This window comes from Streptomyces spinoverrucosus, from assembly GCF_006539505.1.
Taxonomy (GTDB): Bacteria; Actinomycetota; Actinomycetes; order Streptomycetales; family Streptomycetaceae; genus Streptomyces; species Streptomyces spinoverrucosus.
In genome coordinates, this window is sequence record NZ_BJND01000003.1 from 167,443 (window position 1) to 214,860 (window position 47,418).

Consider the following 47,418-nt stretch of genomic DNA (forward strand, 5'->3'; position numbering starts at 1 on the left):
CCGCCAGTCCCGCCAGATCCGCGCGTCCCGGGGAAAATGGAGGGGATTGTCGAGCACTCGTCGGCTGTCCCGGTAGCCCAGTACCAGCCAGGCGGGGATGTCGCCCTCCAGCAGCACCGGAGCCACGGAGCCGTGCTCCTTGCGCAGCCGCTCGTAGATGCCGCGCGGGTCGGTCGCCGCCTCCGGCCCGTACAGCCGGGTGAGCTCGGTGTCATGGCCGAAGGGGCAACCGCGGGGCGTATCGGAATCGTTTGAGGGCTGGGCGTTCATCGGGACTCCAGTACGACGGCAGAGCGTTCCTTCAAGTGACGTATCAGAGCGACGAGCACGTCACGGCTGGAGGTCCGGTCGCGGGCGTCGCAGGCCACGACCGGGATGTGCGGGGAGATGTCGAGGGCGTCCCGGATCTCCTCGACCGGATAGTCCTTGGAGTCGGGGAAGACGTTGAGCGCGACGACGAAGGGGACGTTCTGCCGCTCCATCTCCTCGATCGCGCGGAAGCTGGAGGCCAGGCGGCGGGTGTCCACCAGTACGACCGCGCCGAGCGCGCCCTTGAACAGGCCGTTCCACAGGAACCAGAACCGCTCCTGCCCCGGGGTGCCGAACAGGTACAGCACCAGGCTGTCGTTGATGCTGATCTTGCCGAAGTCCAGGCTGACGGTGGTCTCCGTCTTGTCGGCGACGCCGATCAGGCGGTCGACATCGGCGCTGGCCTGGGTGAGGGTCTCCTCGGTGGTGAGCGGCTTGATGTCACTGACCGAGCGGACCATCGTGGTCTTCCCGGTGCCGAACCCGCCGGCGATCATCACCTTCACCGAGCGGGTCTCCCCGGCCGCCGCACTGCCGGGTTGGTCAAAGCCTTTCAAGTCCACTGAGTACCTCCTCAAGGAGCGCGAGGTCGGGCCCGCGACCGGCGTCGTGCGCCGGGATGGGGTCACGGGCTTCGACGCGGCCTGCTTCGAGCAGGTCCGCAAGCAGCACCGCGAGAATGTTGAAGGGCAGGTGGAGATGGGCGCCGAGTTCGGCCACCGACAGCGGTTCGCGGCAGCGCCGGATGATCTCCGCGTGCTCGTGCTGCATGCCCGGGGCGGGGGCGGCTCGGGAGACGATGAGGGTCGCCACGTCGAGGCTCGACGCCGAACCGCCCGGTCCGCTGCGCCCTTTGGTGAGGACGTAGTAGCGCTCGAGACCGGACGGGTCCGTCGGCCGGCGGGGAACACTCATCCAGAGTGCTCCTCCAGGCGCGGAGTGGTGCCCAGCAGTTCGCCCATCCTGCGGGCCAGGTCCCTCATCTGATGGCCCAGCAGGCCCTGGTCGAGGCCCTCGCGCGCCAGGACACCGAGGTACGTCTCCACGCCCGCGCGGACCACGAAGAGGTGACCGCCGTCGACCTCGATCATGGCCAGCCGCAGGTGTCCCGCGTAAGTGGGGAACTGCTCGGCGACCGGCTGGGCCAGCGCCTGCAGTCCGGCCACCACGGCGGCGAAACGGTCCACGTCGTCGGGGTCTTCGGCGCCGTAGGAGGTGATGGCCTTGCCGTCACTGGAGGCCACGAGGGCGAAACGGATCTCCTGGATGCTCTCCACCAGATCGCGCAGCGCCCAGCTCACGTCGGTTCCCTGTTGCGTCATGTGGACTAGTCGCTCTCTTCAGTGCGGTGCTCTGCGGACTCGCGTACGGCGCTCGACTCGCGGTCGGCCGGCCCGGATCCCTCGCTGCGCTCCCGTCCGGCGGTGGCGAACGCGGCCAGTCCGGTGAAGGACGTGTCCGGCGGTACGGCGGAGACGGCCGCCTCCTCGGTCCGCGCGGCACGGGCGGCCGGGGCGGGCTCGCCCGATTCGCTGCGCCTGCTGCGGCGCCGGGGCAGTCCACCTGGCGTGGTGTCCTGCGCCTCGGCGGGGTCGGGGGCGGGCTCGGCGGTCGCCGTTCGCGGTGCGGTGGCGGGGGCCTCCGATACGGTCGGGGCGGTGGCCGACGCGGACGCGGTGGCCGGGGTGGCCGCGGGCAGCGGACTGAAGTACTTGTGCGGTACCACGACGACCACCGAGGTGCCGAGCCAGGGCGAGTCCGCGAAGGTGACGCGGATGCCGTAGCGGCGGGCGAGGATGCCGACGACGCGCAGGCCGATGTTGGCGTCCTCCGACACACCGCCCAGACCGGGGCCGGCGGCGGTGCCGGCGAGGGCGTGCTCGGCCTCGCGCTTCTTCTCCTCGCTCAGGCCCTTGCCGGAGTCCTGGATCTCGATGCCGACGCCGTTGGGAACCTCCTTGCCGGAGACGAGCACCGGTTCGGTGGGCGGCGAGTAGCGGGTGGCGTTGTCCAGCAGGTGCGCGAAGATCAGCGTGAGGTGGTCCACCAGGCCGCCGTCGACGCCCAGTTCGGGCAGGTGGCGGAGCTCGACGCGGTGGAACTCCTTGATCCGGCCGATGCCGCCGCGCACCACGCTGAGCAGCCGCTGCGGCTCCTGCCACTGCCGTCCCGGGCGGTCCGAGCCGCCGAGCACACCGATGCTGGCGGCGAGACAGTCGGCGGGGCCGATCGCCTGGTCGAGCTCCATCAGGCCGCGCGCGACGGACGGGAGCCGGCCGTGCTCGCCCTGCATCTCGTGCAGCCGGCCGCGCAGCTTGCTGGTGAGTACGTGGATCCGGTTGCCGATGCCGACGACCGCCTGCTCGGCGGAGGTGGAGCGGTTGAACTCCTCCTCGACGCCGATCAGCGCGGTGCGCAGGACCTTGCGAAGCTCGGCCTGGAGTTCGGGCGCGACCTTGGCGCACTGGTTGGTCGGGGGCAGCAGGTCGTCGATCGCGTCACCGGCGCGCAGCCGCTCAAGCGCTTCGGGCAGCTGCTCGTTCGCGAGCCGGGCGACCGCGGCCTGCTGGTGGTCGAGGCGTTCCTGCCAGGTGGCGGTCTGCTGGGCGAGCTGTGCCTCCAGGCGCTGGGCCTGCTCGGCGAGCTGTGCCTGGTAGTCGTCGGCCTGTTCGGCGAGGCGGGCCTCGTAGCCCTGGGCCTGCTCGGCCAGCCGGTCCTCGTAGGCCCGTGACTGGTCGGCGAGTTGGGCCTCGTGGGCGGCGCGTTCGGCGGCGTGCTTGCGCTCCAGGCCCGCCACGTGCTGCTGCCACTGCTGGGAGTGCTCGGCCTGCGAGGTGCGGAAGCTGCCCTCCGCACGGCGCAGTTGCGTCCGGGTGCGGATCAGCAGCCGTACGCACACCGAGGCGGCCGCCGTCGCCGCGATACCGGCGACGGCCGCGGTTATTCGCTCCGAGCTCATGAACGTGGCGGCAACCGTCCCGCCTCCTAAGGCCAGCGGCATCAGCCACCAGCTGTACCAGGCGACAGGGGCCCGCGCCGCCGGGGGCGGAGTGGCGAGTTCCATCTGCATCCTTCGAAGCAACACGATCGAACAGGGGGGGTGTACAGGGCGACCGCACTCATGAGTACGCACTGCTGGGTCGACCCGTCGCGAACGTGTCAACTCGCAGCGCCGGATGGGAGCTTATCGGGTTCCAACCCGAAAGGATCAACCTCAACGGCCGAGCGGACGTGAGGGTTCCGTCACTCTCCGCCAAGAACCCGTTAGTCGACAAGTCGGCAGGTCATCAGCGCGTGCTGTGGAACGTACGGCGGTACGCCTGCGGTGAGACGCCGATCGCGGCGTGCAGGTGCTGGCGCAGGGACGCGCCCGTGGCGAAGCCGACCTGGCCGGCGATGTGGTCGACGGGGAGGTCGCTGGACTCCAGGAGGTGCCGGGCGCGGGCGACGCGCTGCTGGATGAGCCAGCGGCCGGGGCTGACGCCCACCTCGTCGTGGAAGCGGCGGGCGAAGGTGCGCAGGCTCATCCGGGCGTGTGCGGCGAGGTCGGACAGGGTCAGTGGTTCGCCGAGGCGTTCCAGCGCCCAGGTGCGGGTTGCGGCGGTGCTCGCGGCGCCGGTCTCGGGCACGGGCTGCTCGATGTACTGGGCCTGGCCGCCGTCGCGGAACGGCGGGACGACGCAGCGCCGCGCGACGGTGTTGGCGAGCCGGCTGCCGTGGTCCTTGCGCACGAGGTGCAGGCAGACATCGACGCCGGAGGCGGCTCCGGCGGAGGTCAGGACGGGGTCGTCGTCGACGAAGAGGACGTCCGGGTCGAGGTCGATGTGCGGGAACATCCGCCGGAAGTGATCGGCGACCTGCCAGTGCGTGGTCGCCCTGCGGCCGTCCAGCAGTCCGGCGGCGGCCAGGACGAAGGCGCCGGTGCAGATGGAGACGATGCGGGTGCCGGGCCGGATCCGGGCGAGCGCGGCACGGACTTCGTCCGGGATGTCGGCGGAGACGGACGCCGGCGCGATGGGCGCGATCACCACCGTGTCGGCCGTCGCCAGGGCCTCGGGGCCGTGCTCGACGGTGACCGAGAAGTCGGCGTTGGTGCGCACCGGCCCGCCGTCGACGCTGCACGTCAGCACCTCGTACCGGCCGTCGGCCGCGCCGAAGATCCGGCTGGGGATGCCCAGTTCGAAGGGGTACACGCCGTCGAGGGCCAGCACCACGACTCGCTCCACACGCTGCATGGCACGATTCTATCAAAGGTTGGCAATCGTGCCATTTTCCGAGCGGGCGGGCGCGGGCAGGCTGGGTGACCATGAGCGATGTGAACACCATGCGAGTCATCAGCCAGGACGTCCTCGGCGGTCCCGAGGTGCTGAAAGAAGTAGAGGTGCCGCGGCCGACTCCGCGGCCGAACGAGGTGCTGGTCCGGGTGCGGGCCGCCGGCGTCAACCCCACCGACTGGAAGCACCGCGCCACCGGCGGCTTCCTCGGCGAGCCGCCCTTCACCCTCGGCTGGGACGTCTCCGGCGTCGTCGAGGAGACCGGCATCGGCGTCGCCCTCTTCCGGCCCGGCGACGAGGTCTTCGGCATGCTGCCCTACCCGTTCGGTCACGGCTCGCACGCCGAGTACGTCATCGCCCCGGCCCGCGCCCTCGCCCCCAAGCCCGCAGGGATCGACCACACGCAGGCGGGCGCACTGCCGCTGGTCTCGCTGACCGCGTGGCAGGCGCTGGTGGAGCGGGCGGACCTGCGACCGGGTCAGCGGGTGCTGATCCACGCGGCGGCCGGTGGCGTCGGACATGTGGCCGTGCAGATCGCCAAGGCCCGGGGCGCCTACGTGATCGGCACGGCGAGCGCGGGCAAGCACGACTTTCTGCGCGAGATCGGCGTGGACGAGCCGGTCGACTACCGGGCGACCGACTTCGCGGAGGCCGTGCACGACGTCGACGTGGTGCTCGACACCATCGGCGGCGACTACTCCGTCCGCTCGCTGCGCGTCCTTCGCCCGGGTGGAATCGTGGTGTCGATCCTGCCGATCGGGTCGGACGACTTCTACGCGGAGGCCGAGCGGCTCGGCGTACGGGCGATCCGGATGCTCGTCGACGCCGACCAGTACGGCATGAGGGCCATCGCCGGGCTGATCGAGGACGGCAGTCTGCGGGCGACGATCGCGGGGACCTTCCCGCTGGCCGAGGCCGCCAAGGCGCATGAGCTCGGCGACACCGGCCGGACCACGGGGAAGCTGGTGCTGCTGGCCGACTGAGGCCGGTCAGAAGGTGAGCACGGGCTTGATGGTCTTGCCCGCGCTCATGTCCCGCACCGCCTGGTCGATCTCCGTGAAGGGGTAGGTGCCGATCAGGCGGTGCAGTGGGAGCCGCCCGTCCTTCACGAGCCGGACCAGGGCGGGGATGACGGTCCGGGTCTCGCTGTCGCCGAGCGTCAGGCCGACGATCCGCTTCCCGGCGAGCAGCCCGTTGACGTCCAGGGAGACCTCGGTACCGAACGGCGGGGCGCCCACGACGACCAGCGTGCCGCGCGCGGCGAGCGCGTCGACGCCCTGCCGGAGCACGGCGACGCTGCCGGTCGTCTCCACGACACCGTCGGCGCCCTGACCGCCGGTGAGGTCGGCGATCGCGGCCCCGACGTCGGCCGTTCCGGCGTCGACGGTATGAGTGGCACCCAACTCCTTTGCCAGCGAAAGGCGTTCGCCCACCTTGTCTACGGCGATGACAGTGGTCGCGGGCGTCAAGGCGGCCGCCATCACCGCCGACAGGCCGACGGCTCCGGCGCCGAGGACGACGACGCTGCTGCCGGTGACCGGCCGCAGGACGTTCCAGACGGCACCGACCCCGGTCTGTACGCCGCAGCCGAGCGGGGCGATCGACGTGAGCGGCACATCCGGGTCGACCTTGACCAGGCTGCGCTCGTCCGCGAGGGCCCGCTCGGCGAACGAGGACTGGCCGAAGAAGTGCCCGCCGAGCGGTTCGCCGTCGCGGCTGATGGTGCTGGTGCCGTCCGCGCGTCGGCCCCCGATGAGGTTCATCGGCAGCCAGGTGGCGCAGTATGCGGGGTGCCCGGCGCGGCAGTTGCGGCAGTCGCCGCAGGAGGTGAAGGACAGCACGACGTGGTCCCCCGGCGCGACCGCAGTGACGGACGGGCCGACGGCCTCGACGACTCCGGCTCCCTCGTGGCCGAGCACCCCGGGCAGCGGGAAGGGCAGGGCGCCGCTCGCCACGCCGAGGTCGGTGTGGCACAGGCCGGTCGCGACCATGCGGACGAGGGCCTCGTGGGGGCCGGGTTCGTCGAGGACGACGTCGGAGAGGGTGAAGGGTGCCCCGCCGGATTCGACGACGGCGGCGCGGGTGGTGGTGGGCATCGTACGAACTCCTTGGCGGGCGCGCTCAGTCGAGCGAGACGACGACGGACTTGACCTTCGTGTAGGAGGCGAGCGCCTCGGGGCCGTACTCGCGGCCGAAGCCTGAGTCCTTGACGCCGCCGAACGGGACCGCGGGGTCGAGCATCGCCCAGTCGTTGATCCAGACGATGCCGGCCTGGAGGCGGTCGGCGACGCGGTGGGCGCGGGCGAGGCTGCCGGTCTGCACGCCCGAGGCCAGGCCGTACGGCGTGGAGTTGGCGAGGGCGACGGCCTCGTCCTCGGAGTCGAAGGGCTGGACGGTGAGGACCGGGCCGAAGATCTCCTCCTGGACGGCTCGGGAGTCGTTCGGCAGGTCGGCTATCACGGTGGGCTTGTAGTAGTAGCCGCCGTCGAGGTCGAGGCGCTCGCCGCCGCAGACGATACGGCCGCCCTCCTGGCGGGCCAGGTCGACGTACTCCTCGACCTTGCGCAGATGCCGCTCCCCCGCCATCGGTCCGACGACGGTCTCGGGTTTGCGCGGGTCGCCGACGGGCACGCCGGGGACCGCTTCGGCGAGGATGCCCAGCAGGGTGGCGTACACCTTGCGGGCGACCAGCAGCCGGGGTCCGGCCATGCAGAACTGGCCGGTGTTGAAGACGAACGCCTTGATGACCGCGCCGACCGCCTTCTCCAGGTCGGCGTCCTCGAAGACGAGGTGGGCGGCGTTGCCGCCGAGTTCCATGGTGACGGGCCGCAGCGCCTGCCCGGCGACGCCCGCGACATGGCGGCCGACCGTGGTGGAGCCGGTGAAGGCCACCTTGTCGACGCCGGGGTGGCGCAGCAGGGCCTCGCCGGTCACCGGGCCGGTGCCGGTGACGACGTTGACCACGCCGTCCGGGACGCCGGCCTCCTGCAGCAGCCGGGCCATGTACAGGGCGCTGAGCGGGGTCTCCTCGGCGGGTTTGTGGACGACCGTGTTCCCGGCGGCGAGCGCGGGGGCGAGCTTGGTACCGGCCAGGATCAGCGGGAAGTTGTACGGCGTGATGGCCGCGACCACGCCGAGGGGCTCGCGGCGGGTGTACGCCAGGGCGTTGAGCGGGGTGTCGCGGGTGGCGCCGTCGAGGGAGTGGGCCAGGGCGGCGTAGTGCTCGTAGTCGTTGGCGGCGTTCGTGATGTCGACGGCGCGGCACAGGGTGATCGGTTTGCCGACGTCGAGGCTCTCCAGCTCGGCGAGGTCTTCGGCGTTCTCGCGGATCAGCTCGGCGACGCGGTGCAGGACGCGGCCCCGTTCACGGCCGCTCAGCCCGGACCACTGGCCGGCGTCGAAGGTCTCGCGGGCGGCCCGCACGGCGGCGTCCACGTCGGCGGGGCCCGCCTCGGCGACGGTGGTGAGGACCGTGCCCCGGGACGGGTCGACCACCTCGCCGCGCGCTCCGTCGGCGGCGTCGTGCCACCGGCCCCCGATGAACAGCCGACCGGGTTCGATCTCGAAGGTGGTCATCGCCACTCCCAGCTTCATTGCCAAGATCAGGAAACCAACAGGATCTCCAGAGTTCAAAAAACAGGATTCCTGTTGGTCGGCAGTCTGAATTCAGACAGGTTTCCTGTCAATGCTCTAGGCTCGATCCATGGCCGGCACCCAGACAACCAAGGCACCCCCGTCCCTGCTCTACATGGTCAAGCAGGTGGAGCTCGTGGTCCGCTCACACCTGGACGACCTGGTCAGACCCTTCGGAATCACGGCGCTGCAGTACACCGCGCTCACCGTCCTGGAGCGGCACGACGGACTGTCGGCGGCGCAGCTGGCCCGGGACTCCTTCGTCACCGCCCAGTCGATCGCCGACCTGGTCCGCTCCCTGGAGGGCCGCGGCCTGGTGCGCCGGGAGCGCAACCCGCACAACCGCCGGGAGCTGCTGATCCTGCTCACCGGCGAGGCGCGCGAACTGCTCACGCGGCTCGCCGGGCCGGTGCGGGAGCTGGAGGAGCGGATGGTACGGGAGTTGACGGCACATCAGGCCGAGCAGTTCCGCCGGGCCCTCAGCAAGGCCTGGCAGGCCTTGTCGTAACACTTCGCTCACGCCGCGAAGAAACTCGGTCGCAATTCGAAGACATATGTCAACCGAACATGCTGAAATGCTTTCCAGCGAGGGTAACTTGCAGGGCGAGGCCCGCAGTTGTGGGTCACCGGCAGCGGACGGGAGGTGAGTCGACGTGGAACGGAACGCCGCGCCGCTCACCCGGCATCTGCGCGTCCACCGGGAACAGGGGCACACGGTGCTGGAGTTCCGCGGGGAGATCGACATCGCCGCGGCGGCGGAGATCCTCCCGCACCTGGACGACGTGACGGCGCTCCCCGGCGCCCGGATCGTGATCGACCTCAGCCCGGTCGAGTTCTTCGACTGCTCGGGGCTGCGGCTGCTGTACCGGGCGCGCAGCCGGGTGCTCGCCCACGACGGGCGGCTGCACCTGGTGTGCGCGCACCCCATGACCCTGCGCGTCCTGCGGGTCACCGGGCTGCACCGGCTGCTGCCGCCACAGCCCACGCTGGACGCGGCCCTGCGGTATCCCGAGACACCGACGGTCTGACCTTCTGTCGAGAAGGGCATGCAGGAGGGTAGGAAGGAGGACCGTCACCCATGACGACTTCCATCAAGCGCCTCCCCGGGCGCATGCCCGGCTGGGCGAAGGCGCTGAGCGCCGTCGTGCTGGTGCTCGTCGTGCTGTTCGCCGGGATCCGGCTGAGCGTACTGCCGGGCCTGAAGGACCTGTTCGGCACGGAGACCCACGACCGCTCGGGGCCGGCCCTGCTCAAGTCGATCCAGGACATCAGCCGTTACGACGCCGCCTCCGGCAACTTCCAGGTCGTCGTGGACCTGGAGAAGGACACCAAGTACCTGCCCGACGCCATCCGCGGCACCCGCACCCTGTACATCGGGGCGGGCACCGTCGACGCCTACGTCGACCTCGGCAAGGTCGGCGAGGACGACGTGACGGTCAACGAGGACCGTACGTCCGCCACGCTGCGGCTGCCGCACGCGGCACTCGGCCGGCCCGCACTCGACCCCGACCGCTCCTACGCCGTCTCCAAGCAGCGCGGTCTGCTCGACCGGCTCGGCGACCTCTTCTCCGACAACCCCAACGGCGAACAGGCCGTGCAGCAGCTCGCGGTACGCCACATCCGCGACGCGGCGAAGGAGAGCGAGCTCACCGCGCGCGCCGAGAGCAACACCACCGACATGCTCGAAGGACTGCTGGGCTCCCTCGGCTTCAAGGAGGTCGACGTCACCTACGGAACCTGATCATGTGCCGAGGACTCCGGGCAGGGCGAGGGCGCCGAGCAGGGTGGCGCCCACCAGCAGCCAGGCCACGTAGTCCCCGACGTGCCCGGACTGCAGGCGCCGCAGCGGCAGCGCCCAGTCCGGGGCGGCGAGCAGCCTCGGCCGGGTGACGGCCAGCGCGGCCAGCCCCACGGCCACCGCCGTCGAGACCAGGCCCAGCAGGATGCCGTACGGCGTCCAGTGCACCGGGACGACCGCGCCGCCGGAACCGGCCTCGTTCACGGCCCGCGCCACCGTCTCGCCGAAGCCGGGGGCCACCCCTGCCGCGAGCGCCCCGGCGAGCAGCAGCGCCGGGACGGCGGTCATGGTGTCGGGGACGAAGCCGAGCCGTCCCCGGGTCTCGGGCTCCTCGCCGGAGCCGGTCGTCTCGTACTCCCCCGCGTCCGGCGGCGGAGGCCCGAGGCCCAGGAACACCCGCGCGGCGACCCGTAGCACCGCGCCCGCCGTCATCGCCGAGGCGATGACGTACAGCACGGCGAGCGGGCCGCCCGCGGCCTCCTCGGCGACCGACTTGCCGAGCGCACCGGCGAACGGCGGCAGTCCGGCCAGGCCCAGGCCGCCGACGACGAACATCACGGCCACCGCGCGCTGTCTTCGGGCCCGCCCGTGCAGGACGTGTTCGTCGACGCTGCCGTAGCGGTCGAGCAGGATGCCCGTGCAGGCGAACAGCGCCGCCTTCACACCGGCGTGGCCGAGGATGTACAGCGCGATCCCGTCGTCGGCCTGCGGGGTCAGTACGCCGATGCCGATCAGGAACAGTCCGATGTGGGCGACGGTCGAATAGGCCAGGAGCCGCTTGATGTGCCGCTGGTACCAGCACATGACGGCACCGACGGCCGCGGTCAGCGCGCCCAGCACGACCAGCATCCGCTCCAGGTCCGCGGCCGGGACGCCGCCGGGCCCGGAGAAGACCGTGCCGTACACCCGCCAGGCGCCGTAGACGCCCAGCTCGACCATGACGCCGGACAGCAGCATGCACACCGGCGTCGGCGCGACGGCGTGGGCGTCCGGCAGCCAGAAGTGGAAGGGCACGGCCGCGGCCTTGACCAGCAGACCGGTGAGGACCAGCACGAAGCTCGCGAGGACCAGGGCGTCCGGCCCGCCGTGCGCGTCCAGTCCCCGGCCGATCAGCGACATCGTCAGCTCGCCGGTGCGCGCGTACAGCAGGGCGATGCCCATCAGCATGGCGTACGCGCCCAGCGAGTTGACCACGCCGAAGGTGAGCGCGCCCTGCACCGCCTTGGCCTCCTCGACGCGGTACCCGGTCAGGGCGTACGCCACGACGCTCATCAGCTCGAAGAACACGAACGCGTTGAACAGGTCGCCCGTGATCGCGAAGCCGCACATCCCGGCCTGGAACACCAGCATCAGCGCCGGATACGAGCCGGCATGCCGACGCGGCGGCTCCTCGAAGTAGCGCCAGGAGTACGTCAGCGCCGCCAGCGTCAGCAGCGAGGCGAGGGCGGCCATGCCGAGGCCGGGGCCGTCGCCGACCAGGACGATGCCGACGCTCCGGCCGTCCACGGGCGTCCAGCCGCCGACCCACTCGGTGCGCGGCGGCGAGGAGTTCAGCAGCAGGACGATCACCAACGCGGCGGTGCCCGCGGAGACGGCACAGCCGACCGTGTCGGCGGCGACCCGGGGCAGGGCGCGGCCCACGGCGACCAGCAGACCGGCGCCCAGCAGCGGGACGGCGACGAGGAGCGGCAGCAGGTGGTGCATCAGCCGCGCAGCTCGGAGAGTTCGTCGGGGTCGACCGTGCCGTGCCGCTTGGAGATCTGCACGACCAGCGCGAGCAGCAGGGCGGTGACGGTGGCACCGACCACGACGTCGGTGAGCGCGAGGGCCTGCACGACCGGGTCGACGACCGGACGGGAGCCCGGCTCGATATCGGAGTAGACGGGGGCGGTGGCGTCGTCGCGGTAGCCGACGGCGAGCAGCAGCACGTACGTGGCTGCCTGGCACACGGACAGACAGCCGACGGCGTGGATCAGGTTGCGGCTGGCGGCCAGTCCGTAGCAGCCGGCCAGGAAGACCCACGCGGCGACCAGATAGGGCAGCACGCTCATGCGCGGCTCTCCTCCTCGATCTCGACGGCCTGGTCCAGGAAGCGGGCGAGCAGGACGACGACCGCGCAGGCGACCTCCATGCCGATGGCCGCGTTCAGCAGGGGGACGGTGCCACCGGAGGACAGCGTGTTGAAGGTGCCGTACGGCAGCAGGGTGTTGGCGAGGAATGCGGTACCGGCGAGGACGCCGGCCAGGCCCAGGACGAGGTAGGCGCAGGCGGCGGCCGCGTCGCCGACCTCGTACAGGCCGACGGGGCGGATGCGTTCCAGGGCGCGGTAGTCGGCGCCCAGGTAGAGCAGGTGCAGGGCGGTCGCGGCGACCACGCCGCCCTGGAAGCCGCCGCCGGGGCTGAGCTGGCCGTGCGCGATGACGTAGAGGCCGGTGAGCAGGGCGACGGGAAGCACGATCAGGGCGTAGCGGCGCACCGGCGGCTCCACGTCGGCGGGTTCGGGCCGGGCGCGGTGTTCGTCGCGGGTCTGGCGCAGCAGGACCACACAGCCGAGGACGGCGGCGAACAGGATGGTCATCTCGCCGAGGGTGTCGAAGGCACGCTGGTCGAAGTTGACGGAGGCGACGGTGTTGGCGGTGTGTCGGTCGAGGGAGGCCCGCACGGCCCGGTCGCCGTACGGGTGCCAGGCGCCGCCGAAGTCGGGCAGCTCCAGGCAGGCGGCGACGAGCAGCGCGGCCAGTCCCGCGCTGCCCACGGCCACGAGCCACAGCCGGAAGCGCCGGTTCACCGCTCTCGCCCCTTCCGCTGCCCGCGCCGTCTGACCTTGCGGACGGTGAGCAGCAGCAACAGCGGGGTGACGGCGGAGCCGACGGCCAGTTGAGACAGGCCGACGTCGGGCGCCTGGAGGACGGTGAACAGCACGGCGAGCACGACCCCGAGGACGGACAGCACGAGCGCCTGGCGGACCGGGTCGCGGACCGCGACGGCGAGGGTCGCGGAACCGGCCACGAGCAGCAGCGCCACGACGACGACCGGGTCAGCCACCGCGCACCCCCCGGATGCCGCCGGTCAGCGCGCGGCCGGCGACCACGTTCCCGCCGACCAGCAGCGCCCCGGTCACCAGAAGCTTGACCGTCGCCCGGCCGGGTGCGGTCACCGCGCACAGCGCGAGGACGACGGCCGTGCCGAGGGCGGCCGCCGTCCAGGTCGGCCACCAGGCGCGCGGCGGGTGCCCGGTCAGCTCGTCGGAGAGCAGCCGGGCGAAGACGAGTGTGCCGACGGGGCCCAGCACGGCGAGGACCAGGGCCAGATCGACGTACGCCGGACGCTCGTAGGCCTGGGAGAGCAGGAGCAGGCCGGGGCAGGCGACGGCGGTGGCGAGGTTCTGCGCCACGACTCGGCGGCCGAGCGGGCCGGTGGTCACGCCCCACAGGGTGGCCGTCAGTCCGCCACCCAGCGTGACGGCCGCCGCGAGGAGCCAGCCGTTCACGGTCCGGTCACCGCCCGTCGCGCGGCCCGCGCCGCCAGTGCGGCCACGCCCGCGGCGCCCGCGCCGACGGCGAGTTCGAGGGTGTCGACCGCGTTGATGAAGGCCAGCCACAGGCCGCCCAGCGCCACCCACCAGGCCAGCACCTCGGCCACGGCGAGGCGCGTCGAACGCCGGGTCATGGCAGCACCTCCGCGGGTTCTTCAAGTGACTCTGCGTCATCAAAGCACCGGCCCATGAGGAGCACGGGGCGGCGCGCGGGTCCTGGCCGGAGTGCCCCGGCAGGACAGCGGGAAACCGGCGCCGCATCTCTGCCCGCTCCGGGGGTAACAGCCTTGTTGTCGAGGGAAGTTGAAGTCTGGAGGACCGAGTGGCCCGTACAGCCTTGCTGTCCCGCGTTCTGTCGCGCCCGCGACGCGCCAAGCGGCCCGCCAAGGGGTCCACGAAGCCTTCAGCCAAAGCAAAGCGTTCGGCCAAGCAGCAGTCGAAGAAGCGGCGCCCGCTGCTCCCCCTGATCGGCCGGGCGGTGGCGATCGCGTGTGCCTTCGCCTTCATGGTCGCGTTCGCCGTGGTGCTGGCCCGGCTGACCCTGCAGCCCTCCCCCGCATCCGAGGCGCTCACGCACAGCAACCTGCGTCCGGGCAGCTCCCTGCGGGCCTATCTGGACCAGCCGGAACTGCGTGACGCCGTGAAGCAGATCGGCGGCAATCTGCTGCTCGGGGTGCCTTTCGGGGTGCTCGTGCCGGTGCTCGCGCCCCGGGCGCGCGGGATCCTGCGGGTGCTGCTGCTCACCGCGGTCGTGATGCTGATGGTGGAGCTGGCGCAGGGGGCGATGGTGACGGGCCGCGCCTTCGACATCGACGACGTCATCCTCAACACGGCGGGTGCGCTGGCCGGGTATCTGCTGGTGGGGCGCAGGCTGGGGCGGGCGGTGCACGCGCGGCGCTGAGGCCCGACGTCCGGTCGCGACTCAGAGGCCCCAACTTCTGGTCCGTACCAAGGTATTGACGCGCCCTTACCTCATCTCTTAAATCAAGGGGAATCCTTCACCCCCCACCTCAGTCGGCGCGCCCGTGCCCGGGACGCCGTACGGAAGGGAAGGCCGTGGCTTCCCCACGACTGCTCCGCAGATGTCTGCTCGGCGCGCTGTCCGCCGTGCTGCTCGCCTCCGCCGCCGTCGCCGCGCCCGCCCAGGCGGAGCCGGCCGGCGTCCGGGCGGTGACGTTCTCCGACACCTTCGACGGTCCCGCCGGTGCGGCGGTCGACTCCTCGAAGTGGCAGATCGAGACCGGCGACAACGTCAACAACCACGAGCGGCAGTACTACACGTCCGGCACCAACAACGCGGCGCTCGACGGGCAGGGCCATCTGGTAATCACCGCCCGGAAGGAGAACCCGGGGAACTACCAGTGCTGGTACGGCCGTTGCGAGTACACCTCGGCCCGGCTGAACACCGCCGGGAAGTTCACCGCGCAGTACGGGCACATCGAGGCCCGGATGAAGATCCCGCGCGGGCAGGGCATGTGGCCGGCGTTCTGGATGCTCGGCCATGACCTGGGCGACGTCGGCTGGCCGGACTCGGGCGAGATCGACATCATGGAGAACGTCGGCTTCGAGCCGTCCACGGTGCACGGCACGATCCACGGCCCGGGCTACTTCGGCTCGGGCGGCATCGGCGCGGCCTACTCCCTGCCGAACGGGCAGGCCTTCGCGGACGGTTTCCACACCTTCGCCGTCGACTGGGCGCCCGACTCGATCACCTGGTCCGTGGACGGCACCGTCTACCAGCGCCGTACCCCCGCCGACCTGGGTGGGAGGCAGTGGGTGTTCAACAAGCCGTTCTTCCTGATCCTCAACCTCGCGGTCGGCGGCTACTGGCCGGGCGACCCGGACGGCTCCACCGTCTTCCCGCAGCAGCTGGTGGTGGACCACGTGTCCGTGACCACGAGCGACTCCACGACCGGCGTGGCGATCCGAGGCCTGGCGGGCAAGTGCGTGGACGTCGCCGGGGCGAGCTCCGCCAACGGCACCCCCGTACAGCTCTACGACTGCAACGGCACCGCCGCGCAGCAATGGACCGTCGGCTCGGACGGCACGATCCGGGCGCTCGGCAAGTGCCTGGACGTCACGAGCGGCGGCACGGCGGACGGCACGGCCGTCCAGCTGTGGGACTGCAACGGCAGCGCCGCCCAGAAGTGGGTCGTCACCGCGGCACGCGACATCGTCAACCCGCAGGCCGACAAGTGCCTGGACGTCACCGGCAACAACGCGGCCAACGGCACGCGGCTGCAGATCTGGACCTGCACGGGCGGCGCCAACCAGAAGTGGACGGTGGGCTGAGCGCAGGCCCTAGCGAGGTTTCCAGGTGAACTTGTCGCCGCCGACCCAGCGCACCACGTCCGGGTCGTCCAAATCGTGGACCGTGATGCCGAAGGCGGCGGCAGTCTCCAGAACGTCGGTGACGGCACGCGCCGCACCGACCACTACACCGTCGATCTCCATGATGCGGAACGGCGGACTGCCGGGCTGGACGCCGAGCACCATGATCCGCGGATGGGAGATGTAGGGGCTCGCGATTTCGGTCATGTCATAGAGCGTAGAGCGGATCCGGCCATTGTGGCCCGTGTGCGGTGGCCGGATAGCGACCCCCAGGGCCGGTGCGGGCTCAGGGGCGCCGCCAGTCGTCCGCGGTCAGGTGGGAGCCCGCCTGCGGGCCCATGCGGAGCATGCCGCCGTCGACGGTCCACGAGGCGCCGGTGACGTACGAGGCGTCGGGCCCGGCGAGGAAGGCGATCACGGCCGCGACCTCGCGCGCGTCGCCCGGCCGCCCCAGGGGCACACCGGGGCGCCGCTCGGTGCGGACGTCCGTGTCCTCCTGGCCGGTCATCGGCGTGGCGATCTCGCCGGGCGCGACGGCGTTGACGGTGATGCCGTGCTCGGCGAGTTCCAGGGCCATGACCTGGGTGAGCAGGCCGAGGCCGCCCTTGGCCGCGCAGTACGGCGCGGCGCCCACCCGGGGCTGGTGCTCGTGCACGGACGTCACGTTGACGATCCGGCCCCCGTCGCCCTGCCGGATCATGTGCCGCGCCGCCCGCTGCCCGCACAGGAAGGGGCCGACCAGGTCGACGTCGAGGACCTCGCGCACCTTGGCGAGGTCCAGGTCGAGAAAGGGCGTGGCCGTGCCCGTTCCGGCGTTGTTGACCAGCACGTCCAGTCGGCCGAGCCTCTCGCACAGCTCGTCGACGGTGTCCGCGGCCTCGGGCAGCCGCGTGAGATCCATGTGGGCGACGGCCGCCCGCACGCCCTTGGCCCGCACCTCCTCGGCGGTCTCCTCGGCGCCCTTCTCGTCGCTGTGCCAGGTGATGCCGACGTCCAGCCCCGCCTCGGCCAGCCGTACGGCGGTGGCGCGTCCGATGCCCGAGTCGGCGCCGGTGATCACGGCGACCTTGGGGTGCGGTGCGGTGGGGGCGGACATGAAGGCCTCCGGCTGGACGACGTACGGGACGAGGCATCGCAGTACCCCGACGCGTACTGGACAAACCGCCCGCCGCCGCCGTGCGGCCCCCGTGCGGCTGGGGAACCCTGGAGGGTGACCCGGAGGAGGTGGCGATGGATCCCGTCGAGGCACTGGGCCGGATCGCCTTCCTGCTGGAGCGGTCACTGGCGCCGACGTACCGCGTCCGCGCCTTCCGCACCGCCGCCCGCGTGGTGGCCGAGCTGCCCGAGGACGAGCTGCGGGCGCGGGCGGCCGCGGGGTCACTGGAGTCCCTCAAGGGCGTCGGCCCGAAGACGGCGCAGGTGGTGCGGGAGGCGCTGGCCGGGCAGGTGCCGGGCTATTTGGCGCAGCTGGAGGCCGAGGCCGGGCGGGAGCGGCCGGTGCGGGGCGGGGAGCGGTTGCTGGCGCTGCTGCGCGGGGACTGCCATGTGCACTCCGACTGGTCGGACGGCGGCAGCCCGATCGACGAGATGGGCCGGGCCGCGGCGGCGCTCGGCCACGAGTGGACGGCGCTCACCGACCACTCCCCCAGGCTGACGGTGGCGCGCGGACTGTCGGCCGAGCGGCTGCGCGAGCAACTGGACGTGGTGGCCGCCCTCAACGAGACCTGGGCGCCGTTCCGGCTGCTCACCGGCATCGAGTGCGACATCCTGGAGGACGGCTCGCTGGACCAGGAACCGGAGCTGCTCGCGCGGCTGGACGTCGTGGTGGTGTCCGTGCACTCCAAGCTGCGCATGGACGCCCGCTCCATGACCCGCCGCATGGTGCGGGCCGTCCGCGATCCGCACGCCGACATCCTCGGGCACTGCACCGGGCGGCTGGTGACCGGGCGGGGGCGGCCGGAGTCGGAGTTCGACGCGGACGAGGTGTTCGCCGCGTGCGCCGAGTCCGGCACGGCGGTGGAGATCAACAGCCGCCCCGAACGGCTCGACCCGCCCCGGCGGCTGCTGCGTCGGGCGCTGGCGGCGGGCGTGCTGTTCTCGGTCGACACCGACGCGCACGCGCCGGGACAGCTGGACTGGCAGATCAACGGCTGCGCCCGGGCGGAGGAGTGCGGGATACCCGCGGAGCGGATCGTGACCACCTGGTCGGCCGACGAGCTGCTGGCCTGGACGCGCGAGGGGCGGGTACCGGCCGGGGTATGAGAACGGCTGATGGGCTGATGCGGAAGGGAGCGTAAGGACCGCCATGGATCGCGCCGCCGTCTTCGACGTCGACGGAACCCTCGTCGACACCAACCATCTGCATGTCGCGACCTGGTGGGAGGCCTTCCGGCAGGCAGGCCATCACATCCCGATGCACGCCATCCACCGGGCGGTGGGCCTGGCGTCGTCGGACCTGATCGCGCATCTGCTCGGCGACGACCGGGACAGGGACCGGGACGACGAGCTGAGCTGCGCCCACAAAGTCCTCTACGGGCAGTACTTCGACCGCCTCCCCGCGCTCCCCGACGCCGGCCGGTTGCTGCGCAGGCTGCACCAGGACGGCTGGAACGTGGTGCTCGCGACCTCGGCGGGCGGCGCCTAGCTGACCGCGCTGCGCCGCGCGATCGACGCGGACGAGGCGATCACCGCGACTGCCGGCGCCGACGACGTGGAGAAGGGCAAGCCCGCGCCGGAGCCCGTCGAGCACGCCCACACACCGCACCCCGGCCCGGCTGGAAGAGGCCGGGCGGACGCCATCTACGACGATCCCGCTCATCTGCTGGCGTCCCTGCCGGAGCTGAGCGGGACGGCAGGGTGAGGTAGATCACGGCATTGCGGGGCGCGCGACGGAACACCCGAGGACAGTTGCCCGTTGAACAGACCGTGGGTGCGGATGGGACAGTGTCCCCGGGCCTCACCTTTTGCCCACAGGGACGATCGTTCGGCTGAAGCCCTGTGGAGCCTTTCGCCGAGAGGCGACCGCCATCCGCGCCCACCCCAGTACCGCCCCGACCGGAATCCCCCGTCCGGTCGGGGCTTTCTCGTACGCGCGCTCGCACGCGTATGGCCTGCCGCGACCGGGTACTCGGTGCCCTCCGCAGAAGGAGTACGCCCGAGAGGAGCCGAACGTGAGCAGCGAAGCCGGCAGCAGGATCGTGGTCACGGGCGCCACCGGCAACGTCGGCACCAGCGTGGTGCGCCTCCTGTCCGAGGATCCGCGGGTCGGGTCGGTACGGGGCCTGGCACGCCGACTCCCCGAGTGGTCGCCGCCGAAGACGGACTGGGCGGCGGTCGACGTGGCCTCCGAACAGGCCGATCTCGTCAAGGAGTTCCTCGGTGCCGACGCGGTGATCCATCTGGCCTGGGCGTTCCAGCCGACGCACGACCCGGCCACCACCTGGCGCACCAACGTGCTGGGCAGCATCCGGGTGTTCGACGCCGTCGCCTCCGCGGGCGTGCCCACCCTCGTCCACGCCTCCTCGGTGGGCGCGTACTCGCCGGGGCCCAAGGACCACACGGTGGACGAGTCCTGGCCGACGCACGGCTGGCCGGACGCCGCGTACTGCCGGGAGAAGGCCTATCTGGAACGCACCCTCGACACCTTCGAGCGCGATCACCCCGGGATCCGCGTGGTGCGGATGCGGCCCGCGTTCCTGTTCAAGCGGGAGTCGGCGAGCGAGCAGCGGCGGATCTTCGGCGGCAGGTTCCTGCCGGGGCCGCTGGCGCGTCCCGAGCTGCTGCCGTTCCTGCCGGACATCCCGGGACTGCGGGTGCAGGCGCTGCACACCGACGACGCGGCCCGGGCGTACCAGCTGGCGGTGGGCTCGGAGGTGCGGGGCGCCTTCAACCTCGCGGCCGAGCCGCCGGTCGACGCGGAGCTGCTCGGTGAGCTGCTCGGCAGCCGCCCGGTACGGCTGCCGAGGACCGCGGCCCGCTCGGCGATCGCCGCCGCGTGGGGGCTGCATCTGCTACCGGCCTCCCCGCACCTCTTCGACGCCGTGCTGCGGCTGCCGCTGATGGACTGCACGCGCGCGCAGACGGAACTGGGCTGGCGGGCGACGCGCACGGCGCCCGAGGTGATCGAGGAGTTCCTCCAGGGGCTCCAGCAGGGGGCGGGGGCGCGGACGGAGCCGTTGCAGGGTCGGAAGGTGGGCTGAGCGTCCTTGGGCGATGCGGCGATGCGTGTCAGTCCGGTGACTCGTCCGGTGCCGGGTGCTCGGGGTGGACGGTGGCTGACTGCGGGGCGCCCTGTCTGCCCGAGCCCGCCTCGTCCGTGTCGGGTACGTCGGCGGCGGTCCGGTCTTCCTCGGCGCCCTCGGCACCCTGGGCCCCCTTCGCCTCCTTGGACACCTCCCAGGGGTCCTCCTCGTCGGCCATGGCCTGCTGGTCGGGCAGGTCACGCGGTACGGGATCGGGACTGCGGCCCGGCTCCTCATCTCGGTGAGCGGTCACGACGTACTCCCTTCCTGGCGTCCGAGACCCACGCGAGTACCTCCGGGAACGGCGGCGAAACCGCACGTCGCGGCCATCACCCGCTCAGTGCGACGCCCGTTCCTTCAGTACGGCGCGCCAGGCCGGCGGCGGTCCCTCAGGCGCGGGCTCGGGTCGGCGGCCGCCGCGGGCGAAGAAGTCGGCCAGCGGCAGGATCGCCGCGCCGACGGTGACCGCGTCGGGCCCGAGCCGGCCCAGCTCAATGGTGACCTTCTCGGCCGGATACCGCAGCGCGTACGCCGCCGCGTGCCGGCGTACGGCGGGCAGGAACCCGGCGCCGAGCTGGAGGCCCGCCCAGCCGCCGATGAGGATCCGCTCCGGCTGGAAGAGGTTGATCAGGTCGGACAGGCCCGCGCCCAGGTACTCGGCGGTCTCCTCCAGGACGGCCAGCGCCGCCGGGTCGGCCGTTCCGCCTGCGGGCGGGTAGGCGGCGGCCAGCATCGCGGTGAGCGCGGTCTCCTCGTCGGTGTCCTCGGGCGGGTGTCCGCCCTCCTCGTGCCAGCGCTCCAGCAGCGACTCGGCGCCCGCGTAGGCCTCCAGGCAGCCGAGCGCACCGCACCGGCAGCGACGCCCCCTGACCCGTACCGTCAGATGGCCCCACTCGACGGCTCGCCCGTGCTCCACCTCGGGCGTGACGAGACTGGCGCCGACGCCGGAGCCGAACAGGACGACGACCGCGTTGCGGGCGCCGCGTCCGCCGCCGAACCACATCTCGGCCTGGCCGAGCGTCTTGGCGCCGTTGTCGATGAAGTACGCGGCCGCCTCGGGGAGTTGGGAGGTAGAACGGAGCAGCGCCTCCAGCGGGACCGCGTCCCAGCCGATCGTCTGGCCGTGCACGACGGCGCCCCGGTCGGGGGTGCGTTCGACGATGCCGGGGACGCCTATCCCCACGCCGAGCAGCTGCTCGCGGGCGACGTCCGCGGCGGCGAGCACCTCGGCGACACCGTCGCGGATATGGCCGACGATCACCTCGACGTCGTACCGCTGCTGCTCCAACGGCCGTTCGGCGCGGGCCAGTTCGGTGAGGGTGAGGTCGAACAGCTCGATGCGCACCCGTGTCTCGCCGACGTCGACGCCGATCATGTGGCCGCTGCCGGGCGCCACCCTCAGCAGCGTGCGCGGGCGGCCGCCGTCGGAGTCGACGCTGCCCGCCTCCTCCACCAGTCCGTCGGCGACCAGGTCGGCGACGACGTTGCTGACGGAGCCCGAGCTGAGGCCGGTCGCCGGGCCGAGCTCGAAGCGGCTGAGCGGGCCGTCGAAGTACAGCCGTTGCAGCACGGCCGTCCGGTTGGCCCGTCTGAGGTCGCGCACTGTGCGCCCGTTCCGCCCCGCCATGTGGCTCCTTCCGAACCCCTGCCCGACCGGCACACACCTGGCCGGGCCATCGAGGGCATATTACTCCAACCCTTAATTCAGGCCGTGAGCTAAGCGGGGCGGAACTCGGTGAGGGATGCGGGTGGTCAGCACGTGGCGTACACGTCCTCTACGCGGGGTGCGCGCTCCCGGTACAGGGTACGGAACACCTCCCGGCAAAATTCAGTGGCTGCACCGCACCTAAGCTTCCTAACCTAGGCTGAAACCTAGGGTCCCTAGGTTTTGCGAGGTCCTCGGCGGCCTCGCCCGGCGACGCCCCAGGAGGCTCCCCCATGAAACCGCTCACCGAGCAGGACATCCGCAGCTCCTTCATCAACTGCTCCAAGGGAGAGGCCAAGCGACTGGCCGTCCCGCGTGACCTCGCCGACCGCCCCTGGGACGACCTGGACTTCCTGGGCTGGCGAGACCCCGGGGCACCCGACCGCAGCTATCTCGTGGCCGAACGCGAGGGGCGGCTCATAGGAGTCACCCTGCGCTTCCCGCCCCCGCAGCGCGGCTATCTGCACCGCAGCCTGTGCTCGCTCTGCCTCACCGGCCATCCCCGCGGCGGCGTCTCCTTGATGACGGCCCGCAAGGCGGGCGCGGCGGGCCGCGAGGGCAATTCCGTCGGCGTCTACATGTGCGCCGACCTCGCCTGCTCCCTCTACGTCCGCGGCAAGAAGATCTCGGAGTCCGGGGCGCGCTTCGAGGAGAGCCTGACGCTGGAGGAACAGATCGCCCGGACCACGGGCAACCTGTTCGCCTTCCTCGACAAGCTGTCCGCCTGAGAAGGTGGACGACACGTTCGATGCCACAGGTGATGGGGAACAGGCCAAGGGATGCGAGTGGAACGAGACTGGTCGGCGTACCGCGCGCGCCTGACGAAGTTGCGACGCGACCCCGTGGTCGTCCAGACGCTGCGGTCGACGGTCGCGGCGACCGTCGCGTACGTCATCGCGCTGCGCCTGAGCCCCGAGGCCGCGCCGCTCACCGCGCCGCTGACCGCGCTGCTGGTCGTCCAGGTCACCCTCTACGCCACCCTCACCAACGGCGTCCGCCGGGTGAACTCCGTGGTGGCGGGCGTCCTCGTCGCCATCGCCTTCAGCCTGCTGGTCGGCCTGACCTGGTGGAGCCTCGCCCTGGTGATCCTGGCCGCGCTGGCCGTCGGGCACCTGGTAAGGGTCGACGAGTATGTCCCCGAGGTGGCGATCAGCGCCATGCTGGTGCTCGGCGTCACCACCGTCGGGGACACCGCCTGGGCGCGGATCGTGGAGACGCTGATCGGCGCGGTCGTCGGGCTCTCCTGCAATCTGCTGCTGGCGCCGCCGGTGTGGGTGGGCGAGGCCGGCGAGTCGATCGAGGGGCTGGCCCGCCGGATGCGGCAGCTGATGCTGCGGGTCGGCGAGGAGGCGGGAGGCCGCACGCCCGTCGAGTACGCGGCCGAGCGCCTGCACGAGGCACGTCGGCTCGACCACGACATCGTGCAGGTGGACGCGGCCCTTCGGCAGGCCGAGGACAGTCTGCGGTTCAATCCGCGGGTGCGGGAGGGGCTGCTGCACCGGGTGGTGCTGCGCACGGGCCTCGACACGCTGGAGATCTGCACGGTGGTGCTGCGGGTCATCGCCCGCACCCTCACGGACCTGGCGAAGGAGCGCGACCCGGAGCCGCTGTTCAAGGGCGAGACCGGGTCCGTCGTGGAGCAGCTGCTGTCGGAGATCGGCGACGCGGTGGTGAGCTTCGCGGTGCTGGTCACCACCAGCGTCAGCGCGAGCGCCGAGTCGGCGGAGGAACGGCTCGCCGCCGAGTTGCACACGGCCGTGGCCACCCGCGACAAGCTGGCCCAGCTCCTGCTGGAGGAGGTCCAGCGCGACGCGCGCGAGTGGCAGCTGTACGGCGCCGTGCTCACCGAGGTCAACCGCATCCTCGACGAACTCGACACCGAGCACCGCTCGCGCCGGCTCCTGGAGGAGCTGGACCGCCACACGCGTGAGCAGCGCGAGCGCATGCCGCGGCTGACGCGGCTGCGCGAGCGTCTGGGCGTTCAGGAGCAGCTGTGGCGGAACCGCACCGGGGCCGGCGGGCGTTCTTGGTGAGGGAGCGCCGGGACTCGATCCGGCACGGGATGGGAGGGGGCGTGCGGATGAGCGGGACCACCGTGCGGATCGACGGAAACACGCTGCGTCTGCCGGGCGGTGTGGCGGTGCGCTTCATCCGCACACTGCGCCTGCCGGAGACGGGCACGCACCCCCTGCCGCCCGGCCTCGGCGAGTTCCCGATCCGGCGGGTCGCGGACCACGCGGACACGGTGCCCGAGCAGTGGCTCGCGCGCGGTGGCGTGATGCTGCCGGTGTATCTGCGCGAGGCGATGTGGCTGAGCTTCGCGGGCACCACCGAGCCCGCGGCCCTTCAGGTCGGCGTGGGCAAGGTGTGCGCGGTCTCGGGCCGACCGTGGAGCGACCGGCTCGCCCGGGAACCGCAGAACTACGTCGTGCTGCCGCGTCAGCCCTGGCTGGACGGCATCAACTCGGGCAAGGGCACGGTCCGCCAGTTCGTGGCGGTGCCGCTCGGCCTCGGTGCGACCGTGGAAGGGCAGGTCACGGGCGAGGAGGTGTGGGGCGGCGTCCAACTGCAGTCGTTCCCGCTGAACGACGCGGCGCTGGCCGCCTGGCGTGCGGAGGAGCGGCGCAGGGCGGAGCGGTCGCGGGCAATGCCCCTCGCCCCGCCGAGTTACGGGGCCGCGATGGCGGCTCCCGCGGCGGCGCCCGGCGGTGCACCCCGGGCCGCCGCGGCAATGGGGCTCGGCGTCGGCGGCTCGATGCGCCAGGAGGTCTACCGGGACGACCGGCCGCTCACGGACTGGGCCGAGCCGCCCGCCGGACGGGTCTTCGTCCACCTGGTGACACCACCGGAGTGGCGCCGGATCACCGGCGAGGCTCCCCCGCCGTCGCCCGTGGACCGTGCGGCGTACACGCGCGCGGGACTGCCCTGGTACGACTACTACGACCAGGAGGCGGAGGATCTGGCCGCCCCGGACACGCTCACGGCGGTCAAGCCCGTCGGCGACTGGCTCGGCGACGACCACGAGCCCTGGCAGGAGCCCGCGCCGCACCAGGTGCAGCCGCTGAAGGACGCGCCGGGCAAGCCGGTCACGGACGGCGACTGGTAGGCCCGTAACCCTGTTGCACCACATGCAACGCCTGTTGCTCTTCTTGCACTTGGTGGGTGATCCGCGCCAAGGTGACTGTCACGCCCGGGACCACCGACGAGTTCCGGGGCGGACGACGAGCTGAGGTGCGGAGATGAGCAGGGATGCGCGGGCGCGCGGCGGCTGGAGCAGGCGGCGCTTCGTCGGAGCCGTCACAGGGACGGCGCTGTCGGCATCGACCGCCTGCGGGACCCGGCCGACCCCCGAGACGCCCGCCGAGCGCGGCTCACCGACGGCCACGGGCGAGCCGACAGCCACGGACGAGCCGACCGCCGCAGGCAAGTCGACCGGCCCCCGCCCGCTCTACGTCGGCACCTACACCTCCGTCGAGGACGGCGGCACGGGCATCGGCCTGGCGACCTACGATCCGGGGACGGGCCGTATCACCGGGACGGGCACCCTCACCGGCGTGGCGGACCCGTCGTATCTGGCGGTGCATCCGGACGGCCGCACGCTGTACGCGGTGAACGAGCGCGAGGACGGTGCCGTGACCGCCGTACGGCTGGCCGACCGCAAGATCCTCGGCAGCCGCAGCACGGGCGGCGCGGCCCCCTGCCATCTGTCCGTGCACCCGAGCGGACGCTGGCTGCTCAGCGCCAACTACACCTCCGGCAGCGTCGCCGTACACCCGATCGAGGCCTCGGGCGCGCTCGGCGAGCGCACCGACGTGGTCACGCACTCCACCCCGGCGCCGGGTCCCGGCCAGGAGGGCCCGCACGCCCACCAGTTCGTCACGAGCCCGGACGGCCGCCACGTCCTCGCCGTCGACCTCGGCACGGACAGCGTCTACACCTACCGCCTCGACCAGCAAAAGGGCACGCTCCGCGAGGTCGCGCGGGCGCACACCCGGCCGGGGGCGGGTCCGCGCCACCTCACCTTCCACCCCGGCGGCCGGCACGCCTATCTGGCCAACGAGGTCGACAACACGGTCGCCGTCTGCGTCTACGACCCGGCGAGCGGACGTCTGACGATCGGCGAGCCCCAGTCCACCGGGACCGGCGAGGGCACCTCCTACCCGGCGCAGATCCTGGTGACCGCCGACGGCGCGTACGCGTATCTCGCCAACCGGGGCCACAACAGCCTGGCCCGTTACGCGGTGGAGGCCGACGGCGCCCGGCTGCGGCTGCTCGGCACGGTTCCGGTGGCGGGCGACTTCCCTCGGCAGATCGCCTTCTCCCCGGACGGGCGGCTGCTGTTCGCGGCGAACCAGCGGTCCGGCAGTGTCAGCGTCTTCCACGTGGACGGCGCGAGCGGCGAACTGCGGCTCGCCGGTGAGCCGTTCGCCTCACCCGTCGCCGTCTGTGCGCTGCCGCTGTAGCGCGCGGGGGCAGGAGGCGGCGCTGGCCTGCGCCAGCAGCACGTGCATGCGCTCGGTGAGCTGCGCGACCCCGTCGGCGGGCGTGTGGAAGGCCAGCCGTACGTCGCCATGGGCGCGGCGGCGTTCGATGCGCAGCGTCAGTCCGTGCCGGTCGACGGCGAGTGGCTGGACGCGCACCACGCCGTGCAGGCTGCCCGGCTCGACGAGCCGGGTGAGCCGCTCTACCGCGTCGGGGTGGGCCTCGGCCAGGTGGGTCAGCAGCCGGGCCTCGGCGGTGGCCAGCGGGTCGGGCGAGGCGGCGGCGAACTCGTCGAGGTCGATCACCACGGCACCGGACGGGCGGCGCAGCACCACGCGGGTGGCCTGGAAGGCGAGGTGGCCCTCCTCGATGATGAACCAGCCGGCCAGCCAGAGCCGGGACCGGATCCGGTTGCGCATCGGGACGGGTGCGACGTCGGCGAACTCCAGGACGGCGGACGGCTCGCCGCGGGGAGCGCAGATGGTGGCCGCGAGCAGGGCGCTGTCCTCCGGCACGTGCAGGAGGATCCGGCCGTCCTCCGCCACGGTGTGCGCGCCGACGAGTTCCTCGCGCACGCCCTCCGCGGTCACCGCGCACGACCACGAGGTGGCGAGCACCGATCGGGCCCGTTCCGCCGCGGCGGGCGCGGCCGTCCAGGCTTGGCTGTCACCCATCCCAGTTCCTCCTCATTAGGTAAGGCTCACCTAACCTACCGAAGATACGGGCGTGCGCCAACCAGGGATGCCCCCCAGGTTTTCCTGTGCGTCAGTGAAGGGCCGTCCAGTGCGCGGGCCGTGACACGGTCTTTGGCAGCTTGGTGCCGGCCGTGCCCCGGGCCGCGGTGAGCTGAGGCTGGGTCAGGAAGAACGCCCCGGTCAGATCGGCGTCCGTGAGGTCGGCGTCGCGCAGGTCGGCGCCGATCAGGTCCGCGCCGCGCAGATCCGCGCCGGTCAGGTCCGCGGCGATGAGAAAGGCACCGCGGAGGTTCGCGCCACGCAAATCGGCGCCTTTGAGCCGGGCCCCGATCAGATCCGCGCCCCGGCGGTCCTTCTTCCGGCCCTGCGTGCCTGCCCGGGCCAGCTCACTGGTCTTCAGGAGCAGGACGTTGACCTGCTGCCGGTGGGCGCCGACATCCAATGCGGCGAGTTCCTGCGGGCTCTGCCGCGCGAGCCGCTCGGTGTCCTCCAGGGCACGGCGCAGATCGGCGTGGACCGGGCGGGCGGCGGGCAGGGCGAGGGCCTCGGTGAGGTACCAGAGCAGCTCGTGCAGCTGCCGTACGACGGGGAAGACGTCGAACATCCGCCGGGCGTGCTCCCGGGAGCCGATGCGCCAGTCCTGCCCGCCGAAGGTGACCTGCGAGACCCGCTGTCCGGCGCCGAAGCAGTCGTAGACCGTGCAGCCCGTGAAGCCCTTCTGCCGCAACTCGGCGTGGATACCGCAGCGGTGGTCGCCCCGCAGGTTGGGGCAGGGCTTCCCGGCGTCCTTGTTCAGCGCGAAGTCCGCCGAGGCGGCGAAGGGCAGGGCCACACAGCAGAGACCGAAGCAGTTGGCGCAGTCTCCGCGCAGGTCGGTGAGGTCGCCGGGGTGATTGTGCATGCCGACAGCCTAATGACCCGCCCAGTGACCCTTAGCGGCCGAACAGCTCGAACGCCACCGCTGGCCGACCCCCGAACCGCTCCCCCGTACTCTTCGCGTATCCGGTCAGGAAACCCCGCACGTACGATTCCGGGTCCTCCTCCGTCAACGCCTCGATGTACGTGCGGTGTTCGAGCAGGGAGCGCACCGCGCGCTCCATGCCGGGCGTGGCGTCCACGGCGTGGGTCGGCGTATTGGAGCCGGCGACCGCGACCCAGCGGACGCCGTTCCAGGGTTCCAGGCCCTGTTCGGTCAGCTCCGGGAAGATCCACCGGTTGCCCGCGTCGCCCGCCGCGTCGAGCGTGGCGCGGCCGACGGCCACGTGGTCCGGGGTGTTCCAGTCGACGCCGCCCCAGGTGTCCCGGTGGTTGAGGGTGATCACCAGCTCGGGCCGGTGCCGGCGGATGGCGGCGGCGATGTCCCGGCGCAGGGCGGTGCCGTACTCGATGACACCGTCCCGGTGGTCGAGGAACTCCACCACCGACACCCCGACGACCGCCGCGCTCGCCCGCTGCTCGCGCTCCCGCAGCGGGCCGCACTGCGCGGGCTCCAGCGTGTCGATGCCCGCCTCGCCTCGGGTGGCCAGGACATACGCCACCTCACGGCCGGCGTCGGTCCAGGCGGCGATGGCCGCCGAGCAGCCGTACTCCAGGTCGTCCGGGTGCGCCACGACGGCGAGGGCGCGCTGCCAGTCGTCGGGCATGGGCTTCAGCTGAGCGGTCGTCGGCTCGGTCATGCCCGCAGACTAGTCCGTCGTACTGACGTCAGACCTCGTCATGTGCCAGCCCCAACAGTCGGTCCAGCACGCGAGGGCCGCCCGCACGTACGCCGTCGTGTTCGAACTCGTCGGTGACCCAGGTGCGCAGGCCCCGGATGGCACGGGCGGTCTCAAGCGAGTGGGCCGTGTCGACGTACATGTCGTCGTGGTAGATGGCCGCCGCGACCGGCACCTCGTTGGCCGCGAGGCGCGCCGGGTCGTACAGGGGCCGCCAGCCGGTGTGGGCGGCGAGGAGTTCGGCGGTCTCACGCAGCGGGCGCAGCGCCGGGTCGCAGTCGAACATCCAGGGGTGGATCGTTTCTCCGGTGAACAGCACCGGCCCGTCGCCCGCAAGGGACTTGGCCGCGTCGAACTGCGGGAACTCACCGCGCACCCGCTCGGCCGACCAGGCCGTGGGGCGATGGTCCTGGCCGTAGCAGGCCTCGTGGACGAGCGCGTACAGCGGGTGTCCGGCGTACGACAGCAGGCCCTGCACCTCCTCCTGGAACGCGTCCGAGAGGACCGTGCCCTGCGGCGTGCGGACGAAGGCGTGCTCCAGGAGGTAGTGCAGCCGGTGGCTGCCCTCGCTGCCGCCGAGCAGGATGCCGAGGGACTGGAAGGCCTCGACGGTGAGCCGGTAGCCGTTCGGGAGGACGACGTCGTGGGTGAGCAGATGGTCGGCGATCCGGCGGACCCGCTCGACGTCCTGCGGGTAGCGGGCGTAGTGCGCGGTGACCTTGCGCTCGATGCGCGGGTAGGCGGCGCGGTAGACGTCGTCGGCGTGCGCTTCGAGGGAGGGCAGGCCGCCGGTGACGACGGCGGTGGCCAGGCCTTCGGGGGCGGTGGAGAGGTAGTTCACCGTGCAGAAGCCGCCGAAGCTCTGGCCGAGGACGGTCCAGGGCGCGCCGCCGGTGACCTCGCGCCGGACGGTCTCGCAGTCGCGGACGATCGCGTCGGCGCGGAAGTGCGTCAGGTAGGCGGCCTGTTCGGCGGGGCCGCCGCGCAGCGGCAGGGTCTGGCGGTTGGCGGGGGTGGAGTGGCCGGTGCCGCGCTGGTCGAGCAGCAGGACGCGGTAGTCCTTCAGGGCCCGGCCGAGCCAGGCCTGCTTTCCGACGAAACGGTTCGCCCCGAAGCCGGGGCCGCCCTGGAGGTAGAGCAGCCACGGCAGGTCCTGCCCCGCCTTGTCGCTCGCGACGACCTCGCGGGCGTACAGCTCGATCGTCTCCCCGTGCGGGTCGTCGTGGTCGAGGGGCACGGTGAAGTGGCGGTCGGTGAGGACGATGCCTGGCTGACGGTAGCTGACGCTCAACGGGGCTCCCGGGGCGGACGACGGTGCGGACCGCGTCCCAGTTCAGCACATCGCGGGCCGCCCGCCACCGCCGGGGATCATGAACGGCTGCTGAACGCAGGTTCAGTGGCTCAATCCCTGCGGTGCTGAACGCCGAGTCAGTGACCGGTCCGGGCGGTGGTTCAGCGGCCGGACAGGCTGGAGCGGCGTACCACCAGTTCCGGCTGGAGCACGACCCGGCGGTGTTCGTGCCGGGGCGGGCCGTTCTCCGTCTCCGTCTCCTCCAGCAGGAGTTCGGCGGCCAGCGCGCCCATCGTGACGGCGGGCTGGCGTACGGACGTGAGGGGTACGGCGGCCGCGGCGGCGAACTCGATGTCGTCGTAGCCGACGATGGCGAGGTCGTCGGGGACGCCGACGCCGGCCGCGTACATGGCCTGCAGGACGCCGAGCGCGAGCAGGTCGTTGGCGCAGAAGACGGCGGTCGGGCGGTCGGCGAGGCCGAGCAGCCGGGCGCCGGCGTCCCGGCCGGCGGCGACGTCGAGCCGCTCGGTGGGCAGCTCGCGCAGCGCGTGGGGGCCGAGGCCCGCCTCGGCGAGGGCGTTCAGGGCGCCGGTGCGGCGGTCGCGCACCTGGTTGAGGCCGGGCGGGCCGCTGACGTAGGCGATGGAGCGGTGCCCGGCGTCGATCAGATGGCGTACGGCGAGGGCGCCGCCCGCCACGTCGTCGACGGAGACGGAGCACTCGGTGGCGCCCTCCGCGACCCGGTCGACGAGCACGAAGGGGATGCCGTGGCGGCGGAACGTCTCGATGTTGCGGCCGGTCGCGTCGGCCGGGGTGAGCAGCACGCCACGTACCCGCTGTTCGGCGAAGAGCGAGAGGTACTCGGCCTCCTCCGAAGGGTCCTGGGCGCTGTTGCAGACCATCACGCCCAGGCCGGCCTCGCGGGCGGCGCGCTCGGCGCCGCGGGCCACGTCGACGAAGAAGGGGTTGCCCATGTCCAGCACGAGCAGGCCCATGATCCGGCTGCGGCCCGCGCGCAGCTGGCGCGCGGACTCGCTGCGGACGTAGCCGAGCCGGTCTATGGCGGACTGCACCCGCGCCCGGGTCTCGGTGGCGACCGTGTCCGGGCGGTTGATGACGTTCGAGACCGTGCCCACGGAGACGCCGGCGGCGCGGGCGACGTCCTTGATACCCACCGACTGGGCCATCAGGCAGCGACCTCCAGGAGAACGTGGGGCGACGGGAAGGCCTTCACAGTACCCTCACGGCGCCCCGGGACAGCATTGGTCATGCGGGCAGCCGGAAGTCGATGACATGCAGCGCCGACGGTGTCGTACCGCTGGACTTCTGCTGGTACATGAAGGACAGCACACCGTCCTGCGCGACCCGCGTCTCGTCGATCACGACCTCGCCGAAGGCGTTGAGTCCGCTGCCGTCGAAGAGGAGCTTCCAGTCGGTGTACCCGGAGGCCGCCGAGGCGCCGGCGATCCGGCCGAACGGGAAGATCGCGTACGCGTTGTTGTACTTGTCCAGGATCAGCTTGGTGCGCTGGCTGGAGTTCAACGGGACAGGGATCTCCGTCTTCTGCCAGGTGCCGGAGGCGTTCCGGCGGACGTGGAAGGCACGGCCGTTCGCGGTGCGGTTGGCGACGTAGTTCGTGGTGCACTGCCCGAAGCGGCCGGGGACGTAACTGATGATCGCGTGCGGGCGGCCGGCGGAGTCCGTGAACTGGCTCTCCTGGTTCATCAGGGAGTGGTCCGGGTTGAGCGGGTCGACGACCAGGCCCGCGTCGTTGACCGAGACCCGGTCGGAGCCGCCGGTGGTGCCGACGACCGTACCGGCGTTGTTGCGCCAGGTCCGGCCGCGGTCGTCGGAGTAGACGTAGCCGGTGTCGTGGTTGGTGATGCCGCCGCCGTTGCACATCACGGCGCCGTTCTGCTCACGCCAGGTGAAGAAGGCGTGCAGCCGACCGTTGCGGTCGTAGTCGATGCCGTGCAGGTACATGTTGCGGGCGGTCGACGAGCCGTGCTCGCTGGTGTACGTGCCGGTGGAGCTGGTCCACTCGCCCAGCGCCGTCCACCGCGAACCGTCGTACTCCGCCAGCGCGTTGCGGCCGTTGCCGGAGATGCCGACCCGGTAGCTGAGCTGGAGGCGGCCCTCGGGGGTGGTGACGAACTGGGGGTAGGTGAACTGGCTGGTGAGGCCGAGGCCGTCGAGCGTGGACTGCGGGGCGCCGAAGCGGCTCGCGACCCAGCTCAGCCCGGCCGGGTTGTCCATGAGACCGGCGACGGACTTGACGTAGGTGAAGCCGTCGCTGTGCGAGTCCATGTTGAGGTGCAGTCGGCCGTCGACCCGGGAGACGCCCATGGAGATGACGTTGTGGGAGTCGTTGTAGCGCAGGGTGTGGCCGACCTTGACGGTCTGCCAGGTGGTGGCGCCGAGGGCGCGGCGGCCGACGACGGCGTTGCGGTCGGCGGTGTACCAGGCGGCGTACTGGTAACCCTTGTAGGTCAGCAGGCCGTTCTTCTGGAACGAGTTGTTGTTGACCAGGCCGTCGTAGGACACGAAGTAGAGGGCCTGGGCGTCGAGTCGGGTGGTGGCGATACGGGCCACGGAGGGGCCGGGGTCGGCGGCTCGGGCGGTGCCGGTGGCGAGCGTCGGGCCGGCCACGACACTGAGCACGGCTCCGGTCAGCAGCGTACGTCTTCTCATCTCGTAGGACTCCGTTGTCAGGCGAGGTGGAACACTTCGGTGAGCGGTTTCATGGCTTCGTCGGGCCGGGAGCCGTCGAGGGACTCGAAGAACGGCGCCATCTCGGCTTGCCAACGGGTGTTGACCTCGGTGGCCTCCATCCCGGCGAGGGCGGCCGCGAAGTCCTCGGTCTCCAGGTAGCCGACGAGCAGTCCGTCGTCGCGCAGGAAGAGCGAGTAGTTGTGCCAGCCGGTGGCCGAGAGCGCTTCGAGCATCTCCGGCCACACGGCGGCATGGCGTTCGCGGTACTCGGCGATCCGGTCCTGGCGGACCTTGAGCAGGAAACAGACGCGCTGCATGAAGTACCGCCCCGGGACTAGAAGTTGTACTGGTCGATGTTGTCGGCGTCGAACACGGTCGGCTTGCCGAGGCTGATCACACCGTCCTTGCCGATGGTGTACTCGCCCATGTCGCCGGCGGTGAAGGTCTCGCCCTCCTTGCCGGTGATCTGGCCCGACACCAGCGCGACGGCGGTACGGGCGGCCAGCTCGCCCAGCTTCGCCGGGTCCCACAGCTCGAACGCCTCGACGGTGCCGTCCTTGACGTAGTTGCGCATGTCGTTGGGGGTGCCGAGGCCGGTCAGCTTGACCTTGCCCTTGTACTTCGAGCCGGACAGGTACTGGGCGGCGGCCTTGATGCCGACGGTGGTCGGGGAGATGATCCCCTTCAGGTTCGGGTACTCCTGGAGCAGGCCCTGCGTCTGCTGGAAGGACGCCTGCGCGTCGTCGTTGCCGTACGCGACCTTCACCAGCTTCATGTCCTTGTACTTCGGATCCTTGAGCTCGTCCTTCATGAACTCGATCCAGGTGTTCTGGTTGGTCGCGGTCTGCGCGGCGGACAGGATCGCGATCTCGCCCTTGTAGCCGATCTGCTCGGCGAGCAGCTGCACCTCGGTGCGGCCGAGGTCCTCGGCGGACGCCTGCGAGACGAAGGCGTTGCGGCACTCGGGCTTGGTGTCCGAGTCGTAGGTCACGACCTTGATGTCGTTGCTCATGGCCTGCTTGAGGGCCGTGCACAGGGCGCCCGGGTCCTGCGCGGACACGGCCATCGCGTCGACCTGCTGCTGGGTGAGCGTGTTGACGTAGGAGACCTGCCCGGAGGTGTCGGTGGCGCTGGAGGGTCCGACCTCCTTGTAGCTGGAGCCCAGCTCCTTCAGCGCGGCCTCGCCGCCCTTGTCGGCGGTGGTGAAGTAGGGGTTGTTGACCTGCTTGGGCAGGAAGCCGACGGTGAGGCCCTTCTTCAGCTCGGCATTGGGGTCGGCCTTGCCGGCCGCGGCGGCCGAGCCGCCCTCGCCTGCGACGTCCTTCTTGGTGGTGCCGCCGCAGGCGGTGAGGGCGAGGGCGAGGGAGGTGACGGCGGCGAGGGCCGCGGAGGTACGGCGGAGGGATGACTTGCGCATGGCGTTGGTCCTTTACGAGGGAGGGCTGGGTTACGAGGTCGGAGTCGAGGCGGCTCTGCGGCCCGCCCTCGCTACGGAGATCTGCCGTGCGACCCGGGGGCCGAGCACGGAAAGGACGAGCAGGACACCGGTGACGACGATCTGCGACTGGGCGGAGACATCCTGGAGGCTCATGACGTTCTGCAGCGCACCGAGCAGGAAGACTCCCGCGATCGCACCGCCGAGCGTGCCCTTGCCGCCGTCGAAGTCGATACCGCCGAGCAACACGGCCGCGACGACGGAGAGTTCGAGGCCCGTGGCGTTGTCGTACCGAGCGCTGGCGTAGTGCAGCGCCCAGAACACGCCGGTGAGGGACGCCATCAGGCCCGTCACCGTGAACAGAATCAGCTTCTGCCGCTTCACCCGGATCCCGGCGAACCGCGCCGCCTCCTCGCTCGCGCCGATCGCGAACACCGACCGCCCGAACGGCGTGGCGTGCAGTGCCACCACCGCGATCGCCAGCAGCACGAGGAAGGGCAGGAAGGCGTACGGGATGAACGTGTCGCCGATCCGCCCGGCCGCGAAGTCCAGGTACTGGGAGGGGAAGTCGGTCACCGCGTCGGAGCCGAGCACGATCTGCGCGATGCCCCGGTAGGCGGCGAGCGTACCGATGGTGACGGCGAGCGACGGCAGCCCGAGCTTGGTCACCAGCAGACCGTTGATCAGCCCGCACACCACGCCGAGCAGCAGGCACAGCGGGATGATCGTCTCGATGGTCATGCCCTGGTTCCACAGGGCGCCCATCACCGCGCCGGACAGCCCGGCGGTGGAGGCTACGGACAGATCGATCTCGCCGGAGACGACGAGCAGGGTCATCGGCAGGGCGATGAGCGCGATCGGCAAGGTGTTGCCGATCAGGAACGACAGGTTCAGGGCGTTGCCGAAACCGTCCACGAACCCGAACGACAGCAGCAGAACGACGATCAGCAGCGCGCCGACGACGGTGTCCCAACGGATCGCGCGCGTCAGGGACTCAGGCATGGCGGGCGTTCCTCTTCTTCAGGGCGGACGCCACACGCAGGGCGACCACACGGTCCACGGCGATGGCGAGGATGAGCAGGATGCCGTTGATCGCGAGCACCCACACCGAGCTGACGCCCAGGGCGGGCAGCACGCTGTTGATCGAGGTCAGCAGCAGCGCGCCGAGTGCGGCGCCGTAGACGCTGCCCGAGCCGCCGGTGAAGACGACGCCGCCGACCACGACCGCGCTGACGACGGTCAGTTCGTAGCCGTTGCCGGTGCCGGAGTCGACGTTGCCGAACCGGGCCAGGTACATCGCTCCGGCGAGCCCGGCGAGCGCCCCGCAGAAGGTGTACGCCGCCAGGATCCGCTTTCGGACCGGGATGCCGGCGAGCCGGGCGGCCTCGGGGTTGGAGCCGAGGGCGTACAGCTCGCGGCCGCTGCCGAAGTGCTTGAGGTAGTAGGCGGTGGCGATGAGAACCGCGAGAGCGATCAGCGCCAACCAGGGCACCGCCCCGATGCCGCCCGAGCCGAAGTCGACGAACCCGCCGGGCAGGTCGGCCGCGGTGATCTGCCGGGAGCCGACCCAGATGGAGTCGATGCCGCGGATGATGTACAGCGTGCCCAGGGTCACCACCAGCGCGGGCACCTGGCCGAGGCTGACCAGCAGGCCGTTGAGCAGGCCGAAGCCGATGCCCATCAGCACCGCCAGCAGCACGGCCACCACCGGGTTGCCGCCGCCCTGGAGATACGTACCGGCGGCGAAGGCGCTGATGCCGAGGGTGGAGCCGACCGACAGGTCGACGTTCCTCGTGATCACCACCAGGGACTGGCCGGTGGCGACCAGGACCAGGATCGTCGCGTTCAGCAGCAGGTCCTTGATGCCCTGCTCGGACAGGAACTCGCTGTTGCCCGCCTGGGTGACGGCGATCATCACCAGGAAGACGACCAGGATCGCGAGCTCGCGCATCTTGAAGACGCGGTCGACCAGGCGGGTACCGCTGGACTTGGGCGCCTCGTGGGTCGACGTGGGATTGGGTGCGGTCACCGTCATGCGGCGGCCCTCCCGGTGGCTGCGGCCATCACGGTTTCCTCGGTGGCGTCGGAGCGTGGGATCTCGGCGGTGAGCCGGCCCTCGTGCATCACCAGCACGCGGTCGGCCATGCCGAGGACCTCGGGCAGGTCGGAGGAGATCATCAGGACGGCGACGCCGTCGGCGGCGAGCTGGGACAGCAGCCGGTGCACCTCCGACTTGGTGCCGACGTCGATACCGCGGGTCGGCTCGTCGACGATCAGCACCTTCGGCTGCGTGGCGAGCCACTTGGCGAGGACGACCTTCTGCTGGTTTCCGCCGGACAGGGTGGAGACGGTGTCGGCGATCCGGGCGTACTTGACCTGGAGCTTGACGGCCCAGTCGAGGGAACGGCTGCGTTCGGCGCCCCGGTCCATCAGGCCTGCCTTGACGGTCGTACGAAGTCCGGTCAGGCCGATGTTGCGCTCGATGGACATGTCCATCACCAGGCCCTGGGCGCGCCGGTCCTCGGGGACCAGAGCGAGCCCGGCGGCCATGGCGGTGGAGGGGGCGCCGTTGGTGAGCTTGCGGCCGTCCACGGAGACTTCGCCCCCGTCCCAGCGGTCGATGCCGAAGACCGCTCGCGCCACCTCGGTGCGTCCGGCGCCCACGAGGCCCGCGAGGCCGACGATCTCACCGCGCCGCACCTCGAAGGAGACATCCGTGAAGACGCCCTCGCGGGTCAGCCGGCGCACGCTGAGGGCGACTTCGCCGGGGCGGACGTCCTGCTTGGGGTAGAGCTCGTCGAGGTCGCGGCCGACCATACGGCGGACCAGGTCGTCCTCGGTCATGCCGTCGAGGAGCTCGGAGGCGATCCAGGCGCCGTCGCGCAGGGTCGTGACGCGGCGGCAGATCTGGAAGATCTCTTCCAGGCGGTGCGAGATGAACAGGACGGCGGCGCCCTGCTCCTGCAGCGTGCGCACGACGCCGAAGAGGCGGGCGACCTCGCTGCCGGTGAGCGCGGCCGTCGGCTCGTCCATGATCAGGACCCGGGCGTCGAAGGAGAGCGCCTTGGCGATCTCGACGATCTGCTGGTCCGCGATGGACAGCCCGCGGGCCGGGCGGTCGGGGTCGAGCTCGACGCCCAGGCGCTGCATCAGCGCCAGCGTCGCGGCATGGGTGGCCTTGTGGTCGATGCGGCCGAGGGCGCGCCGGGGCTGACGGCCCATGAAGATGTTCTCCGCGATCGACAGGTCGGGGAAGAGCGTGGGCTCCTGGTAGATCACGGCGATACCGGCGTCACGGGCGTCGCCGGGGCCGTGGAAGACGACGGGCTCACCGTCGAGCAGCACGTGGCCGGCGTCCGGCCGGTGCACCCCGGCGAGCGTCTTGATGAGGGTCGACTTGCCCGCGCCGTTCTCGCCGGCGAGGGCGTGCACCTCTCCGGGGAACAGCTCCAGGGACACGTCCCGCAGGGCGCGTACCGCGCCGAAGGACTTGGAGATGCCCTTGAGCGCCACTACCGGGGCCGGCCCCGTGTCGGACGGGTGGGTCATGAGGGGCTCCTCGACGACGCGGCGAGGGCGGCGAGGCGCCCCGCACGGCGTCGTGAAAGGTTTCAACTGGATTGCCGGGACGTTAGGCGGGCCAGCCATGTCACGTCAATGGGTTCATGTCGAAAAATTTTCGATAGCCGAAGGTCACGGCGGGATCACAAAGAAACGGGTTGGTCAGAGCGCTTGACACCCCTTGCGGGGGCTCATAGCTTGCCGTTCTGAATCGTTTCATCGTTCGTGTCGACAAGCGCAGGAGCCCAGCAGTGACCGAACTCGCCGCGGTGAAGGCCGCGCTCAAGACCCAGGCAGTCGAGACGCCGTCGTGGGCGTACGGGAACTCGGGGACCCGTTTCAAGGTGTTCGCACAAGCCGGTGTGCCGCGCGATCCGCGGGAGAAGCTGGACGACGCGGCCAAGGTGCACGAGTTCACCGGCGTGGCCCCGACCGTCGCCCTGCACATCCCCTGGGACAAGGTCGACGACTACGCGGCGCTGGCGAAGTACGCCGGGGAGCGCGGGGTGAAGCTCGGCGCGATCAACTCCAACACCTTCCAGGACGACGACTACAAGCTGGGCAGCATCTGCCATCCGGACGCGGCGGTGCGGCGCAAGGCGGTCGACCATCTGCTGGAGTGCGTCGACATCATGGACGCGACGGGCTCCGCCGATCTGAAGCTGTGGTTCGCCGACGGGACGAACTATCCCGGGCAGGACGATGTGCGCGAGCGGCAGGACCGGCTGGCGGAGGGTCTGGCCGAGGTGTACGCGCGGCTGGGTGAGGGGCAGCGGATGCTGCTGGAGTACAAGTTCTTCGAGCCCGCGTTCTATACGACGGATGTGCCGGACTGGGGGACGGCGTACGCGCACTGTCTGAAGCTCGGGACGAAGGCGCAGGTCGTGGTCGACACCGGTCACCATGCGCCGGGGACCAACATCGAGTTCATCGTGGCCACGCTGCTGCGGGAGGGGAAGCTCGGGGGGTTCGACTTCAACTCTCGGTTCTACGCGGATGACGACCTGATGGTGGGGGCGGCGGATCCGTTCCAGTTGTTCCGGATCATGTACGAGGTCGTGCGTGGGGGTGGGTTCGGTGCCGAGTCCGGGGTCGCGTTCATGCTCGATCAGTGTCACAACATCGAGGCGAAGATTCCGGCGATCATTCGGTCGGTGATGAATGTGCAGGAGGCGACGGCGAAGGCGCTGCTCGTTGATCGGGGGGCGTTGGCTGCGGCTCAGCGGGAGGGGGATGTGCTGGGGGCGAATGCCGTGCTGATGGATGCGTACAACACGGATGTGCGGCCGTTGCTTCGTGAGGTGCGGGGGGAAATGGGGCTGGATCCGGAGCCGCTTGCTGCGTATGCCCGGTCCGGGTGGGCCGAGAAGATCGTGGCTGAGCGGGTTGGGGGGCGGCAGGCCGGGTGGGGCGCCTAAGCGTCTGCCGGGTTCTGTTGTCTGCGGGCTGCGGGTCCGATGTGGCTGGTCGCGCAGTTCCCCGCGCCCCTTGCGTACGTGCACTAACCCCCTGTTGAGAAGGAACCGACTCCAATGGCAACCCATCCTGAAGCTGCCGCTCTTCTCGCTCGGTCTCACCGGCTTGGTGCTGATCCGCGCAACACCAACTACGCCGGCGGCAACGCCTCCGCCAAAGGTGCCGATACCGATCCCGTCACCGGTGGTGATGTCGAGCTGATGTGGGTCAAGGGGTCCGGAGGGGACCTCGGGACGCTCACCGAAGCGGGGCTCGCTGTGCTGCGGCTGGATCGGCTGCGGGCGCTCGTCGATGTCTACCCCGGCGTCGAGCGCGAGGACGAGATGGTCGCCGCGTTCGACTACTGCCTGCATGGGAAGGGCGGCGCCGCGCCCTCCATCGACACCGCGATGCACGGGCTCGTCGACTCCGCTCACGTCGATCATCTGCACCCCGACTCCGGGATCGCGCTGGCCTGCGCGGCGGACGGGGAGAAGCTGACCGCCGAGTGCTTCGGGGACAGCGTGGTGTGGGTGCCGTGGCGGCGGCCCGGTTTCCAGCTCGGGCTGGACATCGCCGCCGTCAAGGCGGCCAACCCGCAGGCCATCGGTGTGATCCTGGGCGGGCACGGCATCACCGCCTGGGGCGACACCGCCGAGGAGTGCGAGCGGAACTCGCTGCACATCATCCGTACCGCCGAGGCGTTCCTGGAGGAGCGGGGGAAGGCCGAGCCGTTCGGGGCCGTCATCGAGGGGTACGAGGCGCTGCCCGAGGCCGAGCGGCGGGAGCGGGCGGCCGCGCTGGCGCCGTACGTCCGTGCCGTCGCCTCGCAGGACAAGCCGCAGGTGGGGCACTTCAACGACTCCGACGTCGTGCTCGACTTCCTCGCCCGCGCCGAGCACCCTCGGCTCGCCGCGCTCGGCACCTCCTGCCCCGACCACTTCCTGCGCACGAAGGTACGGCCGCTGGTCCTCGACCTGCCGCCCACGGCTCCGCTGGACGAGGCGATCGCCCGGCTGAAGGAGCTGCACGCGGAGTACCGCGAGGAGTACGCCGCCTACTACCAGCGGCACGCCCTGCCCGAGTCCCCTGCCATGCGTGGCGCCGACCCCGCCATCGTGCTGGTGCCCGGCGTGGGCATGTTCAGCTTCGGCAAGGACAAGCAGACGGCCCGGGTCGCCGGCGAGTTCTACGTCAACGCCATCAACGTGATGCGAGGCGCCGAGGCCGTGTCGACGTACGCGCCGATCGAGGAGTCGGAGAAGTTCCGCATCGAGTACTGGGCGCTGGAGGAGGCCAAGCTCCAGCGAATGCCGAAGCCCAAGGCGCTCGCGACGCGGGTGGCGCTGGTGACCGGCGCGGGGAGCGGAATCGGCAAGGCGATCGCGCAGCGGTTGGTTGCCGAGGGTGCGTGTGTCGTGGTGGCGGACCTCAACGCGGAGAACGCCGCCCAGGTCGCCGAGGAGCTGGGCGGAGCCGACAAGGCCGTCGCCGTCTCCGTCGACGTCACCTCCGAGGAGCAGATCGCCGAGGCGTTCAAGGCCGCGGTGCTCGCCTTCGGGGGCGTGGATCTCGTGGTGAACAACGCGGGTATCTCGATCTCCAAGCCGCTGCTGGAGACGTCCGCCAAGGACTGGGATCTTCAGCACGACATCATGGCGCGCGGGTCCTTCCTCGTCTCCCGGGAGGCGGCGCGGGTGATGATCGCTCAGGGGCTGGGCGGTGACATCGTCTATATCGCTTCGAAGAACGCCGTTTTCGCCGGGCCGAACAACATCGCCTACTCCGCGACCAAGGCCGATCAGGCTCATCAAGTGCGGCTGCTGGCGGCCGAGTTGGGTGAGCACGGGATTCGGGTAAACGGGGTCAACCCGGACGGTGTGGTGCGGGGCTCGGGGATCTTCGCGGGTGGCTGGGGTGCTCAGCGGGCGGCCGTGTACGGGGTGCCGGAGGAGAAGCTCGGGGAGTTCTACGCCCAGCGGACGATCCTCAAGCGTGAGGTGCTGCCGGAGCATGTGGCGGGTGCCGTGTTCGCGCTGACCGGCGGGGAGCTGACGCACACCACCGGGCTGCACATCCCGGTCGACGCCGGCGTGGCCGCCGCGTTCCTGCGGTGAGCAGCGCCATGAAGTCGTACGCCGCGGTCGACCTCGGTGCGTCCAGTGGGCGGGTCATGGTCGGCCGCGTCGGGCGGCACGAGCTGGAACTGACCGAGGCGCACCGCTTCGCCAACCGGCCGGTGCGGGTGCCGGAGGGGCTGCGCTGGGATGTGCTCGCGCTGTACGCCGGTGTCCTGGACGGGCTGCGGGCGGCAGGGCAGGTCGACTCCGTCGGCATCGACAGCTGGGCCGTGGACTACGGACTGCTGGACGCCGACGGGGCACTGCTCGGCAACCCGGTGCACTACCGGGACGGGCGGACCGAGGGCGTCGCCGAGAAGGTGTGGGCGAACGTGCCCGCCGCCGAGCTGTACGCGGCGACCGGGCTGCAGTACGCCCCCTTCAACACGCTGTACCAGCTCGTCGCCGCCCGCTCCTCCGACCAACCCGGCCACGCCGAGCGCCTGTTGCTGATCCCCGACCTGCTGTCGTACTGGCTCACCGGGGAGCAGGGCACCGAGCTCACCAACGCCTCGACGACCCAGCTCGTCGATCCCCGGACGCGGGACTGGTCGTACGACGTGGCCGCGCGGCTGGGCATCGACCTGAGCCTGTTCGCGCCGCTGCGGCAGCCGGGCGATCCGGCGGGGGCGCTGCGCCCCGAGGTGCTGGACGAGACGGGCCTCACCGGTCCCGTGCCGGTCACGGCGGTCGCCTCGCACGACACGGCGTCCGCGGTCGCCGCCGTACCGGCGTCCGGTGAGCGCTTCGCCTACATCTGCACCGGCACCTGGTCGCTGGCCGGGCTTGAGCTGGACGCGCCGGTGCTGACGGAGGAGAGCCGGGCCGCCAACTTCACCAATGAGCTGGGCCTGGACGGCACGGTCCGCTATCTGCGCAACATCATGGGGCTGTGGCTGCTCCAGGAGTGTGTACGGGCCTGGGGGGAGCCGGACCTCGGTGAGCTGCTGCAGGCCGCGGCCGGGGTTCCGGCGCTGCGGTCGGTGGTGGACGCGGGCGACGCGGCGTTCCTGGCGCCGGGGCGGATGCCGGAGCGGATCGCCGAGGCGTGCCGTGCCTCGGGGCAGCCGGTGCCCGAGTCTCCGGGCGAGGTCACGCGCTGCATCCTGGACTCGCTCGCCCTCGCTCACCGGCGGGCCGTGGAGGACGCCCAGCGGCTGGCCGGGCATGACGTGGACGTCGTCCATGTGGTCGGCGGCGGGGTGCGCAACGCGCTGCTGTGCCAGCTGACCGCCGATGCCTGCGGGCTGCCGGTCGTGGCGGGCCCCACGGAGGCGGCGGCCTTCGGAAACGTACTGGTGCAGGCGCGGGCCCACGGGCTCGTCGGCGACCGGGCCGAGATGCGGCGGCTGCTCGGCCGTACCCAGCCGCTCACCCGTTACGAACCGCGCGGTGACACCGCGCCCTGGCGGGCGGCCCAGGCCCGGCTCGCCGGAGCGTGAGCGGGGTCTCCCCCGGCCCGCGCCACCGCACTACCCTGCACACGTCGGATGATCAACCCCAAGGAGCCGCGATGCGTGTCGCCCTGTTCCTGACCTGTGTCAACGACACGCTCTATCCGGACACCGGGCGCGCCGTGGTGAATCTGCTGACCAGGCTGGGCGTCGAGGTCGACTTCCCGATGGCCCAGACCTGCTGCGGGCAGGCCCACTACAACACCGGCTACCGGCGTGAGGCGGAGCCGCTGGCCCGGCACTTCTCCGACGTCTTCGGGGAGTACGAGGCTATCGTGACGCCGTCCGGATCGTGCGGGGCGATGGTGCGGGAGCTGTATCCGCGGATGGGTTCGCGGGCGCGGGCCGAGGGGCGCGGGAACACGCTGGCGACCGCGCTCGCGTCGGTGGTGCCGAAGACGTACGAACTCACCGAGTTCCTGGTGGATGTGCTGGGGGTGACGGACGTGGGCGCGTACTACCCGCACCGGGTGACGTACCACCCCACCTGCCACGGGCTGCGCGGGCTGGGCCTGGGCGAGCGTCCCCGCAGGCTGCTTCAGGCGGTGAAGGGTCTTGAGCTGGTCGAGTTGCCGGGCGCGGACGAGTGCTGTGGGTTCGGGGGCACCTTCGCGTTGAAGAACTCCGATGTCTCGGCGGCGATGGGTGCCGACAAGGTGCGCAACGCCGAGTCGACCGGCGCCGAGGTGCTGTGCGCGGCGGACAACTCCTGTCTGATGCACATCGGCGGCACCATGACCCGGCTGCGCACGGGGATGCGGCCGGTGCACATCGCGGAGATCCTGGCGAGCACGGAGGAGGAACCGGCGCTGTGAGCGGAACGTTCGTCGGAATGCCGGCGTTTCCGGCGGCCGCGCACGAGGCGGTGCGCAATCCCACCCTGCGCGGCAATCTGCGGCACGCCACGCACACCATCCGCGGCAAGCGGGAGAAGGCGGTCGCCGAGGTCTCGGACTGGGCTCAGCTGCGGGAGGCGGGGCGGCGGATCAAGGACCACACGCTTCGTCATCTCGACCGGTACCTCGTGCAGTTGGAGGAGTCGGTGACGGCGGCGGGCGGCACCGTCCACTGGGCCGTCGACGCCGACGAGGCCAACCGGATCGTCGCCGACCTGGTCCGGCAGACCGGCGAGTCCGAGGTCGTCAAGGTCAAGTCGATGGCCACCCAGGAGATCGGCCTCAACGAGGCGCTGGAAGCAGAGGGGATCCGGGCCTATGAGACCGATCTCGCCGAGCTGATCGTGCAGTTGGGCAAGGACCGGCCGTCGCACATCCTGGTCCCGGCGATCCACCGCAACCGTGGTGAGATCCGGGACATCTTCGCCCGTGAGATGGGCGAGTGGGGCCGTCCGGCGCCCGAGGGCCTGACCGACACGCCCGCCGAGCTGGCCGAGGCCGCCCGGCTGCATCTGCGGGAGAAGTTCCTGCGTGCCAAGATCGGCGTCTCCGGCGCCAACTTCATGGTCGCCGAGACGGGCACGCTGGTGGTCGTGGAGTCCGAGGGCAACGGGCGGATGTGCCTGACCCTCCCCGAGACGCTGATCTCGGTGGTCGGCATCGAGAAGATCGTGCCGACCTGGCGGGACCTGGAGGTGTTCCTGCAGACCCTCCCGCGCTCCTCGACGGCCGAGCGCATGAATCCGTACACGTCGATGTGGACCGGTACGACGGACGAGGACGGGCCGCAGAACTTCCACCTGGTCCTGATCGACAACGGCCGTACCGACACGCTCTCCGACGAGGTCGGGCGGCAGGCCCTGCGCTGCATCCGCTGCTCGGCTTGCCTCAATGTGTGCCCGGTGTACGAGCGGGCGGGCGGTCACGCGTACGGCTCGGTGTACCCGGGCCCGATCGGCGCGATCCTCAGCCCCCAACTCCGGGGCACCGCGAGCGAGATCGACGCCTCCCTGCCGTACGCGTCCTCGCTGTGCGGAGCCTGCTACGAGGTGTGCCCGGTGGCCATCGACATCCCCGAGGTGCTGGTGCATCTGCGGGAGCGGGTCGTGCAGGGCGGGGAGGTGACGCGGGGCGGCAACAAGGTCCTGCTGAAGCCGGCGAAGGGGCATGCGGCCGAGCGGGCGGCGATGCGGGCGGCCCGCTGGGCGTTCGCCCACCCCGGCGCGCTGCGCACCGGGCAGCGGCTCGCCTCACGCACCCGGCGCTTCCATCCGCGCACGCTGCCGGGTCCCGGCAAGGCGTGGAGCGGCAGCCGGGATCTGCCGCCGGTGCCCGCGGAGCCGTTCCGGGACTGGTGGCAGCGGACGCGTGGTGGAAAGGACGCTTCGGAGTGAGCAGCAGGGAGCGGATTCTGGGCCGGGTGCGACGCGCCCTGGCCGATGTGCGGGACGACGACACGCCGTACGAGCAGGCGGTTCGGCGCGACTATCTCAGCGAGCACGGCGAGCGGAGCGTCGAGGAGACGGTGGAGCTGCTCGCCGAGAATCTGGCGGACTACCGGGCGATCGTGCACCGCTGCGCGGACGAGGAGTTGCCGGATGTGCTCGGGCGGCTGCTGGCCGCGCGGGGCGCGCGGACCGTGCTGGTGCCGCCCGGGCTGCCGGAGCGCTGGCTGGAGGCGGTGGACGCGACGCGTGTGCCCGATCGCGCCGCGAGCACCCCGCACGAACTGGACCGTGTCGACAGCGTGGTGACCGGCTGTGCGGTCGCGATCGCCGAGACGGGCACCATCGTGCTGGACGGCTCGCCGGACCAGGGGCGGCGGCGGATCACCCTCGTCCCCGACCATCACATCTGCGTCGTACGGGTGCCCGCCCAGGTCGTGTCGTCCGTCCCGCAGGCCATGCCCCGACTCGACCCGGCACGCCCGCTGACCTGGATCTCCGGGCCGTCCGCCACCAGCGACATCGAGCTCGACCGGGTGGAGGGGGTGCACGGTCCGCGCACCCTTGAGGTGGTGCTGGTGAGCGGGGACGAGGTGGCGCCGCTAGCGTGAAACCATGATCCGGTTCGAGCAGGTCACCAAGCGCTACCCGGACGGTACGACCGCGGTGGACGGGCTGTCCTTCGAGGTGTCGGAGGGCGAGCTGGTCACGCTCGTGGGACCGTCGGGCTGCGGCAAGACGACGACCATGATGATGGTCAACCGGCTGATCGAGCCGACGTCGGGGCGGATCTTCGTGAACGGTGAGGACATCGCGGGCGTCGATCCTGTACGGCTGCGGCGGCGGATCGGATACGTCATCCAGCAGGTCGGCCTCTTCCCGCACCGCACGATCCTCGACAACACGGCGACCGTGCCGTCGCTGGTCGGCTGGAAGCGGGCGAGGGCGCGGGCGCGGGCGGCGGAGCTGCTCGATCTGGTGGGGCTGGATCCGAAGACGTACGGGCCGCGCTACCCGCACCAGTTGTCGGGCGGTCAGCGGCAGCGGGTCGGCGTGGCGCGGGCGCTGGCAGCCGATCCGCCGGTGCTGCTGATGGACGAGCCGTTCGGGGCGGTCGACCCGGTGGTGCGGGAGCAGTTGCAGGACGAGTTCCTGCGGATGCAGGCCGCGGTGCGCAAGACGGTGCTGCTGGTCACGCACGACATCGAGGAGGCGGTACGGCTCGGTGACCGGATCGCCGTGTACGGGCAGGGCCGGATCGAGCAGTTCGACACGCCCGGGGCGGTGCTGGGCACGCCCGCGTCGTCGTACGTCGCCGAGTTCGTCGGCGCCGACCGGGGCCTGAAGCGGCTGTCGGTGACCGCGATCGAGCGCGGTGATCTGGAACAGCCGCCGATCGCCCAGGTGAACGAGCCGTCGGGGAGAGCGGCGGAACGGCTGCGGTCGGAGGGCGCCCGATGGGCGGTCGTCCTGGACGCACACGGCGACCTGCACGGCTGGGTCGGCATCGACGAGCTGGGCACGAGCGCCCGCGTCGGCGACCTGGCCCACCGCATGAACGCCTGGGTCCCCGTGGGCGCGCCCCTCAAACAGGCGTTCGGCGTGATGCTCCAGCACGACGCCGGCTGGGTCGCGGTCCTGGAGGGCGCCCGCTTCCTGGGCGTCCTGACCCCGGCGAAACTCCACGAGGCCCTGCGCCGCTCGGTGGACGCGGACGCGCTGGGCGTGCCGCGGGGCCAGGTGGACTTCGACTCAGTGGCGGACGCCTGAGCAGGCGGGCACCGTGTGCCTGGTGGCGAACGCCAACGCCCGGTGGACGCCCGAGCCCGGTGGCGCATGCCTCAGTCCGGCGCCGGACGCCCTGAGCCTCATGGCAGACGCCTAAGGTCCTGTGGCCGACGCCCTGAGCCCGGTGGCGAACGCCAGCGCCTGGTGGACGCCCCAGCCCGGTGACGAGCACCTCAGCCCGGCAACGGACGCCCTGAGCCTCGTGGAGGGCGCCCGAGGTTCTGGCCGACGCCGGGTGACCCCGGTGGCGAACGCCCTGTGCCTTGTGGCGGACGCCCGAGGTCCTGTGGCCAACGCCGGGTGAGCCCGGTGGCGAACGCCCTCAGCCCCGTGGAGGATGCTTGAGGTCCTGTGGCCGACGCCCCGAGCCCGGGGGCGAACGCCCAACCCCCGCGCCGGACGCCCAGAACCCCGTCGCAGACGCCCGGGGCCCTGTGGCCGACACCCTGAGCCCCGGGGGGGCAACGCCCGAGGCCCTGTGGCAGACAGCTTGAGCCCGGGGGCGAACGCCCGACCCCGGCACCGGATGCCCTGAACCCCGCG

48 protein-coding genes and 1 pseudogene (1 of these 49 only partly in view) are annotated in these 47,418 nt (G+C 71.5%); 20 read left to right on the forward strand and 29 right to left on the reverse strand.

The annotated features are described in order from the left end of the window. From SSP24_RS01300 to SSP24_RS01325, 6 genes are all read right to left on the reverse strand, one after another. Positions 1-270, reverse strand: the 5' end (the start) of a protein-coding gene (locus SSP24_RS01300; protein WP_141306665.1) for a cytochrome P450. 975 nt of this gene lie to the left of the window's left edge; the window shows 270 of its 1,245 coding nt (coding positions 1-270); it begins with the start codon at positions 268-270; the stop codon falls past the left edge of the window. Next, positions 267-872 carry a GTP-binding protein gene (locus SSP24_RS01305; RefSeq protein WP_141306666.1) on the reverse strand — a complete coding sequence of 202 codons (606 nt, stop codon included), beginning with the start codon at positions 870-872 and terminating at the stop codon, positions 267-269. The genes SSP24_RS01300 and SSP24_RS01305 overlap by 4 nt, the downstream gene beginning before the upstream one ends. After that, positions 853-1,224: a DUF742 domain-containing protein gene (locus SSP24_RS01310; protein WP_141306667.1), complete on the reverse strand. Its 372-nt coding sequence runs from the start codon at positions 1,222-1,224 to the stop codon at positions 853-855. Before SSP24_RS01310 ends, SSP24_RS01305 begins: the two co-directional genes overlap by 20 nt. Next, complete coding sequence (locus tag SSP24_RS01315; RefSeq protein WP_141306668.1) at positions 1,221-1,631, reverse strand: roadblock/LC7 domain-containing protein; 411 nt, start codon at positions 1,629-1,631, stop codon at positions 1,221-1,223. Before SSP24_RS01315 ends, SSP24_RS01310 begins: the two co-directional genes overlap by 4 nt. 5 nt (positions 1,632-1,636) lie before the next feature. Continuing rightward, on the reverse strand, positions 1,637-3,373 hold the full coding sequence (locus SSP24_RS01320) for an ATP-binding protein (RefSeq protein WP_141306669.1): 1,737 nt from the start codon (positions 3,371-3,373) through the stop codon (positions 1,637-1,639). Between the two features lie 223 nt (positions 3,374-3,596). Continuing rightward, the gene (locus SSP24_RS01325; protein WP_141306670.1) at positions 3,597-4,544 is read right to left on the reverse strand and encodes a GlxA family transcriptional regulator; all 948 of its coding nucleotides are present in this window, start codon (positions 4,542-4,544) and stop codon (positions 3,597-3,599) included. Positions 4,545-4,615: 71 nt separating this feature from the next. Here SSP24_RS01325 and SSP24_RS01330 point away from each other — a divergent pair, with 71 nt between their 5' ends. Further along, positions 4,616-5,566 (forward strand): NADP-dependent oxidoreductase, encoded by a 951-nt coding sequence (locus tag SSP24_RS01330; RefSeq protein ID WP_141306671.1) that lies wholly within the window; start codon positions 4,616-4,618, stop codon positions 5,564-5,566. Between the two features lie 6 nt (positions 5,567-5,572). On the opposite strand, the gene SSP24_RS01335 is transcribed toward SSP24_RS01330, so the two are convergent. Both SSP24_RS01335 and SSP24_RS01340 read right to left on the reverse strand, forming a co-directional pair. Continuing rightward, positions 5,573-6,679 carry an NAD(P)-dependent alcohol dehydrogenase gene (locus SSP24_RS01335; protein WP_141306672.1) on the reverse strand — a complete coding sequence of 369 codons (1,107 nt, stop codon included), beginning with the start codon at positions 6,677-6,679 and terminating at the stop codon, positions 5,573-5,575. Between the two features lie 25 nt (positions 6,680-6,704). Continuing rightward, a complete protein-coding gene (locus tag SSP24_RS01340; RefSeq protein ID WP_141306673.1) occupies positions 6,705-8,159 on the reverse strand; it encodes an aldehyde dehydrogenase family protein in 1,455 nt (484 codons plus the stop codon). A gap of 127 nt (positions 8,160-8,286) precedes the next feature. Between SSP24_RS01340 and SSP24_RS01345 the strand changes: the two genes are divergently transcribed. From SSP24_RS01345 to SSP24_RS01355, 3 genes are all read left to right on the forward strand, one after another. Then, positions 8,287-8,724, forward strand: coding sequence for a MarR family winged helix-turn-helix transcriptional regulator (locus SSP24_RS01345; protein WP_141306674.1), 438 nt, complete (start codon positions 8,287-8,289; stop codon positions 8,722-8,724). Between the two features lie 145 nt (positions 8,725-8,869). Further along, positions 8,870-9,244, forward strand: a complete 375-nt coding sequence (locus SSP24_RS01350) for an anti-sigma factor antagonist (protein WP_141306675.1) — start codon at positions 8,870-8,872, stop codon at positions 9,242-9,244. Between the two features lie 50 nt (positions 9,245-9,294). Then, entirely contained in the window at positions 9,295-9,957 is a 663-nt protein-coding gene (locus tag SSP24_RS01355; protein WP_141306676.1) for a DUF4230 domain-containing protein, read from the forward strand. On the opposite strand, the gene SSP24_RS01360 is transcribed toward SSP24_RS01355, so the two are convergent. From SSP24_RS01360 to SSP24_RS01385, 6 genes are read right to left on the reverse strand one after another with little or no spacing between them, the layout of a single operon-like run. Then, positions 9,958-11,718, reverse strand: coding sequence for a complex I subunit 5 family protein (locus SSP24_RS01360; RefSeq protein ID WP_141306677.1), 1,761 nt, complete (start codon positions 11,716-11,718; stop codon positions 9,958-9,960). Then, the gene (locus tag SSP24_RS01365; protein ID WP_141306678.1) at positions 11,718-12,065 is read right to left on the reverse strand and encodes a sodium:proton antiporter; all 348 of its coding nucleotides are present in this window, start codon (positions 12,063-12,065) and stop codon (positions 11,718-11,720) included. The genes SSP24_RS01360 and SSP24_RS01365 overlap by 1 nt, the downstream gene beginning before the upstream one ends. After that, positions 12,062-12,802 carry an MnhB domain-containing protein gene (locus tag SSP24_RS01370; RefSeq protein ID WP_141306679.1) on the reverse strand — a complete coding sequence of 247 codons (741 nt, stop codon included), beginning with the start codon at positions 12,800-12,802 and terminating at the stop codon, positions 12,062-12,064. Before SSP24_RS01370 ends, SSP24_RS01365 begins: the two co-directional genes overlap by 4 nt. Continuing rightward, positions 12,799-13,059, reverse strand: coding sequence for a Na(+)/H(+) antiporter subunit B (locus tag SSP24_RS01375; protein WP_141306680.1), 261 nt, complete (start codon positions 13,057-13,059; stop codon positions 12,799-12,801). The genes SSP24_RS01370 and SSP24_RS01375 overlap by 4 nt, the downstream gene beginning before the upstream one ends. Then, entirely contained in the window at positions 13,052-13,504 is a 453-nt protein-coding gene (locus SSP24_RS01380) for an MrpF/PhaF family protein (protein WP_141306681.1), read from the reverse strand. Before SSP24_RS01380 ends, SSP24_RS01375 begins: the two co-directional genes overlap by 8 nt. Further along, the gene (locus SSP24_RS01385) at positions 13,501-13,683 is read right to left on the reverse strand and encodes a hypothetical protein (protein ID WP_141306682.1); all 183 of its coding nucleotides are present in this window, start codon (positions 13,681-13,683) and stop codon (positions 13,501-13,503) included. The genes SSP24_RS01380 and SSP24_RS01385 overlap by 4 nt, the downstream gene beginning before the upstream one ends. 320 nt (positions 13,684-14,003) lie before the next feature. On the opposite strand from SSP24_RS01385, the gene SSP24_RS01390 reads away from it, so the two are divergent. Together SSP24_RS01390 and SSP24_RS01395 are read left to right on the forward strand one after the other, a co-directional pair. Continuing rightward, a complete protein-coding gene (locus SSP24_RS01390; RefSeq protein WP_229864843.1) occupies positions 14,004-14,450 on the forward strand; it encodes a VanZ family protein in 447 nt (148 codons plus the stop codon). Between the two features lie 155 nt (positions 14,451-14,605). Next, positions 14,606-15,841 carry a glycoside hydrolase family 16 protein gene (locus SSP24_RS01395; RefSeq protein ID WP_141306683.1) on the forward strand — a complete coding sequence of 412 codons (1,236 nt, stop codon included), beginning with the start codon at positions 14,606-14,608 and terminating at the stop codon, positions 15,839-15,841. A 9-nt stretch (positions 15,842-15,850) separates the two neighbouring features. Here SSP24_RS01395 and SSP24_RS01400 read toward each other — a convergent pair whose 3' ends face one another. Continuing rightward, a complete protein-coding gene (locus SSP24_RS01400; protein WP_141306684.1) occupies positions 15,851-16,087 on the reverse strand; it encodes a hypothetical protein in 237 nt (78 codons plus the stop codon). A gap of 79 nt (positions 16,088-16,166) precedes the next feature. Further along, positions 16,167-16,976, reverse strand: a complete 810-nt coding sequence (locus SSP24_RS01405; RefSeq protein ID WP_141306685.1) for an SDR family oxidoreductase — start codon at positions 16,974-16,976, stop codon at positions 16,167-16,169. 134 nt (positions 16,977-17,110) lie between these two features. Here SSP24_RS01405 and SSP24_RS01410 point away from each other — a divergent pair, with 134 nt between their 5' ends. From SSP24_RS01410 to SSP24_RS01420, 3 genes and pseudogenes are all read left to right on the forward strand, one after another. Further along, a complete protein-coding gene (locus tag SSP24_RS01410) occupies positions 17,111-18,142 on the forward strand; it encodes a PHP domain-containing protein (RefSeq protein WP_141306686.1) in 1,032 nt (343 codons plus the stop codon). A gap of 43 nt (positions 18,143-18,185) precedes the next feature. Continuing rightward, positions 18,186-18,740: pseudogene (locus tag SSP24_RS01415) on the forward strand (HAD family hydrolase). A 310-nt stretch (positions 18,741-19,050) separates the two neighbouring features. Further along, on the forward strand, positions 19,051-20,079 hold the full coding sequence (locus SSP24_RS01420) for an SDR family oxidoreductase (RefSeq protein WP_141306687.1): 1,029 nt from the start codon (positions 19,051-19,053) through the stop codon (positions 20,077-20,079). A 28-nt stretch (positions 20,080-20,107) separates the two neighbouring features. Here the strand turns inward: SSP24_RS01420 and SSP24_RS01425 are convergent, their stop codons facing one another. Both SSP24_RS01425 and SSP24_RS01430 read right to left on the reverse strand, forming a co-directional pair. Next, the gene (locus SSP24_RS01425) at positions 20,108-20,374 is read right to left on the reverse strand and encodes a hypothetical protein (RefSeq protein WP_141306688.1); all 267 of its coding nucleotides are present in this window, start codon (positions 20,372-20,374) and stop codon (positions 20,108-20,110) included. An 84-nt stretch (positions 20,375-20,458) separates the two neighbouring features. Then, positions 20,459-21,748 carry an ROK family transcriptional regulator gene (locus SSP24_RS01430; RefSeq protein WP_141306689.1) on the reverse strand — a complete coding sequence of 430 codons (1,290 nt, stop codon included), beginning with the start codon at positions 21,746-21,748 and terminating at the stop codon, positions 20,459-20,461. 311 nt (positions 21,749-22,059) lie between these two features. Between SSP24_RS01430 and SSP24_RS01435 the strand changes: the two genes are divergently transcribed. From SSP24_RS01435 to SSP24_RS01450, 4 genes are all read left to right on the forward strand, one after another. Next, positions 22,060-22,554: an FBP domain-containing protein gene (locus SSP24_RS01435; protein ID WP_141306690.1), complete on the forward strand. Its 495-nt coding sequence runs from the start codon at positions 22,060-22,062 to the stop codon at positions 22,552-22,554. A gap of 51 nt (positions 22,555-22,605) precedes the next feature. Beyond that, the gene (locus SSP24_RS01440) at positions 22,606-23,859 is read left to right on the forward strand and encodes an FUSC family protein (protein ID WP_141306692.1); all 1,254 of its coding nucleotides are present in this window, start codon (positions 22,606-22,608) and stop codon (positions 23,857-23,859) included. Positions 23,860-23,906: 47 nt separating this feature from the next. After that, on the forward strand, positions 23,907-24,932 hold the full coding sequence (locus SSP24_RS01445; protein ID WP_141306694.1) for a hypothetical protein: 1,026 nt from the start codon (positions 23,907-23,909) through the stop codon (positions 24,930-24,932). A gap of 133 nt (positions 24,933-25,065) precedes the next feature. After that, the gene (locus SSP24_RS01450; protein ID WP_174864560.1) at positions 25,066-26,289 is read left to right on the forward strand and encodes a lactonase family protein; all 1,224 of its coding nucleotides are present in this window, start codon (positions 25,066-25,068) and stop codon (positions 26,287-26,289) included. Here SSP24_RS01450 and SSP24_RS01455 read toward each other — a convergent pair. The 11 genes from SSP24_RS01455 to SSP24_RS01505 form a co-directional block, all read right to left on the reverse strand. Beyond that, positions 26,257-26,982: a DUF2470 domain-containing protein gene (locus SSP24_RS01455; protein ID WP_141306696.1), complete on the reverse strand. Its 726-nt coding sequence runs from the start codon at positions 26,980-26,982 to the stop codon at positions 26,257-26,259. The genes SSP24_RS01450 and SSP24_RS01455 overlap by 33 nt on opposite strands. 91 nt (positions 26,983-27,073) lie before the next feature. Further along, complete coding sequence (locus SSP24_RS01460) at positions 27,074-27,904, reverse strand: pentapeptide repeat-containing protein (RefSeq protein ID WP_141306698.1); 831 nt, start codon at positions 27,902-27,904, stop codon at positions 27,074-27,076. 31 nt (positions 27,905-27,935) lie between these two features. Next, positions 27,936-28,679, reverse strand: a complete 744-nt coding sequence (locus SSP24_RS01465; protein ID WP_141306700.1) for a PIG-L deacetylase family protein — start codon at positions 28,677-28,679, stop codon at positions 27,936-27,938. A gap of 28 nt (positions 28,680-28,707) precedes the next feature. Next, positions 28,708-30,009 carry an alpha/beta fold hydrolase gene (locus SSP24_RS01470; protein ID WP_141306702.1) on the reverse strand — a complete coding sequence of 434 codons (1,302 nt, stop codon included), beginning with the start codon at positions 30,007-30,009 and terminating at the stop codon, positions 28,708-28,710. Between the two features lie 161 nt (positions 30,010-30,170). Then, a complete protein-coding gene (locus SSP24_RS01475) occupies positions 30,171-31,196 on the reverse strand; it encodes a LacI family DNA-binding transcriptional regulator (protein ID WP_141306704.1) in 1,026 nt (341 codons plus the stop codon). 79 nt (positions 31,197-31,275) lie between these two features. Next, positions 31,276-32,700, reverse strand: coding sequence for a BNR repeat-containing protein (locus SSP24_RS01480; protein ID WP_141306706.1), 1,425 nt, complete (start codon positions 32,698-32,700; stop codon positions 31,276-31,278). 17 nt (positions 32,701-32,717) lie between these two features. Further along, a complete protein-coding gene (locus SSP24_RS01485; RefSeq protein WP_141306708.1) occupies positions 32,718-33,038 on the reverse strand; it encodes an L-rhamnose mutarotase in 321 nt (106 codons plus the stop codon). A gap of 17 nt (positions 33,039-33,055) precedes the next feature. Then, positions 33,056-34,138, reverse strand: a complete 1,083-nt coding sequence (gene rhaS / locus SSP24_RS01490) for a rhamnose ABC transporter substrate-binding protein (protein ID WP_141306710.1) — start codon at positions 34,136-34,138, stop codon at positions 33,056-33,058. A gap of 30 nt (positions 34,139-34,168) precedes the next feature. Continuing rightward, positions 34,169-35,158, reverse strand: coding sequence for an ABC transporter permease (locus tag SSP24_RS01495; RefSeq protein ID WP_141306711.1), 990 nt, complete (start codon positions 35,156-35,158; stop codon positions 34,169-34,171). Continuing rightward, on the reverse strand, positions 35,151-36,191 hold the full coding sequence (locus tag SSP24_RS01500) for an ABC transporter permease (protein WP_141306713.1): 1,041 nt from the start codon (positions 36,189-36,191) through the stop codon (positions 35,151-35,153). The genes SSP24_RS01495 and SSP24_RS01500 overlap by 8 nt, the downstream gene beginning before the upstream one ends. Continuing rightward, positions 36,188-37,705, reverse strand: a complete 1,518-nt coding sequence (locus SSP24_RS01505) for a sugar ABC transporter ATP-binding protein (RefSeq protein ID WP_141306715.1) — start codon at positions 37,703-37,705, stop codon at positions 36,188-36,190. Before SSP24_RS01505 ends, SSP24_RS01500 begins: the two co-directional genes overlap by 4 nt. 263 nt (positions 37,706-37,968) lie before the next feature. Between SSP24_RS01505 and rhaI the strand changes: the two genes are divergently transcribed. The 7 genes from rhaI (at position 37,969) to SSP24_RS01540 (ending at position 46,857) form a co-directional block, all read left to right on the forward strand. Continuing rightward, positions 37,969-39,135 (forward strand): L-rhamnose isomerase, encoded by a 1,167-nt coding sequence (gene rhaI / locus SSP24_RS01510; RefSeq protein ID WP_141306717.1) that lies wholly within the window; start codon positions 37,969-37,971, stop codon positions 39,133-39,135. Positions 39,136-39,249: 114 nt separating this feature from the next. Then, positions 39,250-41,289: a bifunctional aldolase/short-chain dehydrogenase gene (locus SSP24_RS01515; protein WP_141306719.1), complete on the forward strand. Its 2,040-nt coding sequence runs from the start codon at positions 39,250-39,252 to the stop codon at positions 41,287-41,289. Positions 41,290-41,297: 8 nt separating this feature from the next. Next, complete coding sequence (locus SSP24_RS01520; protein ID WP_141306762.1) at positions 41,298-42,734, forward strand: rhamnulokinase; 1,437 nt, start codon at positions 41,298-41,300, stop codon at positions 42,732-42,734. Between the two features lie 71 nt (positions 42,735-42,805). After that, positions 42,806-43,561, forward strand: a complete 756-nt coding sequence (locus SSP24_RS01525) for a (Fe-S)-binding protein (protein ID WP_141306721.1) — start codon at positions 42,806-42,808, stop codon at positions 43,559-43,561. Further along, positions 43,558-45,036 carry a LutB/LldF family L-lactate oxidation iron-sulfur protein gene (locus tag SSP24_RS01530; RefSeq protein WP_141306723.1) on the forward strand — a complete coding sequence of 493 codons (1,479 nt, stop codon included), beginning with the start codon at positions 43,558-43,560 and terminating at the stop codon, positions 45,034-45,036. Before SSP24_RS01525 ends, SSP24_RS01530 begins: the two co-directional genes overlap by 4 nt. Next, positions 45,033-45,698 carry a LutC/YkgG family protein gene (locus tag SSP24_RS01535; RefSeq protein ID WP_141306725.1) on the forward strand — a complete coding sequence of 222 codons (666 nt, stop codon included), beginning with the start codon at positions 45,033-45,035 and terminating at the stop codon, positions 45,696-45,698. Before SSP24_RS01530 ends, SSP24_RS01535 begins: the two co-directional genes overlap by 4 nt. 4 nt (positions 45,699-45,702) lie before the next feature. Further along, a complete protein-coding gene (locus tag SSP24_RS01540; RefSeq protein WP_141306727.1) occupies positions 45,703-46,857 on the forward strand; it encodes a betaine/proline/choline family ABC transporter ATP-binding protein in 1,155 nt (384 codons plus the stop codon). Positions 46,858-47,418: the final 561 nt, after the last annotated feature.

Excerpts from the sequence above, each read along its gene's own strand:
- SSP24_RS01310 (WP_141306667.1), bottom strand. The coding sequence starts at position 1,224 with ATGAGTGTTCCCCGCCGGCCGACGGACCCGTCCGGTCTCGAGCGCTAC.
- SSP24_RS01315 (WP_141306668.1), bottom strand. The coding sequence starts at position 1,631 with ATGACGCAACAGGGAACCGACGTGAGCTGGGCGCTGCGCGATCTGGTG.
- SSP24_RS01320 (WP_141306669.1), bottom strand. The coding sequence starts at position 3,373 with ATGGAACTCGCCACTCCGCCCCCGGCGGCGCGGGCCCCTGTCGCCTGG.
- SSP24_RS01325 (WP_141306670.1), bottom strand. The coding sequence starts at position 4,544 with ATGCAGCGTGTGGAGCGAGTCGTGGTGCTGGCCCTCGACGGCGTGTAC.
- SSP24_RS01330 (WP_141306671.1), top strand. The coding sequence starts at position 4,616 with ATGAGCGATGTGAACACCATGCGAGTCATCAGCCAGGACGTCCTCGGC.
- SSP24_RS01335 (WP_141306672.1), bottom strand. The coding sequence starts at position 6,679 with ATGCCCACCACCACCCGCGCCGCCGTCGTCGAATCCGGCGGGGCACCC.
- SSP24_RS01340 (WP_141306673.1), bottom strand. The coding sequence starts at position 8,159 with ATGACCACCTTCGAGATCGAACCCGGTCGGCTGTTCATCGGGGGCCGG.
- SSP24_RS01345 (WP_141306674.1), top strand. The coding sequence starts at position 8,287 with ATGGCCGGCACCCAGACAACCAAGGCACCCCCGTCCCTGCTCTACATG.
- SSP24_RS01355 (WP_141306676.1), top strand. The coding sequence starts at position 9,295 with ATGACGACTTCCATCAAGCGCCTCCCCGGGCGCATGCCCGGCTGGGCG.
- SSP24_RS01360 (WP_141306677.1), bottom strand. The coding sequence starts at position 11,718 with ATGCACCACCTGCTGCCGCTCCTCGTCGCCGTCCCGCTGCTGGGCGCC.
- SSP24_RS01365 (WP_141306678.1), bottom strand. The coding sequence starts at position 12,065 with ATGAGCGTGCTGCCCTATCTGGTCGCCGCGTGGGTCTTCCTGGCCGGC.
- SSP24_RS01385 (WP_141306682.1), bottom strand. The coding sequence starts at position 13,683 with ATGACCCGGCGTTCGACGCGCCTCGCCGTGGCCGAGGTGCTGGCCTGG.
- SSP24_RS01400 (WP_141306684.1), bottom strand. The coding sequence starts at position 16,087 with ATGACCGAAATCGCGAGCCCCTACATCTCCCATCCGCGGATCATGGTG.
- SSP24_RS01405 (WP_141306685.1), bottom strand. The coding sequence starts at position 16,976 with ATGTCCGCCCCCACCGCACCGCACCCCAAGGTCGCCGTGATCACCGGC.
- SSP24_RS01410 (WP_141306686.1), top strand. The coding sequence starts at position 17,111 with ATGGATCCCGTCGAGGCACTGGGCCGGATCGCCTTCCTGCTGGAGCGG.
- SSP24_RS01430 (WP_141306689.1), bottom strand. The coding sequence starts at position 21,748 with ATGGCGGGGCGGAACGGGCGCACAGTGCGCGACCTCAGACGGGCCAAC.
- SSP24_RS01435 (WP_141306690.1), top strand. The coding sequence starts at position 22,060 with ATGAAACCGCTCACCGAGCAGGACATCCGCAGCTCCTTCATCAACTGC.
- SSP24_RS01440 (WP_141306692.1), top strand. The coding sequence starts at position 22,606 with ATGCGAGTGGAACGAGACTGGTCGGCGTACCGCGCGCGCCTGACGAAG.
- SSP24_RS01445 (WP_141306694.1), top strand. The coding sequence starts at position 23,907 with ATGAGCGGGACCACCGTGCGGATCGACGGAAACACGCTGCGTCTGCCG.
- SSP24_RS01450 (WP_174864560.1), top strand. The coding sequence starts at position 25,066 with ATGAGCAGGGATGCGCGGGCGCGCGGCGGCTGGAGCAGGCGGCGCTTC.
- SSP24_RS01455 (WP_141306696.1), bottom strand. The coding sequence starts at position 26,982 with ATGGGTGACAGCCAAGCCTGGACGGCCGCGCCCGCCGCGGCGGAACGG.
- SSP24_RS01460 (WP_141306698.1), bottom strand. The coding sequence starts at position 27,904 with ATGCACAATCACCCCGGCGACCTCACCGACCTGCGCGGAGACTGCGCC.
- SSP24_RS01465 (WP_141306700.1), bottom strand. The coding sequence starts at position 28,679 with ATGACCGAGCCGACGACCGCTCAGCTGAAGCCCATGCCCGACGACTGG.
- SSP24_RS01475 (WP_141306704.1), bottom strand. The coding sequence starts at position 31,196 with ATGGCCCAGTCGGTGGGTATCAAGGACGTCGCCCGCGCCGCCGGCGTC.
- SSP24_RS01480 (WP_141306706.1), bottom strand. The coding sequence starts at position 32,700 with ATGAGAAGACGTACGCTGCTGACCGGAGCCGTGCTCAGTGTCGTGGCC.
- SSP24_RS01485 (WP_141306708.1), bottom strand. The coding sequence starts at position 33,038 with ATGCAGCGCGTCTGTTTCCTGCTCAAGGTCCGCCAGGACCGGATCGCC.
- rhaS (WP_141306710.1), bottom strand. The coding sequence starts at position 34,138 with ATGCGCAAGTCATCCCTCCGCCGTACCTCCGCGGCCCTCGCCGCCGTC.
- SSP24_RS01495 (WP_141306711.1), bottom strand. The coding sequence starts at position 35,158 with ATGCCTGAGTCCCTGACGCGCGCGATCCGTTGGGACACCGTCGTCGGC.
- SSP24_RS01500 (WP_141306713.1), bottom strand. The coding sequence starts at position 36,191 with ATGACGGTGACCGCACCCAATCCCACGTCGACCCACGAGGCGCCCAAG.
- SSP24_RS01505 (WP_141306715.1), bottom strand. The coding sequence starts at position 37,705 with ATGACCCACCCGTCCGACACGGGGCCGGCCCCGGTAGTGGCGCTCAAG.
- SSP24_RS01515 (WP_141306719.1), top strand. The coding sequence starts at position 39,250 with ATGGCAACCCATCCTGAAGCTGCCGCTCTTCTCGCTCGGTCTCACCGG.
- SSP24_RS01520 (WP_141306762.1), top strand. The coding sequence starts at position 41,298 with ATGAAGTCGTACGCCGCGGTCGACCTCGGTGCGTCCAGTGGGCGGGTC.
- SSP24_RS01525 (WP_141306721.1), top strand. The coding sequence starts at position 42,806 with ATGCGTGTCGCCCTGTTCCTGACCTGTGTCAACGACACGCTCTATCCG.
- SSP24_RS01540 (WP_141306727.1), top strand. The coding sequence starts at position 45,703 with ATGATCCGGTTCGAGCAGGTCACCAAGCGCTACCCGGACGGTACGACC.